Source organism: Paenibacillus sp. BAC0078 (assembly GCF_054483875.1).
Window position 1 is genome coordinate 633,561 of sequence record NZ_JBTLRW010000001.1, and the last position, 57,671, is coordinate 691,231.

The following is a 57,671-nucleotide window of genomic DNA, read 5'->3' on the forward strand; positions in this document are numbered from 1 at the left end:
CACCATTCTAAGCATGGATGAAATTATTAACGCCATCTGCCTGCATATGGCTGAGCGCAAGGCGGTTCGTGTCGAAGAGGTTCAGGTAGAGCTTAGCTGGGAGGAAGACACCGGATATACTGCGGAGGTGTGGGTTCAAGGCCGCAGCCAGTACCTGGTAGAGTCCAATATGATCGAGGCCATCCTCCGCTATATGCTCAGCGAATACGGTATCCGGGCTTACCGGGAGGACGTAAGGCTGGAGCTGGATGAAGAGATCACAGCGGTAGTGAATGTGTAACGCATACGGCATCGCAATCCTCACAAAGAGGCGGTAAAAAAAGGGGTGGCCATTAACTTTGGCTGCCCCTTTTTATTATGTCTGCTACTCGTAGAAATATTGTGTTACGGTCCCTGCTCCATCAGCTACCGTAACCTCAGCGTATGCCCCGTTGATCAGCGTCATTTGCGGTGGAACATGACCGAAATCCAGATCATACACAATAGGCAACCCCAGCTCTTCAGACAGCTCTTGGTATACATCTTCAATCATATAGTTCTCCATAGTAACGTTGGTGCCGCTTCTGCCGAACATGATGCCGGAGCAATTCTCGAACCAGCCGGCCAGCTTCATTTGCACCAAAGACCGGCGCAAATCAGCCGTATCCAGGTTGCAATTTTCCAAATACCATAAGACCGGCTCATTATGAATCTGCTTTTCCCGGAAATGCCGCACATCACCGAATGGTGTGCCTATGATATGTCGTATAATCTCTACACAGCCCCCCAGCAGACGGCCTTTCAGGGTCACATCACCACCGGATACTGTCTTCCAGACAGTCGGAGTATGTAAATGAAACAGTGACGGCGAAGGCTCAGCGCCCTCCACTTCTTTATGATAGTTCTTTGAGGAATGCTGGACGACTGATCCTCCCGCCTCTGTGGACATCACCGTCTGCCACATTGCCGTCGTGTCATCTGTAACTTTTCCCCGCAAATCTCCTAAGCTTGGTCCATGCGCTGTCGCGATCCCCGATCTCAATGTGATTACAAGCAGCAGCAGGCTGATATCCGAAAAGCCCAAAATCCATTTGTCCCTCACCTGCTCAAAATCAATAAATTCCAGCATCTCGATCAGCAGCTCTCCGCCCCAGGGCGGGATGATGAGGTCGATGGCATCGTCACTCATCATCCGGTTAAATTCCAAACCGCGCTCTTGCCCGGAAGATGATTTGGCCTTGTCATGCTTGAACACTGTATCTCCGCAGACTACCTGATATCCTCTCTCCTTCATACGGCTGCAGGCCTCATCGAACCCCTTCAAGGATTGCGGACTTACGCCCGACGAGGAAGCAGTCACACCTATTGTTGCCCCGTTTTTAAGATTTGGGTATGTAATCATCTTGTACCTCCTGAACTTCTGTTAGCGTTATTTGATTATTGTATCACGCTTTCGAATCTTTGGTACCCGTTTGTACAGGATAGCTGTGCATTCATCATTCTTTCAGGAAGAGCTGGTATATTCTCTCAGAGCCTTTGCTCTGCATAATGCGGTGAATGACCACAAAACACGTTAGGAGGTTTAGGGAAAATGTTCAAAGCAAGAAAACGCCTCTTCACAGGCCTGCTTCTGGCCGGGCTGCTGCTGACCTCATGCGGTTCAAAAGCGGACGAAACAACCGTTCCGGTTGCCAGTCCAGATGATGCCGACACCCATTTGTCAGCCCAGAGCTTCACCGGTAAAATCAGCAGCATCAGCGGAAATGAGATCACGCTCTATAAGGCAGGCAGCGGAGTTCAGGAATCCGCAGTTGCCGTGCCGGAGACAAGTGCTGGAAACAATTCGGCTGAAGCGGCTGGATCAGAGGCTGGACAAGATTCTGGAAGTGATACCACCGGAGAACAGAAGCCGGTTGCCAAAGAACCTGGGGGCACGGCGGGGAGTGCACCGGATTCCGCTCTTCAGTTTACCGATGAGACGGTAACGATCACAGTTGATGACAACACGGATTTTGTCCAGTTGGCGGGTGCAAGCAAATCTGCGGACGAAGAAAGTGCAGACGGCATGTATACGCTCGCCGATCTGAAAGCAGGCGATGTGATCAAGGTTACGCTGAAGCCGGATTCACTGACGGCGGCCATTATTGAAGTGCAAGCCGCGTTAGTAACAGGCGGCGGCAATATGGCGGCGGAACCAAGCCCCGGCGCCAGCCCTTCGCCGCAGCCGAGTGCGAGCCCTGGCGGCAAGCCATTGCCGAGCGCAGGCGCGGACAGCCAGCCGCTGCAGAGTGCCGGAGCCGCGCCAAGCGGCAAGGATGGACAAGCGCCGGCAGGCGGCAAGGGCGGCGGCAAAGGCGGAACGCCGCCAAGCGGCGCGCCGGGCGGCAGACCCGGCGCGGGCGGAGCGCCGGGCGGCAGACCCGGCGCGGGCGGAGCGCCGGGCGGCAGACCCGGCGCGGGCGGAGCGCCGGACCCGGCTGGCGCAGCGGCGCGGCCAAGCGGCAGCGCTAGGCCGGCAGCGTCGGCAGGCGACAGCGCCAAGCCAGCCGCTTCGGCGGGCAACAGCGCCAAGCCAGCCGCTTCGGCAGGCGACAGCGCTAAGCCAGCCGCTTCGGCAGGCGACAGCGCTAAGCCAGCCGCTTCGGCAGGCGACAGCGCTAAGCCAGCCGCTTCGGCAGGCGACAGCGCTAAGCCAGCCGCTTCGGCAGGCGACAGTGCTAAGCCAGCCGCTTCGGCAGGCGACAGTGCTAAGCCAGCCGCTTCGGCAGGCGACAGTGCTAAGCCGGCCGCTTCGGCAGGCGACAGCGCTAAGCCAGCCGCTTCGGCAGGCGACAGCGCTAAGCCGGCAGGCGGCAATCCGACGGCTGCGCTGAGCTTCGGCAAAATCAAGAGCATCAGCGGCAGCGCGATTACGATCTATACCGCCGATGCTCCTTCCGCTCCTCCGCAGAACGGAGCGGGACCTGCCGGGGCAGCCGAAGATGCTGCTCCGCCCAGCAAACCTATCGCCTCACCGGGATCTGTCGGCGGAGAGCTGCCGGGGAATATGCCGCAGGGCGGCGGGCAGATGAGCTTCTCGGAGACTACGAAGGTGATCACCGTAACTTCCAGCACGAAGCTGCTGAGCGTCACTTTTGACAATGGTGCACGCAGTGAAGCCCCCCTTGCCCTGTCTGCACTAAAAGCCGGTGACATTATTCAGTACACGCTTAAAGCGGGAACAACCCAGGCGGAGAGTATCACGCTCAGCAGCGGCGGCCCCGGCGGTGGACAATAATACAGGCGGTCTATTGAACAGACACACCTGAATGAACGGCAGGATGCCAACACCAAAAAGACATGACCCGTGGATCGGCAGAGCTGCCGCGAATACGGTTCATGTCTTTTTTTGAAATGAATAATAGTTACGGAAGAGCCAGCTTCTCCACCCGGATGTTTATAACGGTCAATGACAAGCCCAGCATATTCTCAACAGCGCTGCGCACATTGTGCTGCAGGCTGCTGCAGACCTCATGAATCCGGCACCCGTAATTGACAATGATCTGCAGATTAATGGCAACATCAGCCTCCGTAACTTCCACGGACAAGCCTTTTGTGCCGATTTTTGCTCCTAGCCATTTGGCCAGATTCCCGGTAACAGAGCTTCCCGACATCCCGGCGATCCCCGGAGTTTCCCGCACGACATATCCAATGATGGCCGACACCACATGATCTGAAATATGAATAAGCCCTTTTGCCAAATTTGGTTCCATTCTTATTCCTCCTCAACTTTTGGTAAGTCCCGCCAAGTTCATTCAGCATCCGCAGCCAGTTGCGGCTCGTCTTTGTTATGCTGTTGAATAAATAGCTGATGCAGCTTCACAACAATGATCTTAAGAATCATGTAGACCGGAATAATCAGCAGGATGCCAATAATTCCGCCAAAATCACCACCGGCCAGCACCAGAATAATCGTCGTCAGGGGATGGATATCAAGGCTTTTGCCAAAAATGTAGGGTGCCACCAGGTTGTCCTGAATCTGCTGCGCAACAAGAACAACGACAATCGACCAGATCGCCGTCGAAGGCGACTCAATCAGCCCGATAATGAATATAGGTATGGTGGACACGATTGCTCCGATAAAGGGAATGAAGTTCAGCACCACAGCCATCAGTGTCAGCAGAAGCGCATAAGGCAAACCAATCAGCAGAAACCCAATAAACATTAACACGCCCAGCGCCAAATTCACCAGTACTCTGCCAACAATAAAACCGCTTAGCGCACCGTCGATATCATTCATGACCGCCGTGCCTTCCTGGTGATACCGCCTCGGAAAAAAGCTCACAATCCTCGCTCCGAACTTCCCGCCTTCTTTAAGCATGTAGAACAGCAGAATTGGAAAGGTGAACAGCACAACGGCGAAATTGGATACAAAGGAGAACAGCTCTGACACATAATTTGACATCAGCGAGAAGCCTTTGTTCAAATATCCCATCAATTGGCTGGCAGGATTCATATCGGCCGGAATCAGGGAGGACAGCAGCTCGCTGTTCTCCAGCTTGGTTAGCTGTTCACCCACCGCGTTGAACAGATTTGGCATATTGTTGATCAAATTCACCAGTTGACTCTGCAGCGAAGGCCATACGCCAATGCTGAACGCCAGCAGCAGAATCGCAATTGCCAAATACACAAGCAGAATGGCTGCCGTACGGTTCAGCTTGCGTTTTTCCAGAAGGTCAATCAGCGGACGCAGCAGGTAATAGAAGAACACAGCCAGCATTAACGGCACAATCACCACGCTGAACAAGGATAGAATGGGCCTAAAAATAAAATCCACTCGCGAGCCAACATAGACAATCGCCAGCACTAGCAGCACAGCGATACAAATACGGATAAACACATTTAACTTAGCCATAGCTCTCCCCCCCCCGTTTCTGACTTCATCCGCAGCTCCCTTTCTATTTCGGAACCCGGATCGTGAACACCGTCGGCTCATTATCTCTGCTCTCAAGCACCAGGGAGCCGCCCATTTTTTCGGCGTTTTTCCTCGCAATGGATAAACCAAGACCCGTGCCGCCGCTTGCTGTCCGGGCTTCATCACCGCGTACAAAAGGATCAAATATCGTGGACCAGAGTTCTTTGGGAATCCCCACCCCATTGTCAGCAATCTCTACCGCAACCTCAGTGTCCTCGGGAATCACCTGTACCCTTAAGACTGTACCAGGCGGATTATAGGCAAGGGCGTTTGCGATCAGATTATTGACCACGCTGGCGAACAATTCCGGGTCAAATCTGGCGTACACCTCCTGTTCGGGAACCTGGAGCTGCAGCAGGAACGCTTTTTGCTCAATCTCCCCATAAGTATCGGCAATAATCTCCCGGAGGCAATCCCCCAGCTCCAGCCGCTGCTCATGAAGAATAAAATCCGGTGAATCCAGCTTCAGCAGCTCAAGCATATTCTGGATCAGCTTCGTGACCTGCACCGATTTGTTATAGATATAATTCAAGTACTTCGTCTGCCGTTCAGCATCTGTCCCCCGGCCTTCCACAAGTGCCTGCGCATAACCCTGAATACTCGTAATCGGCGTCTTCAAATCATGGGACAGATCAACCATCAGGCGCTGCTTGCTTTTCTCGGCCCGGCGCTTCTCTTCTGTAGTTCTCTCGATCACATCCGCCATAAAATTGAAGGTCTCGCCGATTCGCATAAATTCCTTTTCCGCATACAGCTCAATCCGCGTGCTATAATTCCCGCCAATCATCTGCTTCAGACCAAGGTTCAGAATGCGCAGCGGCTTCTTGATCCGTCTGGTGACCCAAGAGCTGTATACAAAGATCAAGATGAGGATTAACCCGCTGAACACAATGACATAGAAAAACACCGAATGGTTCAAATAGGAAACAAGCACTCCGTTATTAATGGAGACTTTAACCACATCACGGGGGACTTTGAGCAGCAGCCAGCCGCTCTGACTGTCCTCATTCAATCGGGTAAGCGAGTAGTAATACGGCTGATCCGCACGGTTCTCCAGTCCCAGATACAGACTCTCTTCATCGTACGAATTGGCCTTATCCAGCTTGTTTCCAACGACTTGGACGACATTCTTGTCGTTATCCAGGATCTCCAGCCAACCCCCGCTCTTCAGCAGCCGGCGGCTCTCCTGCCCCTTCCCCAGTTCTTCACGGTAATCTCCGGCTTCCACCGACAGATCCGGATCGGCAACCTGTTTGTTAAGAATCATATGGGTTACATCCATGCGGATGAACAGGTACACCCCTAGCACCAGCAGGAGCAGCATGCAGTTAAACAACAGAAAATCCATTGTGAGCGACGTCTGCAGCGGCCGGTTGTCTCTATTCTCCCACGGGTGCTTCAATTTTGTACCCCAATCCCCTGATTGTTTTCAGGTATTCCGGTTTCTTCGAATCACGTTCGATCTTGTCGCGGATATTGCTGATATGCACCATAATGCTGTTGTCCTCGTAGACGTAAAAATCCTCCCAGACCGCTTCATAGATCTTTTTGCGGGTAAACACCCGTCCCGGCTGCTCCATGAGCAGCTCCAGAATTTTATATTCGGTTGAGGTCAGCGCGACAGGCTGCCCGGACAAATAGACCAGACAACCGCTGCGGTCCAGGGTTAAGCGCCCGAGGACGATCTGATCCGCTTTCTTCTCTGGTACGACCTGAGCGTCAAAATGATGTACCCTCCGCAGCATCGCTCCGACACGGGCGACAATCTCCAGCGGATTGAACGGCTTGGAAATATAATCGTCCGCTCCAAGCTCAAGTCCCAGGATTTTATCGTGATATTGGCTTTTGGCTGACAGGAACAGCACGGGAAAATGCTGGGTTTCGCGAATTTTTTTCAAAAGCTGCAGTCCATCCATCCCCGGCATCATAATATCGAGAATAGCCAGGTCAACTTCATGGCTCTGCATCAGCTTCAAGGCTTCGGTCCCGTTGTGCGCCTGCAGAATGTTGTATTCCTTCTCCAGATAGAGCTGCAGCAGCTCAACGATTTCCGATTCATCATCGGCGATCAGAATAGTGTACATCGTGAATCCCCCTCTAGTTCACTTCCGCAAGGAGCGTTAATTCTAACTATAGCCTGCCATTCTTAATCCAGTCTAAACCAAATCTTAAGAAAAGCTAAATTTCATCTCACCGCCAGGCTAAGTTACAGCTCCTTGATCGAAAAAAGCCGCACTGTGGGCAACTCCCCATGCACGGCTTGGCTATCCATTATTGTAGCTCCAGCTCAAAAAGCCACGCCGATTCCGCCTTCACCGGCATAAGTGCCCATCACAGGGCCCATGCTGGAGAACAGCACCTCCTTGAAGGGATGCTTCTGCAGAATACGCTCCTTGATTTCCAGCGCCAGCTTCTCACAATTGCTGTGCACAATGGCAATCACGGCCTTCTCGTAATCATGCTGCTTGGCATCGAGCTTTGCCAGCAGATGGGTGAGGGCCTTAGGCAGACCCCGTGTCTTCTCTACCACCTCAACAATGCCTTCGTCGCTGATCTTAAGCAGCAGCTTGATGTTAAGCACGGACGCCACAGCCCCCGACAACCGGCTTAGCCGTCCGCCCTTAATCACATTCTCCAGTGTATCGAGCGTAAAGTATGCGTTCACATCTTGAATTTTATCCAGGACCATTTGTTTGAGTTCACTCAGGCTTGAACAGGTAAGCGACCACTTCGCCGTCAAGGCGACAATGAGGGACAGCCCGCCGGAGAAGTTTTTGGAATCTATAATTTCAATCGCATTCGGATGGCCTTCTTCTTCATACATTTCCTTAGCGATCATCGCCGTCTGATAAGTGCTGCTGATATTGGAGGACATGCAGACAACCATAATATCTGTACCTGCTTCCACTTCCCTGAACTTATCCAGAAACACCTGCGGACTGGGACTTGCTGTCGTTGGCAGCTCCTTGGATTCGCGCATTCTGGCATAAAAAGCCTTCGTCTCCGTATCCTCCGGCATCAGTTCATGCTGGAAATGAACAGGCAAATGAACGATAGTAACGTTATACTTCTCAATGTACTCAAGGGGTAAATCGGAACCGCTATCCGTAATAATCTTGATGGGCATAGGGTGCTCTCCTTTCAATTCTATCTCATTATAGCCACCCTGATAGGCTATCAATAGTATATTTTATAACTTGTCAAAAGGAGTGTTTTATGCTACAGGTTCTTTCTTAACCTTGTATGATGTGATATGGTTGAGGCATTAGCCTACAGAAATGAAGTGTAAAGATGAGCAAGAACACCGTGTGGAACAGAGGCAAGCATAATGGGCGCGGACTTACGAAGAAACCGGCGGCAGAGGAACTTCCCAATCCCCGGATTGATACGGTCAAGCCCATGAACCGCAGTAATTGGGTAACGCGTCCGGCGCGGGTAAAGCCTGAGAATAAATAACCAGTCACAGTTAAAAGGGATGTCCTGTTGTTACCAGGCACATCCCTTTTAACTGTGTGTAATTCAATTGCTTATCACCCTACAGCTCAAGCGACTCCCCGTAGGCAAGCAGTGTTCCAGCAATTCCGGCCTCGCCAAGAGCCTGAACAAAGGCTCCAGCATCCTGCTGAATCGGCGGGAAAGTGTTGTAATGGATGGGGAGCACCTGCTTAGCGCCCAGCCATTTGGCAGCGATTAGCGCATGCTCCGGCCCCATCGTGTAGTGCCCGCCTATCGGCAGAATTGCCAGATCAATGTCATACAGCTCGCCGAACATTTTCATATCCCCGAACAGTCCGGTATCTCCTGCATGCAGAATCGTGCGTCCCTCCGCCTGAATGATGAAGCCCGCAGGCATACCACCATAGACCACTTTACCATCTTCCAATGTAATGCCCGAACTGTGAAAAGCATGAATCATCGTTGCTTTGGCAAACCCAAAATCAACCGTTCCCCCAATGTTCATCCCGATGGTCTGGACGCCTTTCCCTTCCATATAAGTTGCCAACTCCACATTTGACACAACCGGCACGTTATTCTGCAGGGCTATCGGTGCGGCATCGAGAATATGGTCCATGTGGGCATGAGTCAGCAGCACCATATCCGTCTGAATATCCTCAGGTTTGGTGACCGCAGCGGGATTGCCTCTAAGAAACGGATCAATAATCAGCGACTTGCCGTTCGTCTCCATCTGTATGCAGGAATGGCCGTGATAAATGATTTTCAAGCTTGATCTCTCCTCTTCTTCTATTGGACTTGGGCCGTGCAAAAACATAAAGTTTACGTTACAATGACACCAAAGTGACAAAAGGTCCGGTTCGGTACCGGAAATCAAATATACCTAAATAAATAACGTTCGTGTATATTTATAATATATTCTACCTTCATCATCTGTCAAGAGAGGCGTGAGACGAGTTGCTGTCCGTTGAAAAAACAATGCTATTCCTGTTATCCAGAGTCGATCAGATGGGCGCCCAGCAGTTTGTTGAAATCTACGAGCTGAGGGGCTATACCTCCACCTATATCCGCAATGCCTTATCCCGTCTGAAAAAGGAAGGCTATATCTCATCTCCATCCCGTTCGCAGTATCAGATTACAGCAGCCGGACGTTCATACATTCATTCCATTAACAGCAAGCCGGCCCGCTCTCTCGAGCCATGGGACCAGTCCTGGGACGTAGTCATGCTTGAGGTTCCTGAACAGGAACGCAAGAAACGCGATCAGTTTCGCACCGCAATTTTGCAGCTTGGCTTCGGGCTTCTGTATAACAGTGTATACATCTCGCCCTGGAATTATCGGAAGGAAGTAGCTGAACAGATTCAGCAGCTCCAGCTTGAGGGCAAAGTCTCGGTTCTGCACGGGCAATTTGAGACAGGCTCTATCACCCCCGACAAAGCCTATGCTATTTGGCAGCTCGACAAGATTGAGGCCATGTACCGGGAAAAACAAAGCTGGCTCCAGCAGGAGTTCACTCCATTAATGAACGAGGCGCTCCGGGAAGGACAAGCGCTGCACCTATTCTTGCGCTATTTGCAGATTGGAGAAGTGTTCAGCGGCCTGCTTATGGCAGATCCTTCACTGCCGGATGAGCTGCTCCCCGCCAACTGGCCGGGCAAACGTGTAATCGCAGAGCTTACCGGGCACTGGCAGCTACTAGCTGCGGCCATCCCCCGTGATTCGTTTTATGCGAAATTTAGTTAGTTTGTAGAAGTGAAAGAGCAGCCTTTCTCTCAGGCTGCTCTTGGATTACTGGTTTATAACGAATACGCCAACTTGCTCTCCAAACTGTCCAATCCACAGCTCTCCGTTTCCAATCATAACACCTTTCGAATTGACAAATACTTTATCGACTTTTTGCGCTAATAAAGCCTTCTTAATTTTAGCAGTCATGATTTTGTCGTATTTTGCAATAAAATCCTTCTTGGTTTTGATTTCTATGGTTTTTCCCTTATTATTCACTTTCAATGGGTACACCATCAAATTGGCCACTTCGGATTTTTTTCCTTCTTTGACGACTTTCTGGAGCAAACTGAAGTTATGCTCAAATACGATTGGATTTTTGATGCCTGCGACTTCATATGGATTGTTAATAACATTAACCGTAATAACTCCAAGTTTATTGTTTCGTTCACCTATCCACAAATCTCCATCTCCAACCATAATGCCTTGATAGTTCACAAACAGCTTATCGACTTTTTGAGCTAGTAGTTTTTCACGTACAAGATTAGTGAAGATGCGATCGTATTTCTTAATAAATTCATCCTTGTTATAAATAACATACTTTTTGTTGTCTTTGATCAAATTCATTGGATACGCGATCAGATCCGCCACTTCTGCGGGTTTGTTATCCTTAACAGCTTTCTGTAACTTGGCAAAATAAACCGTAAATTCTGCTGGATCGTTTATGCCAGCAACCTCATAAGGATTTTTGCTATCTGAACTCGTTACGGAAGCAGGTGTTGAAGTATTGGTACCTTGCTCAGCCCAAGCCTGACCGGAAAATGCAGTTATAACAATTGAGAAACTCAAAATAATTGCGGCTTTTTTCATGCTAGTGTTCGTCATCATTGCTTCCTCCAAATTAAATTTATACTTCGAGTATATAACTAAGATGTGTACAACAAGTTACACCGCTTTTAATTATTTATTCGTGGACTTTTCGGAACCTGCTTCGTTCGACACCTACTTCATTCGAATATCCCGAAAAACTATAGGCGTATCATACTATGAAATGGGATAATATGATAATTACTAATCCTATACTTTCAATCAAAAAAACTCCCGCTAATTCCAACAGCAGGAGCTTCAAATAAATTGATTTACACGAACATCCCATCAATAATAGGTACGCGTGGGTCCAACAATTCTTGGCTATACCCAAATTTATAGTGAACTAACTTATGTAGATTTACAAATAGCCACGAAAGCTTTTTTTATTTTTGACCATGCGCCCCCCCCCCCCACCAATAGCAACAGATTGACATACGAATACGCCCCTCGCTTACCCATATTGATGAAGGATGGATCATTTCTATTCGGTTTGCAGGTTTGCAGCATTCATTCCAAATGGCTCGGCTTCGGCAGACACAGGCGGAACACGCTTCCCTGTTCTGGTACAGAGGTTACCGAAAGGCTGCCTTCGTGGTCTTCTACTATTTTTTTACTGATATATAAGCCCAATCCTCTGCCTTGAATTTGCCCGGCTTGCTCCACCCTGTAATATTTAGTAAACAACCGCTCATGCAATTCTTCGGGTATTCCCATGCCATAATCCTTTACCTCCGCGAAAAAAAATGGCCCGTCTTCTCCTATGTGGATATCTACACGGTTGTGTCCGGGAGAGTATTTCTTAGCATTGCTGAACAGATTGTACAGTACCTGGATTAATCTGCTCTGATCGGCGTAGACAAAAGCGTCTTCAATCTCGGAATGCACATAAACATAATGGGAGGATTTCAAATTCCACTGTTCGGCCATCTTATGGACCAGTTCAACCAGCGATACATATGTTTTGTGATAGGTAAGCTGGAAGGACTCCATCTGCTCAATGTCCAGCAAATCGTCAAGCAGATTAGACAGCCGGTTGCCTTCGGCACTAATAATCTCCAAAAAGCGCATTCTATTCTTTTCAGAGAGATCGTGTTCCATCAGCATTTCCACATATCCCATCATCGTCATCAGAGGAGCCCTTATTTCGTGGGTGACAATACCCAGCCGTTCAATCCTCATTCTGTTCACCTGTTCCTCAGCACTGCAAGCCCTAAATTCCAGTAATATGCCATGATTCTTCATCTTGCGGGAATCCATTACCGGATTGAGATACAGCGAGAACAGCCGCTCCTCTTTGCGGGCATACACAAACTCAATCCGCTTAAAGGACATTTCCCCTCTTAAAAAATCTTGTATACTCTCCGTTAGCGTATAAGCCGCCGGTTGAATATATCGTTCCAGCGCTTGGGTTACATCCGTAAGATTTCTCCCCGTCATCTCCCCCAGAGCGAACCATTCCTCCGCCTTGTTGCCTATGTAAACAATTTTTCCCCCGAGGTCGCATAGAATGATGCCTACCTCCGAGGACTCCATATCCCGCGCGTTGCTCCGCTCTCTCTCCAGCACAATTTTCACCATCACAACTCCCTGTTTCACTATATCTTCTCATCGCATATATTCTTTGGTTTCCATGTCCTCTCGTCCCCAAGGATTGTCATAATGGACAATGTCATGGTCTGAAATTTCCTTGCCGATTCGGGACTCGATCATTTCCAGTTCACTGTAGGCCAGAATGGAGTGCTTCATGCCCAACTCTACAATAATGACAGAGCCCGCTTCAACCGAGAACTTAACACCATTTAGGCATGCCTCGCCCGCACCGTCAATAACGGTCCACACCTCTTTGCGCAGGGTATGCTCATGATAGCTGAGAAAACAGCCCGCAGAAATAACAATCCGGTTTGTGACCGCGCCGCCTGCATTGGCTTGCTTGCGTGACAGCACCGTTTCCCTTCCCCACCATCTTTCTTCAAACCGGGAGGCGATTTCGACTTTCGCGACCATCTCTTTAATGTCCGTTGACGCTTCCCGGTCCGTAACCAGAATGCCGCCAGGACCGGCTGCCACGACAATGTCAGGCACATTCCATATGCTTACAGGGATATCCAGCTCATTGATGATGTGAGAATCGACGGACAACGGACTCACATATCCGTTCCCGCTCACCTGGTTCTCCATCACTTCCGAGAGCGAGTTCCAAGTCCCTATATCCTTCCATTCCCCCTGAAAAGGAACCGCTACGATCTGCTCTGCCCGCTCCACGATCTCTATATCGAAGCTGATGCGCGGGAGCCGGCTGTACATGGCCCGCAGCTGTTCATAGTTCACAGGCAGCTTCCGCCTCCGCAGCTCAGAGAGTATATATTTCAGCCGGAACACGAAAACCCCGCAATTCCATAGAGCACCCTCATCAATCAGCTTCTGTGCCTTAGCCGCCGCAGGCTTCTCCACAAAGGAATGAACAAAGTAGGCGCCGGTTCTTTCGTAGGCTTGCTGCAGAACGATGTAACCAAACTTGGAGGAAGGTGTACCGGGAGCGACTCCCATCAGCACCATATCCGCGCTCAAGCTCTCCAGTACACCGGGGAGTTCACTTAAGGTCTGAAAAAAAGAATCGTCGGTATAACCATCCACCGGCATAACCCCGACAATCTCCTCCGGATCACAGCCAGCCTCGCTGTATAAATACGCCGCCGCCAAAGCAATTGCCGGAAAGGTATCTCTGCGCTCCGGTTCCTCTACAATCGGAGCGTCCTTGCCAATCTGTCCATGAATTAGCTCACGCTGCCCGCTGCTGGCCGAGAACAGCGACACCTCTGCCAGCCCCGCGTCTGAAATTTGCCGCCATACCCGCTGCAGCATACTCTCCTGCCTTCCCTCATGCTGCAAAACCGGTAAAAACTGCTTCGGACGATGGGTACTCGATAAAGGCCATAAGCGTTTGCCCGCTCCGCCTGACAATAATATTAGCCGCATACTCCCACTCCTTAATGACAATGACAAATTATTTTATATAATTAACTATAGGTAATATTTTCAATCTATTTCTGCAAGGAGGATTCATGATGAACAACAAAGTACTTCTTATTGATGATGAGAAAAACCTAGCCGACATGATCGCTATTTTCCTTGAAGAGGAAGGATACCAGGTTACAAGCTTCCACCATGCCAAGGAAGCGCTGCAGTCACTCAGCACATTTGAGCCTGATGTTATTATCATTGATCTCATGCTGCCCGAAATGGACGGCAACGCGCTGGTCAGGGCGTTCCAGACGCGTTCCTCCACACCTATCCTGATGATTTCAGCCAATACCCAATTGTCGGAGCGAATTCGCGCGCTCAACAACGGAGCCGACGATTTTCTATGCAAGCCCTTCAGCCTGAAAGAGCTGAATGCCAGAATCAAAGCGCTACTGCGCAGGTCCTCTGCTGCTGCACAGCTCCCATCAGCTCCGTCCGATCCCCCACAGCAGGACGAGATCGCCGTGAATGAGTATAGACACAGTCTTTTTGTCAGCGGCAAAGAGATCGAGGTAACCAACATTGAATTTGAGATTATGAAGCTGCTGCACAGCTATCCCGGCAAAGTGTTCACGCGCAATGAACTGCTGGACAGGATCAGGGGAAATAATCGCGCTTACTTAGACCGCACCATCGACGTACATATTGCCAGCCTGCGTAAAAAAATTGAAGCCGACCCTAAAAATCCGCGTTTCATAAGAACGGTCTGGGGTGCCGGATATAAGTACGTTTTATGAAGACCGCTTAAATTATAAAGACTGCTCCAACTTCCGGTTTTTGCGCAAAGATCTGCTTAGAGGAAGCATGTACATCCCCCCGGCCAGTACACCCACAACCAGCAGCCCAATGCCAAGCCAATAGTGGCGGCGAAGAATGATGACGACCTTCCCGCTTCCGCTCTCACTGGTGATAAAACCCGTTGTCACCCCGTTGACGGCGATGCGGGCCCGCTGCTTGTCCCCGTTCAGTTCAAACTCCCACAACGGATTCGGCGATTCGATTTCATTGATCAGCAGCCGCTCATGCTCCGGGTTATTCAACGTAAATCTGCGGCTCATCGCATTTTGCCGTTTGAAGTTAATTTTCTCCTCTTGCGGCGGGGTGATGAAGAATGAGGCGGCATTGTTGCCTTCAGCAAACAAAAATTGATCGAGCATAATCATGTCCTTATACGGGATGACCGAATAGTTTTTCATCCGGAAGCTGCCATCCGCCTGGGCATCCCCCCGTGCCAGAACCTGAAGCTGCAAAAATGCAGTTCCTTCCGGCGCTTTGAGGATCTGCTCATAATGGTTCCATTTATTTTTGTAGCTTTCCTCGATTTCGTCAATAAAGGCCGTTGCAAGGATTTCCGAGTTCTTGTTGAGGAACACAGCCTTGAGGTGCCGGTCCGGCGCGTTCTCCGAAATCGCATCGAACCTTACCAGATACTCCTCGTTCGGCGCCGCCGGTATTTTGGCAGAAGCATATGTATACCAGTTGGTAGAAAAGGTTGACGAGTACCGAAGCTCAAGCTGGCCCTCCGACTGCAGCATCTCCGATTTGCCCAGGCTGACCTTGGGATTTCCCTCAGAGGAGGGCTGTTCGGAATCCTCCGTTGTGGCGGCAAGCTTCACCTCCTTCGAATCCAGAAGGTGAAAATCCTTAACCGAGCTTAGCGATGGGACAGCGCTTTTGAACGTGATCGACAGGGTATAGCTGCCTTTGGTCAAATACATGCCTCCGATTTCCTTACGGGTGTAGTCCGACAACACCGTAGGAAGCGAAATGAGCTTTTTGGTAAAACCCTCCTGCAGATTGTCGGTTTCAATGACCTTGTCTGTGTCTGAATGTCCACTTTGGCTTGGCCCGCTCCGAATGGTTCTCGTCACAACAGCCCCTGTCGCCTTATTAGTAAAGGTTACCGTCAGCATACCGGGATAAGCGGCCGGTATATTGGCAAGCAGCGCTGCTGAATAATCTCCAGTTTTCAAAATTTCCACTGTCCTGCGCAGTTCACCGTCCTGGTAGCTGATTCCGCGTCCCATACTCAGCTCCGGGTAAGCCCGCTCGCTCTGCACATTCCCCGAACCGATAAAGTCGTTCTCGGCTTCCAGAAGCATGAAGAGCTTTCCCCGGTCAACCGCCTGCCTGACAGGAAGAGCCAGTTCCTCCCGTTCTTCCTCAGGAACGGTTGCCAGTACGTTAACCGCATTGAAGCCTTTCAAGTTTGTTACGGAGATGTCCACCTCCCCTTTCGGCAGCAAATGCTGTCCCAGATCCACCCATTGAAACTGATTGACACTGGCATCTTGCGTGGGAACATCCACTGTTCCATCAGGAAATGCTACACGGAGGGTTCCTCCCGACCGATTGACGAACACCCGCGCATACACCTGCGTCAACTGCTGCTTGGCTACGGTCTTATGCATAACGAAGGTATTGGGCTTCTTGTATGCCCCAAGATCATCCAGCTTCATGTCGTGGATCCACCAGTAGCTTTTCTGCTCCGGCCGCTGCTCGGTCAGCAAATCAATCCGCATCCACTTCGTCTCTGGCGGCGTTACAAATTCCCCATAGAAGCGGGCCCCGTCAAAATTGTTTTCTGTCGTCGGAGCCACCACATAGCTGATGTCCAGCTCGTCCATGCTTGCGTTGTAAAAGCGGACCTTGAAATGCAGCTTATTGGTTCCGCGGCCTGAGGCCGTAATCGAAAATTGATAGGGGTTGTTCTCCTTCGCCTCCATCAAACCCGATTTAGCGACCTGCCAAATGTTGTTCGGCTTCCCCTCCACAATTTCCCCGTGCAACACCGGCAGGGTATTGTCCGGCCCGCGGGGAGCAGCCTGCACACTGAACAGCTCCGGGTTGTCTGGAGTAAAAAATTTATCCGTCTGCAGCACTTTATTGAAATCGAGGACGGTATTTCCTTTGATCCGATCCAACAAATAGGCGGGAACATCCAGCTTGCTCGTTGCGAAGGTAACAGCCGTACCGGCATTCATATCCATATCAAACGCATAGTTATGAATATTGCGGGAGGCCAGATACCACAGCCAGTCATTGTTGGACAGCAACGTCTTGGACCATTTCAAAAAAGGATTACCGTCCTCAATGGCGTCGAACGGATACAGGTAATGATCTGCCGGAAGCTGCGACAGCAGCAGATCATTAAAGGACGCCGCCTCTACATAATCGCCTTCGTTGACGGACTGCAGGAGAGGCAGCGCAGGATTCAGCCCCGGAAACAGCACACCGTACTTGGAAAATTCAAAGCCGGGCTGGTGGCTGTAGCCTTCCATGCGGCTGAAGCCATATGGAGTAACCACCTTATGCGGGATAACAGACATGTAGGGCAGCTTGTCCGCCAGCTGGTACAGGGTGAAATACGGGTTGCTATAGGTATTCTCAAGTCCCTGCTGGGCATCCAGCAATTGTACATTGAATGCCTGCCGCTTCTCCTGTCCGGTATATTCATGATGGTAGGCAAGCTGATTGATTCCGAACGGAACAAACAGCTTCCCCAATTTGGAGCTGAACCCGTTATCCAGCAAATATTGGAGAAAGTTTATGTAGTAGGTGATGCTCGGCTCATTGCCTTCATGATGGAACAGCGTATTTGCCGGCGAGGAGTACACCTGAAAATCTCCGGTCGCTTTTTCCATCCAGGTATCTCCCTTGTTCCACGCCGGTGTGGCTACGCCATTGCTGCTTTGGATCATATTGTCAGCGACCGGGAAATAGAGCACCTTGTCGTCCGATTGCGTGGAGTCCGGCAGTTTCCCGGCTAATTGGCTGTATTCCTCCGGCACCTTGACCGGTTTATAGTAACCCTTGATGAATGTGTCCCGCAGCGGCTGGGCATATACCCACAGGCAGCTGACCACTGCCAGCACTGCTGCCGTTTTGAACACACGCCCGAAGAAAGGGCGCTTGAGCCAATCCAGCGCCTGAATCAAGCCGAAGGACAGCAGCACGCTGAAGTTGACAGCGATGAGGCCGACGATTTTGTTCGGATCACGGAAGATGGAGCCGATTACCGGCGTCTTGGTCACGAGCTGCACGAACATGCCCGCAAATAAGGGAATGTTTACCCCCGTCGCTATAACGGTGAACAATACCGTCAGCAGCGTAAACATCAGAATCAGGGAATACCGGAGCGAACAAGTCAGCATGGCCCAGCCAATCAGAGCCAGCAGCACACCGCCGCAGATGTAAAAGGACAGCGGCAAGGAGGACAACGGGAACATCGGCCACCAATAGCTGATCAAATACAGGACATTGACGGGACTGCTGTTTCTGCTGAACAGCGTCAGCGTGTCCACCACATTGATGTTGTGCTGGGACACCTGCGCACCCATCAAGATGCTGCCAAAGTACAGAGACAGCCAGTAAAAGCTGAGCAGTCCGAAAAACAGGCCAAATATGGCGCCTTTGAGCAAAAAATTCCAGTACAGCGCGCCAAGAACAGCCCGGCCACTTTTCCTGTGAACCCAGCTCAGTTTGATCAGCAGCAAAATTGTGAGCATGGCCAGATAGATGAGACCATAAAAAAAGTAATGAATGGCGGCCGCACTGACGGTAAATACGGCGGCCAGCATAAACAGATCAATCACGTTGCGGCGGTACAATTGGTGGAAATTGTAGTTCGGGATCCGCTGTATTTGAAACTTCGGGTCGAAGGCGTTCAGGAAAAACATCAGCACAAGCGGGAACAAGCTGTACCCGCACAGCAAATATACATGTTGAATACGGAAGATCACCCAAGGGTTCAGGGCATAGAACAACGCGCCCGGGAGCAAGGAGATAATGCGGACAAACGTAAAATGTCTGGAATAATATACACTGACCAGCCGTTTGGTGAAAAGATACATCGAAAGTGCCGAAACGAGCAGCACGCAGGTGATGAACGACTTAAGCAGAACCGGGCCACTGTCCCCGCTGGCAAGCGACAGCAAGTAAAAGGGAAGAATATAGAGCAGCCGGGGCGCGTTGAGCAAGGTTGAGGTCGACCATCGTTCGTTCCAGACACCGACAATTTCCTCCATATATCGCTGTGATGTACCGCCAAAGTCCAAATCGCTGAACACAATCTGTCCCTTTCCGTAAAGAGGAAGAATATATAACAGCACAAGCACAATGATCGCACCAATGGCAGAAAGATCGTAACGGTATATCCAAATCCTTTGTTTCAAGACGAACGCATCCTTATCTGTTGTTATTCCACATCCGGCCTCCCGTTTCTCTTCCGCTGGTAGCCCTCCCGGCCAATGTATGAGCGCAGCAGGGCTGCGGCCCCGACAAAGCTCAGGCAGCCGTACATGAAGAACATCCCTGCCGCCAGCAGCGGATGCCGGACATACCGCTTCATGTTAGCCCGCGTATACAGTACAGGGCGGAAGAAATACCAGCGCTCCAGCGCTTTGCGGAAGCCCCCGCGCTCCGAACTCAGCGTTCGGTCCATCACTGAAAAGTAATAGGCTTTTTTGCGCAGCAGCTCCCGCAGCAGCACTTTTTTCTCATCATGATACACACGTGCAAATGTTGCGCGGCGGATAATCCCTCCTCGCTCAACATAACGCAGCGTGGGCTGAATTTCCTCAAACGAGATTTGTTGCGCTTTGAAGCCGCCGGTGGAGCGATAGGCCTCCATCCGCCAGAACCGCGCGGCCTCGATTGAGCGTTTCCCAAGGATTTCCCCACCGTTGTTAATGACATTCCGTTCAAATACCTTGACTCTGGATATAAAATTGTCCGCATCGGTGTATGCTTCTTCGGGAATGACAAGCGCTCCCACTTCCGGATGAGCCTCGAAATAATCAATGACTCTCTGCACCAGATGATCGTCCATAATCATATCGGAATCAATCACAAGGATATATTCGCTGCCCGCCTGCTCCGCGGCCTCCACCGATTTCACCCGCGCAATGCCGCGTTCCCCGTGAGGCAGCTCCAGCAGCGAAACCGGGTACGGACAAGATGAGAGCTTGCCCTTAAGCCTGGCAACTGTATCATCAGTGGAACCGTCGTCTCCAATCACAATGTGCAGGCCGGCGTAATTTTGCCGCATACAGCTCTCCAGACACGCTTCCGCAGATGAAGCATTATTGTACGTGGTGAATATAACTGCTGCTTTCTTCATGCTGCTGCCTCCTCCCGTTCCCCCGGCTCAACTGGTCTATCCATGTACTGAACGCAGCTCCGGTATTGTTGAAATGATAGTTCAGAGAAAACTGGTGCGCCCGCCGGCGTATAGCCGCATACTCGGCGGTGTTTCCCACCGCCCGCTGCATTTGCGCAGCCAGCCCAAGCACGTCTCCATGAACCGCCAAGTAACCGCATTGGCCGAAATCGGTGGCATCCATCAATCCCGCCGTGTTGCTCACGATGCTCGGTGTGCCTACCGCCGCCGCCTCCGTAACGGTCAGCCCCCAGCCCTCGCGCTGCGAAGGAAAGATCAGCGCATGGGCACGGCTCATCAGCTCCAGCTTCATGTCCTGCGTCACAAAACCGTAGAAGAGAACGTCCGCAGACTGCGGACCTTCCCGCGCCCCTTCGGCAGTCCCGTCCCATTCCGCGCTCCGCAGACCATACTGCTGCATAACGGGCAGTAATTCCTTATGTACATACGCTTTGTCAGTCTTCCCGGCAATCCACAATACGGCATCAGGATGGTTTCGTTTAAATTCTCCGAAAGCACGGATTGCCAAAGCTATGCCCTTGTATTTGACAAACCGCCCGACATACAGAAACGTCGGCCGCGGCTCTTTGGCGGGGAAACGGTCCTCAGGCCAGTGCTCAAACTCGATTCCTTCCGGTATAACCTGTACCCGGTCCGGATGGAAGCCCAGGCGCAGCAGATCGTTACGGGTGGATGCAGATACCGTGATCGTCCAGTCCCTTCTTGCCATACGGAGCAGCAACGGCTCCAGCACAAACCCAAGCACCCCAAACGGCAGGCGCATATTGTGAAACCAGATCTCCCGGGTCAACTGATGGATAAAGAAGATCCGCTTGGACTCCGGTACCCATAACCGGGTAAAAAACTGATGGGTATTGCACTGATTGACGACAAAATCAATGTGCTTACGGTTCCGCCAGTAATAGCGCATCGCATGAAGAATCACGCTGAGCCTGTTACCTGCCCGCAAGTAAGTGACCCCATCTGCTTCCTCCTGCAATTTGGACCCGGCAAAGCGCGGAGAGAAATGAATAAAGCGGAACCGGCCCTTGGCTGAGCGTTTCAGCATTTCATGCGTAAACACTTCTGCCCCGCCGCCATTCGGGGAGAACACGTCCCTCCAGGATAGCAGCAGAATGACGGTTTCACCAGAATTAGCGCGCAATGTTCTCATATAATGCTTTCTCCTTTATTCGTCTGAATCCAACAATAGCATCAGTAATAAAACCGGCCGCAAGCAGCCCGTATATGACAACCTGCGCCAGCAGCAACTCATCCGGCGTGTGGTGCCAGACGCCAAACGACAACACCAGCACCGCCGCACCTGCCGCCATCCACAGCATAAAGCGCCTGCGCCCCGTCAGCACATGCAGGTGCACAAAGAACAGGACTACCGAAAATAACCAATATACCACGCCGCCGAGGGGAAGATAACGCGCCGCCTCCACATAGGAGGGACCGAACAGCAGCGGAAGGGAGAGCGGGAACAGCCAGGCGGCCCCGGCATAGACCATACCCGCGCAGACGGCCATATAACCTCCAAACCAGAGCAGAATTTTCCGCAAGGCCGGCAAATTCCCGGCCTGAGCGCCAATTTTGGGGATAAATACGGCGATGACGCTAAAGGATACGAAATAGACGAGCTGGCTGTACTTTAATGCAATCGCATAAATACCAGCGTCCTCTGCCGCATAATGCTGCACAGCCAGCATATCAATCGAAGTGAAGAAAAGAACGAACACATTCATAAGAAGTGTATTTCCCCACTCCCGGCCCAGAGGCCTCCACGGACGGTCATGCTTCAGAGCAGCTTGGCCCTGTCCGCCCCTCAGGCTTCCCCCCTCCATTAGCAAGCCATGGGCAAGGGAGAGCAGCATACCAGCGCCAAGTGCAAGCATCAGCTGCCACAGTTGCAGCCCATGCGGGACAAAGCTGAAGAAGACAGCCAGCTTGCCCGCCACCTCAAGGTAAAAATTGATGTTAAGCGCCTGCAGCCGCTCCTTCCCCTGCATGATCCCCCGGAACAGGCTGACTATAATGTGCAGCGATACGACAGCATACAGGAGGAACAATGGCCCGCCACCCACTGCAAGCGCATTGCCGAGCAGCGGATGTAAGACGGCCAGCGCTACAAATGCACCAGCCGCAAGCAGCGCCGTCAGAGACGGAAGAAAGGCTCCCCCCGGTAAGCTGGCCCCCGGTTTATTTTGTGAAAAGAGCTTGGCAGCCATCAGCTGTACGGACAAGCCGAGCACAGACAGCAGCGCGAACAAAGCCAGCAGTGCGTTGGCCTGCCCGTATTGTAGTTCCGGCAAATACCAGCTTGCACTAATATGAAAGAAGAAATTGAACCCGTTCAGCAGCACATTAAAGAACGGAAAGACGAGCACCCGCCATTGTCGCAGCATCCCTGACATTCCCGGCCTACCTGATTCGCCGGTCAAGCCGCCAAATGTTCACAAGAGAGCGCACAAAGCCGAACGAGTCTCTCCAGACATCAATATGCGAACCGTCGCGGTCAATGCAGGCAACAGGCAGCTGGAACACGCGGAGCTTGAGCTTTTTGGCGATAAACATCATTTCCAGATCGACAGCAAGTCCGAGTTTTTCTTTTAAATGGGGAAACATCTGCCTCACAGCCACTGCACTGATCACCTTCAGCCCGGTCTGCGAGTCAATGACCCCTTCCGGCAAAAAGGGCTTGGACACAAGCCGCTTGCCCAGGCTCATCCAAAACCGCAAAAGTGGACGGTTTTGAGCCGAGCTGTCTTTGGTGCCGATAATGATGTCATAATAGCCCAGCTTGACAATATTGATCATCCGGGCAATATCCTCGATAAAAAAAGAATCGTCTGCGTCCACAAACACGTAATAATCCGCTTCAATCGCGCGCATGCCTTCAAGATATGTACCGGCTTTATGGGTGTTCCTCCCCAATTTCCGGGTGTTCATCAGCGGAATGACATTTCCGTTAATCCGGTTGTCGGCCAGACTTGTCTGCTGCTCCATCCCCTCCAGCAGATCTGCAGTCCCGTCCTCGCTGCCGTCGTCGATTAAATAAATAGACCCTTCAACCAAATGCAGCCGGATATACGTTTGCAGACGTTCACAAAAACGGCGTACATGCTTAAAGCGCTGTTCCTCGTTATATACGGACAGAATAAAAGCGATATGCGGAGTTTCTAAAGGATACTCCGGGTAAAGGAGCCTTTTGATTTCCGCCAGCAGCCTGTCCCTGGAATTCTCCTTCCAATGCAGCAGACTGGTCCTCCCCACTCCCCGGATGCGGATGAGGTGGCTGTCATTCATGACAGCCCGCATATCGGTAATGACGAGCAGGGGAAGCTGCGGCAGCGTAACACGGATGCAATTGGAGGCCGCAATGGCCTGTTCGGGCTGAGCATAATCGACAATACCGCAAAGCACAGAAGAAAAAGACTCTGACGCGTAAGGCTCCTCCATAAAAACTATGGATTGGAATTGAAATATTTCTGCAAAATCAATGTTCCTTGACCTGTCCGTAAAAATAACAATATCTCCCACAATAGTTTCCTCCATATTTTTCTACCTTCATTATGCAAATCAAGCCTTAAAAATGTTTGCGCGAAAGTATAAAAGAGTTATGAAGATTTTTTGTGCTTTTTTAACAATTTGCGTGCTTTTTGTGTTTTTTCACGTTGTGTCCAGAATGAGCAAGGGCAATAACTTATACAAAAAGAGTCCAAAATTTTTCATTCACCATATATTTACATATTTTGATACATGTGCTATGTTAACTATGAAAGCGCCATCATGATTCGGTAGATTGATAACTTATTCATCAAATTTCATATCGAAAGGAAGATGAAAATGAAAAGTTTGCTTAAAAAGGCAAGCGCAATGTTGCTGGCATTTTCTCTGCTGCTTGGATTATTGATGACAGCGCCCGCTCATGCAGACACCGCGCTTTTCACCATTGAGAGCGAAAACGCTCAGCTCACCTCAGATCTTCAAGTGGCGACTCAAATTTACGGACAACCTAAGCCCGGATATTCCGGGAGCGGATTTGTCTGGATGCAAAATTCCGGCACAATAACCTTCACAGTGACTGTCCCGAAAACCGGCATGTATAAGATCTCCACCCAGTATATGCAGGAGCTCAGTCCTGACGGCAGGCTTCAATATTTAGCAGTGAACGGCGTTACCAAGGGTTCGTATATGCTGCCCTACACGACCACGTGGTCGAATTTCGATTTTGGCTTTCATAAGCTGAACCAAGGAAGCAACACCATCGAGCTGAAGGCCGGTTGGGGGTTCGCTTATTTTGACACCTTCACTGTGGATTATGCCGCTCTTGATCCCTTGATTGTCCAGCCTGTCCTCACGGATTCTCAAGCCACACCGGAAACTCAGCTGTTGATGAATTATTTAACGGAGGTGTACGGCAAGCATATCATCTCCGGCCAGCAGGAAATTTACGGGGGCGGAAATGATGGTAATTCTGAACTAGAGTTTGATTGGATTCATAATTTAACGGGAAAATATCCGGCAATCCGCGGCTTCGACCTTATGAACTATAATCCGCTCTACGGCTGGGAGGACGGTACAACCAACCGGATGATCGACTGGGTGAATAACCGGGGCGGGATTGCGACAACTTCCTGGCATATCACCGTGCCCCGGAATTTCACCGCGTATCAGCTCGGGCAGCCTGTGGATTGGAAGGAGGCCACCTACAAGCCAACGGAAACCAATTTTAATACAGCGAATGCGGTGGTTCCCGGTACAAAAGAATATCAATACGTGAAGTCGGCCATTAAGGATTTGGCGAAACAACTGCAGATTCTGCAAAATAACAACGTGCCGGTAATTTTCCGTCCCTATCATGAGGCGGAGGGCAACGGCGGGTTGAAGGGGGAAGGCGCGTGGTTCTGGTGGGCTTCGGCAGGCGCGGATGTGTACAAGAAGCTATGGGATCAGCTCTATACCGAACTTACGACAACGTACGGCTTGCATAACTTGATCTGGACCTATAACAGCTACGTGTATAGCACTTCTCCTGCATGGTATCCCGGCGACTCTCAGGTGGATATTGTCGGCTATGATAAATACAATACGATTTACAACCGCTATGACGGTTTGTCCGGCGTACCCAATGAGGATGCCATTACCTCGATTTTCTATAAGCTTGTTGATTTAACCGGCGGCAAGAAAATGGTGGCCATGACGGAGAACGACACCGTTCCAAGCGTACAGAATCTGACAGAGGAAAAATCGGGCTGGCTCTATTTTCTGCCCTGGTATGGCGAGCATCTCATGAGCACCGCCTTTAATTATCCGGCCACCCTGAAAACGATTTATCAGAGTAATTATGTAATCACGCTGGATGAGCTGCCCGATTTAACAGTTACAAATCCAAACCCAAGCGCGTCCATCACACCTGTAAGCGTCGAATTTGACAAATATGCACCTAATCAAAGCGACAAGACCGTAACCGTGAATGCTAACGGCAATACGTTAACCGCTCTCCAGGAAGGCGCAAATGCATTAACAGTAAATCAGGATTATACCCTAAGCGGAAATACACTGCTGCTGAAAAAAGAATTCCTGGCCGGGCTGCCGGTTGGCGAGCATTCAATCGTCTTTGATTTTAATCAAGGACAAGATCCCGTATTAAAAGTCAAAATTGTCGATTCAACTCCGAGCGCAACGATTTCGCCTGTGAATGCGACATTTGATAAAGCGGCGAATCTGCAGCAGGATATTTCCGTATCCCTTGCCTTAAACGGACACCAGCTTGCAAGCATAACGAACGGAAATTATACTCTTGTATCGGGCCAGGATTATACGGCATCAGGCACATCTGTCGTTCTGAAGAAATCCTATCTTTCGACTCTGCCGCTGGGCCAGAACACAATAACCTTTCATTTCAGCGCAGGAAATAATGCTGATCTTGCAGTAAATGTGGCGGACAGCAGTGTTCCTGTACCTGCAGGGAACTTGACGATCCAAGCCTTTAACGGCAACACGAGTGCCTCCACCAACGGAATTTCACCCAAATTCAAAGTCCTCAACACCGGAAATTCGGCGATTCAGCTAAGCGATGTCAAGCTCCGGTATTACTATACGATTGACGGGGACAATGCACAGAGCTTCTGGTCCGACTGGGCCAGTATCGGGGGGGCGAATGTAACCAGCACATTCGTTAAACTGGCGGCTCCGGTTGCCGGGGCCGATTATTATCTGGAAGTTGGCTTTACGAGCTCGGCTGGAACGCTTAATCCCGGCCAGAGCGCAGAAATTCAAGCACGTTTCTCCAAAAACAACTGGTCCAATTACAATCAGGCTGACGATTACTCGTTCAAGGCATCCGGCAGTCAGTTCGCAAACAATGAACAGGTTACCGGGTATATGAACGGTCAGCTTGTATGGGGGATTGAGCCGTAAGGAGGTAAAAATAAAGGGTTGGATCGGGGGTTCTCCCCTGCTCCAACCCTTTTGATTCAATGCCTCCACTCTTCTTACCTTTACTTAGTGCTAGTGTCCACTCCAGGTTCAGGCTCCAGCCGCATGAGCAGCGTCGCAATCAGAGCGATCAGGAAGCCAGCTCCGCAAGCGATCAGAAAGCCGCCGAACCCGTCCCCCAGGTAAGCAGGCAAAGTCGCCAGTCCCGGAAAAGCGAAAGAGATCGCGGACGAGCCGAACATCCCGACCATTCCGCCGCCGATGCCTCCGGCGAAGCAGACGGCAATCATCGGCTTGCGCAAGGGCAGGTTCACACCGAACATCGCGGGCTCGGTGACTCCGAAGAGGGCCGAAATGGAGGCGGACAAGCTCAAGGTTTTGAACTTCTTGTCTTTAGCTTTGATGAAGACCGCCAGCGCTGCCCCCGCCTGCGCGAAAGCGGCCGGTCCCATTAGTGCCAAGAGGGTATCCGAACCGTTCAGGGTGATATTGTTGATCGCCAGCGGCACCAGACTCCAGTGCAGACCGAAGATGACCATCGGCTGGATGATAGCGCCCAGAACCACTCCCGCGCCTACCGGACTAAGCGTATACACCAAGCGGTAACCCCGAGCGAGCGCATCCCCGGCAAGTGTACCTAGCGGACCGAATACCAGCAGCGTCACAGATGATACGACGACAATTGAGATCAACGGGGTAAAGAACTCACGAATGATTTCGGGCAACACTTTTATGCAGATTCGTTCGACATAGACTAGCAAACCTACTGCAAGAATGATGGGAATCGCACTCGCCGGATAGTTGACGGAAGTAATGCCCATACCGAGAAACCGGATGCTCTCTGGGCCTGCAAATATCGTGGTCAGACTTGGGTATAGCAACACCCCGGCGATCACGACGGCAGTAAATGGATTAGCTTTAAATTTACGGGCTGCTGTATAAGCCAGAAGAATAGGAAGATAGTAGAACAGACTGTCCGCCATCGCGTTCAGTACAGTATACGTATCTTCCGTTTTGCTGATCATCTCCAGTGCCACCGCACCAGCCAATAACCCTTTCATGATGCCCGCCGCACTAAGAATATTGACAATCGGAAGAAAAATTCCGGAGATGCCGTCAATAATGATATTGACGACGCTCCTCTTGGACTGCTTCACAGATGTTACCTGATTATGTACCTCCATATGCTCCCCCTGCATGCTTCACTTTATAGCCGGTACTTGATTTCGGCCTATCTATCGACGTCTACTATAGCATAGCAGCCAGCGCGTGGGGACCCCAACAATTAGTGCATTTCATGCGGAGCAGCAAGAAAAATGACCCGTAAGCGGGGCACTTTTTTCAAAGCATCCAGCTTACGGGTCACCGTTCAGACCAGCATTATTGCAGGCCGATTAAAACACTTTTGTCGTCCACGATTCGCAGTTCCACGTTTCTGTCACGATATCGCGGTAAAATTCAGGCTCATGGGAAATCAGCAAAATGCTGCCCTTATACGCTTTGAGCGCGCGCTGCAGTTCGTCCTTTGCATCCACATCAAGATGGTTCGTCGGTTCGTCCAGTACAAGCAAATTCGTCTCGCGGTTGATCAGCTTGCACAAACGGACCTTGGCTTTCTCGCCGCCGCTTAAGACTGCGACCTTGCTCTCGATATGCTGTGTTGTCAGACCGCACTTGGCCAACGCTGCCCGGATTTCAAACTGGGTAAAGGACGGGAACTCGGTCCAGATCTCTTCAATACACGTATTGTAGTTCGTTCCCTTGATTTCCTGCTCGAAATAACCGATTTCCAGCAGATCGCCAAGTCTGGCCGACCCGGAAATTGCCGGGATTTGGCCGAGAATGCTGCGTAGTAGCGTTGTTTTCCCGATTCCGTTCGCGCCGACGAGCGCGATTTTTTGCCCACGCTCCATTTGCAGGTTCAGAGGTCTCGACAACGGTGAATCGTAGCCGATCACGAGGTCCTTGGTTTCGAAAATCAGCTTGCCGGACGTGCGCGCGTCCTTGAAGTTGAACTGCGGCTTCGGTTTTTCCCTCGCGAGTTCGATAACCTCCATCTTATCCAGCTTCTTCTGCCGGGACATCGCCATATTGCGCGTAGCCACGCTGGCCTTGTTCCGGGCAACGAAGTCCTTGAGATCTGCAATTTCCTGCTGCTGGCGTTTAAAGGCGGATTCAAGCTGCAGCTTTTTCGCCTCGTACACCTGCTGGAAATAGTCATAATCCCCCACATAACGCGTCAGCGACTGATTTTCCATATGGTAGATCAGGTTGATGACGCTGTTCAGGAACGGAATGTCATGCGAGATCAGAATGAAGGCATTTTCGTATTCCTGCAAATACCGCTTCAGCCATACGATGTGTTGCTCGTCGAGATAGTTCGTAGGCTCGTCAAGCAGCAGAATGTCCGGCTTCTCCAGCAGCAGTTTCGCCAGCAGCACCTTGGTCCGCTGTCCGCCGCTGAGATCATGCACGTCCTTATCCAGACCGATGTCCGTCAGTCCCAGCCCGCGGGCGGTTTCGTCGATTTTGGCGTCGATCATATAAAAATCCTGGCTCGTCAGTGTGTCCTGAATCGTTCCGACATCCTCAAGCAGCTGTTCCAGTTCCTCAGGGGACACGTCGCCCATTTTGCCGTACATGTCGTTCATCTCTTGTTCCATATCGAACAGATATTGAAAGGCCCCGCGCAGAACATCGCGAATCGATTGCCCCTTCGTCAGCACCGCGTGCTGGTCCAGATAGCCGGCCCGCATGCGTTTCGCCCATTCGACTTTACCTTCGTCCGGCTGGAGCTTGCCTGTGATGATGTTCATGAAGGTAGACTTACCTTCACCGTTGGCGCCGATCAGACCAATATGCTCGCCCTTCAAAAGACGGAAGGATACATCGCTGAAAATCGCACGGTCTCCAAACCCGTGACTCAGCCGTTCTACATTTAATATGCTCATGAATTTAACACCTTTTCCTTTATACAGTATACTCGTCATATTATAAAGGCTAACGCGCCACAACTCCAGACAGGTTTTAAAAAAATGAGGAGGTTATTCATTTAGCAGCATGTATTGGCAGATATTGTTCGGGCAGGAAGACTATAAAATTGACTGAATGTGCTTCGCTTGAAGCAATAAGATGAACAAGTACAAGTCCCCCAGTATAGCTCATAGTGACGCTGCCCGTAAGGTATACCAACCAGGGCTGTTGCTGTGGGCTTCTTTGTCTTGCCGATAGTCTTCAGAATTTCTTTAGAAATACCCCCACTAATTCCTCAGATTTTTTCGTTACGATTAGACAATCATACGAAGTCAATCAGTATGGTTATCTCATCATTTATCCCAACAATAATGGAGGAATATCAGTTGAGTATAAATAAAAATCTTTTATTTTTGCGAAGTTTTATTCACAATCCGAAACGAGTAGGCAGTGTTACACCCAGCTCCCGGTTCCTGGCAAATAACATGGTTAATCAAGCGCCATGGCATGAGGTTAAGGCAATTGCTGAGCTTGGATCGGGTACAGGGGCGATCACCCGTGCAATCAGTACTAAGGTGAACAAAACAACGGATGTACTATTATTTGAAATGGATGAGACCATGAGGAATAATCTGAAGACAGAATACCCGGACTTCTCCTGCCATCCCAATGCTGCACACTTAGTAGAAACAATGAAAGCTCTGCACATTGCTCAGTTGGACTGTATTTTTAGCGGACTGCCTTTTTTTAATTTTGAACGTGAACTCAGAGATACCTTGGTCGAACAGATCTATCAATCGCTCAAACCTGAAGGATTGTTTATCGCATTTCAATATTCACTTCAAATGAAGAAACAGCTCTCTGAATATTTTATTATTGATAAAATAGATTTCGTGCCCTTTAATATCCCTCCTGCTTTCGTTTACGTTTGCCGTAAAAAAGGATGAAACAATATGGTTTAACCTGATCTGCTATAGTGTTCGCTTTACTGGATCGGGTTATTTTTTTGTTTTTCTGAGTATTTCAACTATTGAATCAATAACAACCTGCGGGTTCTCGATGTGTATGTACTGTATCCTTCCTGAACAGTTTGCTGTGAAAATGGTCTAATGGTTTTTTTGAAACCAGGAAATATTTTTAGAATTGACATTATCTTTAGTATGCCAATTTTAGATAGCACATTTAAAAACCAAAAGTACTTAACCGCAACTAGTTGTCCTTTAATATGTTCTTCCGGGAAGCGCGTAGTCATTTCATCTTCATGCATTGAATCAACAAGGATTATTCCTCATATAACTCTGATATACACCGCTCATTGGTCCGTGGAAACGGTCCCAATTCACTCCATCCATAACCCGCACGGTCATACACGATTACTTTCATTTTCCCCTTCGATTATGCAAAATAACTTATGATCTCCGACATTTATGAATTTTCCATTATCAATTTGCACTTTCTCATCCTTTCCAATTTAGTGATGCCATTAAGCATTCATTCTCTAATTTTACCATAAAAAAGAAACTACTACTCTTTCGCGTTCTCCCCCTTCCAATCTTAAGATTTCCGTTAGAATTCCTTAAGTAATTAGTTAAATCGCAGCGGATATTTTCGCCTACACTTATGGAGTCGTGTCCAGTTTTATTACAAAGGGGAGCTTTAGATGGAAAAGTTAAAAACTTATGCTTTTGGTCGGCCTGTAATGTTTTCTATTATTTTGATTGTTGTGTCAGTTGCCTTTACGTTCATACCTTTAGATCCTTTGTTGGTGTCTTTGTTAGGCCAGCAATCTAGTGAATATGCAACAGGTATAATTGAGCAGGTACTAGTTAGTTTTGCTTTGATATGGGTTCTGAAGCGGTGGGGGTTATTGAAAAGCGCAGGATTTACCCGTCCGAACTGGAAGGGATTGTGGATTTACTGGCCTATAGTCATGTACACGCTACTTAATGGGGCAGATTTTATATTTGGCAATATTGTTATAAATACCTCAAGACCAGTCATAATTGTATTGTTCATCTTAACTTATCTGTCTACGGGATTATTTGAAGAGGTACTATGCCGCGGTGCTGTATTGTCTGTAATGCTGCGTAAATGGGGGGCAACCCGAAGAGGATGTTATGCTGCGGTGATAATATCCAGTGTATTGTTTGGTTCCGCGCATATCATCCATTATTTTCTTCATCATTCTTCATTACTTGCTACCCTTACACAAATGACTTATGGAATATTTATCGGTGTGTTTTTTGCGGCCTGTATGATCAGGAACAAGAGCATATTTCCAGCAATGCTTGCTCATGGTGTATTTGATATCTTTGGTAGTCTTCAAGAGCACAAAACTTATCTTACTATGACCGTCAGTAACTCCGTAATCTCAATTCTAATATTTCTGCCCTTATTTATTTATGGACTTGTTATCCTCCGCAAAGCAACACCTTCTGCAGATCACGGATCTAATGGATAGAGTTAATTTATACCTGCCGCTATAATAGTCATATTACAGAGTGTTAGTTGTGAGGGATCTACTATGGAGCAATATAGTATTCTAATTATTGATGATGAACAGGAAATTGTTGAGTTAATTGAGATTTATCTTGTCAATGAAGGGTATCGGGTATTTACAGCATTTAATGGAACTGAGGGTTTGGACATTCTGAACCATCAGAAGATAGATCTGGTTGTGCTCGATATTATGATGCCGGGAATAGATGGAATGGAGACCTGCAGAAGGATAAGGCAGACCATGAACCTGCCCATTATTATGCTAAGCGCCAAGTCGCAGGATATGGACAAGATTCTCGGGCTTGGGCTTGGTGCGGATGATTATTTATCCAAACCTTTTAATCCAATGGAGCTTATTGCACGGATCAAATCACAGTTAAGACGTTATATCATTTTAAATGTACCCAATCAACAAAAGAATGAGGATAACGTCATTCATATCAAGGGTCTAGTGATCAATAAAAATAATCATTCCGTCTCCACTGACCACGGTGAGATCAATTTAACTCCAACCGAATATGAAATACTGTTATTGCTCGCTAGTAGTCCCGGCACTGTTTTTAGTGCAGAACAAATTTTTGAAGCGGTGTGGAAAGAAAAATATTTTGAATCTAACAATACAATCATGGTTCATATTTGGAGATTACGAGAAAAGGTAGAGAAGCTACCAAAAAAACCTGAGATCATCGAAACCGTGTGGGGAGTTGGCTACAAAATTGAAAAATAAACTGGGCACCATACGCTACAAGTTGATCCTGATCTTTTTTACCAGCGCGGCTTTGACCGGTTTATGTATGTTTTTAATATTCACTGCCTTAATCAAGGCGTCCGAAAACCACCCCTTCGCGGTATTTTTCATGCAAAATTATATTGTATTTTCCCTGATACTGTTCGTCATTCTTGTCTTGCTGATGATTGGATTTCTTCTGCTGATGACCAGAAAAAGCATCGTATATCTCGAAGATATAACGAAAACACTGGAAACCATCTCGAAAGGCGATTTGGAAGTCAACATTCCGGTAAAAAGCTCCGACGAGCTCGGAAAATTGGCCACCACCGTCAATAGCATGGTTTATAAATTAAAAATTTTGATGGAGGAAGAAAAAAGCTGGGAAAAAACCAAAAACGATTTGATTACAAATTTATCGCATGACCTAAGAACACCCTTGACCTCTATCCTTGGGTATATGGAATTGATTGCGAACCTAAAATACACGGATGAAGAAAACTTGAAGCACTATGCCGGTATAACCTTCCAAAAGTGCAATGAACTCAAAGTTCTAATTGACAATCTTTTTGAATATTCAAAGCTGACGAATTCGGAATTAACCATCAATAAGCACATGCTGAATCTGGGAGAACTTGTGGAGCAAGTAATCCTTGGATTCATCCCTGCATTAAGTGAGGCAGAAATGGAGTACAGACTATTTTTCAGCAATGAAAAAATTATGATGAACGCAGACCCGCTGCTATTGGTCCGGGTATTTGACAACCTGATTAGCAACGCCATCAAGTATGGCAGTGAAGGGAAATACCTTGATATAGAGCTAAGTAAAGCCAACAATGAAGCGCTCATACGAATTATTAACTATGGGGAGCCGATACCAGATGGGGATTTGCCCTTTGTATTTGAACGATTCTATAAAGCCGATAAATCCCGCCTTGAACAGACCAATGGATCAGGACTAGGGCTTGCTATTGTAAAGAGCATTATTGAGATGCATGGCGGTACGGTTACGGTGAGTAATTGGGATGGTAGGACTGCTTTTGAGGTTAGGTTTGGGGTATGAGTGTGCTGCAATAGAGAGAGGGATTTCTAAGGTTGACCAAACTAGACATCCCCCATTACCTAATCATAGCTGTACTTGTATTGGCTTAGAATTTCGGACAATGTTTCTATATCAGCCTTTAATGAATCTATTATGCAATCTAATTCATAGTGTAATTTAACATGTTGCTTCCAAAAGTCCTCCTCAATTCTAACAATTGTATATAGTAGGTCACCTACAAATAATTCCCCTGAATTAAATGGATTATTGGCAAGTCTATAAAGTGCGATTGGCACTAAATATTCTAGTGAAATTTGCTGGAGGATCATGAGTCTGAAATCTTCATTAGTCCAATATTGTAAGGGTAGCTTTCTTAATTCATGAGCCTTAATTATTAGACCTGTTGAATGAGCTGGGGCCTCCCCCCAATCTATTTGCTCAAGTTCATCCAGACACTTGTTGAAATCAATATCCTTTAAATTCATATAGAACCTCCCTTCCGCACAATAGAATCCATATTTTAGTTATATGAGGTTAACGTGCATTTATTGTTCTTATATAAAAGCCAAATCGTGACTTTGTCGTTAGACTTAATCGGTGCAGGGTTGTAAAAGTCTTACATAGAAATGCCTCCAATGGACCGAGAGCGCAATGCTCAAAGTGTAAATACTGAGTTAGGTGAAGTACTAATGTACGTTACAAATCATTTTTAAAGAACTCCATTAGGCTTACTTCTTCTTCCCAATAGCTCTCTTCAATATGAAAATGTAATTCTGAACCTAAAAATCTAAAATGAGAAGGGGTTACAAATCCAAACAGTTCAGCCCTTAATAATAATCTTTACTTTCTAGGGGGGTAACTGCAATATTAACTGTTCTATCTTATGCTAAAGATAATGGTAGTGTATTCTTAGGCCTATCTATATTTTCAAAAAAAAATATTGTTAACTCTTCTCAATTTTTCTTATGACATTAACTCTAGTGCTGCACATGCTTTATAAAGCACCTTCCAGTAACTTCCACCTCCTTGAGCATAGTTAAAGAATAATAATGAGGAAATTTATAAAATCATTAGCATTCTCTAATAAATTCATTTTCAATCTCATATTAACTCCTAAAATAATAGTTATTTCTGCTCATACGGTTCGACGAATCTGATCATTTTCCATTTTTATGGCATATAATTCCAATTTCTTCTCAATCTTTTTTTCATCTTCAGCAGAAAGAGTATTTCTGTAATCTCTTAAGCTTATAACCATACCTCTAAATATTAAATCAATGAAATATCCAGAATATACTTTTTCATCATTTATACTCACTATAAGATTATTAATTGCTTTTATTAAATCAGCTGTAGTTTCTATATTTCTAACTCCAAGTTTATCGCATATATCTCTCACCCCATTATGATCTAGAGTGGTTTTTTGTATTATTAAAATCAAACAACTGTATAAGTTTTCTAATTCGTTCCTTTGATAAACGTCGTCTTTATAAGTGGAGTAGAATAATTGTAGAACAGTAATTTTATCCAATAAAGCATCATTGCTTATAAAAGGTAATTCAAATGCATAGTTGCTAATTTGAAAGTTATATCTAAATTCATCATAAGTGATTTTTTTTCTAAATAAGCGGTTTTTATTTTCAGAATAAAAATAGATAACGTATGGTATCAATTCATTGATTAACCAACGATATGCTTTTTCAGGTGACCAAAAATGATTTTGCTCAAAATCCGATATTTGTTTATTCCAGAAAAATTCATCTGTCCAAACTAACCAAACTTGCTCCTGATGAGAAATAACAAAGTCATTTCGTTCGACTTCCGCATGAACAAACAAGCGAAATTCTCCCTTTGACTTATCATAGATTTTAATCATGGAGCCTCTACCATCAAAAATATGCCACTCAGTATTTCCTCGATCATAATCAAACTCTCTACAAAATTTCAACAATAAAAACCAAAGTTGTTTATTAACTTTAAAAAGTTTTAGTCTATTTTTATAATTAGATTTATTGAAAAGATCCATTCTAAAAAATTCATATAACTTTCTGGCTTCTTCCATATACAAATTATAGTAATCATCGATAATTTCGATCAGTTGTTCAACTTCCTTCCTTTCCAAAGGAATTCTTACATTAGCTAGATCTACATAATAAATATCCGGGTTTAGTACATCTGAGTGTATAATGTAACTTCTTATTGTGTGCTCTATTTTTGTTTTAGCTCCTTCAAATAGTATACTCATTATTTGAGAGTGGTTGAGCGTAACCATGCAATCTCTCAAACGGAGATTACTAAACGTGATCAGGCAACTTCCTTTCATATCTGGATATTGTGGGAGAAAGCCCATTAAATGAACATTTGAAAGACTTCTTTTAAATATATATTGATGAGATGTTTGTTGAACTTCCCTTACAACTTCGAATGGTTTTTCATTTGCTAGTTGATTATAAAGTTCTTCGAGCTTTTCTTTAGTATCATATTCTCTCAAACGTGCAGATAATTTTATAAATTGCCTATCATCTTTATATTCACTTGCTAATTGTTCAATTTTATTTTTTATTTCTTGCACCTTATTTATACTCTTGTCTAGAATACGCTTTTCTAAATAAGTCAGGGGATATACATTTTTATTTTTGGATAAATTAGCATTAGGCGAACAAGGTACTAAGTTATATAAAGAGTTAACATTAAAATTTTCAGTAAATTCGAAATCCTTCGTTATTTTTTCTAGATCCTTATCATTAATAAACTCTGGAATAATATGATCAATATGCATATCCTTAAATCTAATAGGTAGCCCATCGTAATAACACCTACCTTCATATACTATAAATAGTGCTGCACGAACTAGAAATTTATTTTTATCGAAAGATTCATGCATTTTTGTTAATCCTTTCTTAACTATTAATATTTTATATTGTTTTAGCTGCTTCATTCTAATAAAAGCCGCATCGTATTAGCAAAGAATTCCAAACATATGGAAGAACTTTTGTACATCTATGATTTTCTTAATAACTCAACCATATTTAACTCTGACTCCTCCTAGATTCACTTAATAAAACACCAATTCACCTTATACTAAGTAATAGCATGTACACTAATCGCTTTTCGCGGACCCAGGAGCTGCTAGGCTCCGATGCGTGAATATTTTGTTATCAGAAATTCAGTTCATCATTGAACTACTTTAACTTTAAACTTTGTGACTTCATTGTTAATTAGAGCAAATACTTCAATACAATCATTCAATAAATTAGTGATTGTAGCGCCGATATCAATATCCGATTGCCCATAAAAACCTCTATGTACTACTTTATTTCTTAATGAAGCAATTATTTCCCATTCACTTAGAAATCTATTGAATCCAGCAGGCTCAAGTATTTCTTTTACTTTCACGCCACTTAATTTATAAAATAAAGAAATTCTCTTTTGTCTACCTTGAAACGAATCCATTAGTACTTCAGCTGCTTGACTTGATTTTACATGTTGATTAACTAATTTATTCAAGGTTTCTTCTAATAGCATCTCAAGTAATGTACTTACGAAAACTATTGCAACCTTTCTTTGTAATCATCTAATGTCTGCTTCTTAACTATGTCGATTAGAATTAAAACATCAATAGCTGGCCAGTACTCTCTAGACTCATTAATAGCTCCACAGCATGGAGCTGGATTACTAAGATTTGTTGTAAAATGCTTTTTTTCTTTGAATATCAATTCACATGTAGGACATCTCTTGTATCCTGTCAATTCCAAATTCTCATCCCCTAAGGTTTAATTGACTTTCTGATACGCTCTTGTATTCACGACGCCTCATCGACTTAAGTACCAACAGAGTGGCTGCGATGCGGTTAGTCGGTGCAGATGTGTCCGCCCGGATCACCTGACCTGAAGCGTGAATACTATGTTATAGGATGTCAGCGCCTTCCTGAATAGCTCTAGCATCTTCAATAAAACTAAATCTCTTGAAGAGTTTATAAGTAATTTCATAGTCTTCGATATCTTTTGCCACGAACTTATTTGACACAACTAGTACAAGCATTTCAAGACAGGAAAACAAGCGATAAAAGTTAATTGGGATATAATAGTCTTTATTAACACCATGTAAAATACTGTGTCTATTTAAAGAATAGTTTGTACTGGATTTATATAAATAATCAACTCCATATCGTTCAAACGAAACGAACATATCCATAGCCTCATCAATTTTTATTAAAACTTCGTCATTATAGTAATCGCTAGGCAAAATAATCTGTTTATTTCCCTTCTTAAATAATACATTTTCTTTCCATTGTTCTTTCCGATACTTTATTGCTCCACAAAATGCACTTGATGAACCCTGCTTATTGTAAGACACTTGAACACTATCACAGAACTCGCGTGAAATTCCTTCAACAACTGTTAGTAGCAACGTGATTGCTCCAGCATACTTTTTGAATAAAAAGCATTCAATTGATTCCTCAATCAATGACATATAACCTTTTATTAAATCCGCATCCCTATACGTGCTTGTTAACTGAGATGCAAAATAATCAGTATTGTAAGTACTGTTATATAAAATTTCTAAGTCATCTAGTTCTTTTTTTTTAATCATTTCATAAATGATTCTCATTTGAATATAAGGCGGTAAAACCCATTGATAATCTTCTCGCAATTTTTGTCCAAGTGTTGCTTTTTGAGAGATTATTTCGCTAGGAGTGAGCATTGGAATAACATAGTCAAATTTCTCGTTTTTTTTGATTTCCAATGACTTATACGTACTTGTCCTTCCCCAACTGGAAATCTTTATATCCAATTCATCGTTAAATCTTGATTGCATTTTTTGAACCATTTGTTCGTCAGTGAAAGATTCTCGTTTAAGAACATTATTGAAATACTGATAATAACTATTTAATAATTTGTCTGACATATTATCCACCAATCATATGAGTATTTGCACTGATTTCCTATAATGTCTCAGTATTCACGAACCAGAGAACCTTAAGGAGAACTGTCGGCCGCGACTACGGTTAGGTTTGCAGGGTGTCCGCCTAAAGCAAGCTTGCTTTTGACTTACTATTCATTAATGAATAAGTTACATACCAAATCTCAGGACTAAAAATATTTATTTTATCCCACTTATCAAAATTGCTGACTGGTAAATTAAGAATTCCATCTTCAGTCTGTAAAGCAAAGTATCCAATGATATCCGTCTTTAAAAAGTTGATACTTATTCGATATTCACTTAAACGGGAAGTCCCCACTTTTTTGTTCTATCCAATTATAACCAGTGATTGCTTTCAACAATTAATCCTTTGGACATTCAACAGCAAGATCCCAGTCATTTACTGAGTTAATTTAATTTAAGTAGTATAACAATCCACTGCCGCCAAGAGAATGTGATATATTTATTATTGTCTTCTAATCGATTTATTATTGGTAATATCTCTTGATAATTCTTAGGGGTTCTCCTTTAAAGTACTTGCCTCAATTGCATATAACGTTCTTGTATTCACGACGTCCGGTAGCTCCCGCTTCCCCAAGATCCCTCTGCCGGACTGATGGGCATATGCCCGATGCGTGAATTACTGTTAGACGGAGTTATCTTTATCGTTGAATATTATTTAATTCAAGAAATTCTTTGAGATTTTCAGGAAAGATCAAATCTCCGAAATCAGATGTTTCTTTAATTATTCTCCAAATCCTTGCGCTATTTTTATCATTTGAGTCATAACCTATAACAGACTCTAGTTTCGGAACGTTAAAATGTATCTTGTCAAAAGATGCTTCTTTAATCAATCTCCAATTTGTAGTTATCATCGCTCTTTTAGTTTTTTCACTTAACGGTTCACCTTTTAAATTAAAAGCTCTAATATTTGCCAACTCAGCATTATAGATATCGCTTTCTTTAAGTTCTTCAATTGATTCAAAAGAGAGTTTTGTCGAAAAATCATCTTCAAAGTCAAAATCATTGATAGCAAAATAATCTATTCCGAAGTGCTTGCATAGCCTAATTAAAATTGAAGCGGTTATTTTCCCATGATGAGGCACTATAGCAATGTTATTAAAATTCAAATAAGTTTCTGAGTACTTATTATCATTGGTAAGTTCAAATACTTTTCTTCTGATAATTTCTTTGTAAGTCATCAAATCATTTGGACCTTCTACAAGTAAAACCTTTTTGCTGAATATTATTTTGTTAAGATTTGGTTCGATTAGTTTGATGTAATTATTGTAATCATCAATTTCAGAAAGCAAATCATTAAAAACTTCATCGTTTTCTTCGCTCTTGAGAAACTCATTATTATGTTTATTATATTTAAGTACTGTTTGTTTAGTGTCTTCATCAAATTCAAAACGAATTAACCCTCTAGTATCAAAGACATCCAACATTTTGTCAGAATGTGTAGTATAGATTACTTGGTGTTCTTTTTCCGCTAGCCCACAAAGAACAGTCTTATAGAAATATTCTTGATGGTTTTCATGTAAAAAGCTTTCAGGCTCTTCAAATAAAAAAAGACACTTATCAGTCTCATTGCTCTCTGCAATCGCTTGAATAACTGCCATGACAAACATAGAAATGTAGCCATCTCCAAAATGGTTGATCGGTACAAGGTTCTCCATATCACCATTAAGACCAATTTTGAACATCATTTCTAAAAATATGTCCTCGTATTCAGGCAACCCAAATTCAATATGACACTGGTTTTGTCTTAAGTTAGTCGAATAATTGGTTTGGATTCTAGTTAAAAATTCATTTAAGCTGGAGTCAGCCATTACTCTATCAGTAGAGCATTTTACCTCCTCTTTGAATATATCTTTTCTTCCTGCCATTACGTCATCTCTATCAACTATACTTTTGATATGTTTCGCCAGAAATGAAGATAGGTTTCCCCAACTTGTTTTCTTTGTTGATATTTCTTTTTTAATTTCGTGAAAGTTTATGTAGAATATTTTAAAATATTTAGCTGCACCAAATGAGCTATATATTTGTCTTGTTCTCTTCCCATCCTCGTAAGAGTTAATTCTAGCGCTTTCTATTTCATTGCCATCGAGTTCGATATCCAAAAAATGATATCCAGTAAGATTTGCTATCTTTCCATCCACTTTATATTCGCTACTACTGCTCATTTTTGTTGCTATTAGAGGTATATTATCATAGCTACGATTATGAAAATCATTAATTGTAAAGCTATCTTTAGTGACATACCTTTCTGTTATTCCATATAAAATTGAATTCAAAAAATTTGTCTTTCCTGCGTTGTTGTATCCCACAATAGCTACTGGTTTTTTATAATCTTCTTTAGGAAAATGAACTACAACTTTGTTTCCAAAAGATCTATAATTTTTAATTATTATGTCTTCTATACGGATATAGCTCATATAGTTCTACTCCTTTATTATTGATAATTTCGTCAAACGTAATATTCACGAAGTTCGCCAATCTACAAAATACAATTAAATAAACGAACAAACCGATAATCTAATTGTACCTATAGACTATTCTCTTATTATACTATGAAATGGAAAAATATAACGAATGGTATTCTTTCACCTCCAAACAAAAAGCCTCCGCCAATTCCAATGGCGAAAGCATCTTAATATTGATTAACGCAAACATCCCATCAATCACAGGTGGAATAGCCCGAAACACATACTATTGTTTTGTTCTACGAATAACTTTTATCCGGAACCTTCCGCTTTAAACTTAATTACACTCTGGCACCATTATAGCTGAACTGTATTTATGTATAACACAATGATTGTTTTTACGAAGCAGTCAGGCGCATAGTTAAGTGTTCACATGCTTTTTCATATAGAGTAACTTCTGTTTTCCCTCTCAAACCTCAAACTTTTCTCCGAACCCATCTACTCATTACCTGACCTTTTAACTCTTTTCCCCTGAAACCCCGACAGCCTTCTCCCCCCCCCCCAACACCACAATCATCATCAAAGCCCCCATCCGAAACCCTTCCGTATACGCCGCCGCAGAATACATGGATGTCGTTTGCCCTAGCAAATCCATTAACTTCTCCAACTCATCGTACTCTTCTGGTGAGAGCTTTTTGTGATAGGCATCCATTAGCGAAGAAATCCTGCGGTTAAGGTTGTGATATTCGGAATTTGTAGGGTGTATGCTTTCGTCAGGTCTGATGTTTCCATAGAATAAGTTTTCCAAAATATTGCCCATGATTCTCCTCCTATGTATTGCAGATGTATGCTCCCGGGTACAGTGCCCTGTGTGTATCATACCTCATCTAATTGCTGCACATTGTATTTTAGCGATATAATCGCTAACATCCTTCATGCACCCTAAAGCAACATTATCCAAGAAACCTTCGATTGTTCATATTATAATAACCATACATTACTGAAAAAGAAGGTGCAGGCGGTGGCTCGTGAAGTTCGGACGGTCGTTTTTGATGCGGACTTGAGGCTTGAGGCGTATCAGTTTGAAGGGATTATGCAGAAGTTCCCGAACCATTTTCATGACTATTACGTCATTGGTTTTATTGAACGAGGCAAGAGAAGTCTCGTATGTAATCATAAGGAATACAGCCTGAGCAGCGGAGATGTGGTCATCTTTAATCCGCAGGACCCACACGCTTGTGAAGCGGTAGACGGGAGAGCCCTTGACTATCGGTGCATCAATATTCAGCCTGAGGTTATGCGGGAGTATGTGCAGGAAATTACGGGAAGCAACGTTTTGCCGCGATTTACACAGCCCGTTCTCTACCAGAGTGAGCTGGCGTTGTCCTTGCATGAGCTGCACCTTATGATTTTGGAGAGTCAGTCCGATTTTCAAAAAGAAGAATTGTTCATGTTCCTCCTGGAGCAGCTTCTGAGAGATTATACAGACACTGAACCTCCTTGCCCTACACGGGAGCTTACTGCTGAAATTAAAATCATCTGTGAATATATAGAGTCCCATTATGCGCACAGCATTACCCTGAATCAGTTAAGCGAGCTGGCAGGCATCAGCAAATATCACTTGCTGCGTTTATTTACCAAGCAAAAAGGAATATCGCCGTATTGTTACCTGGAAACCGTTCGAATTAACCATGCCAAAAAGCTTTTAGAACAAGGAGCGCTTCCTATCGAAGTGGCCTCTCAGACCGGGTTCAGTGACCAGAGCCATTTTACTAATTTCTTCAAAAAACTGATCGGCTTAACCCCTAAGCAATATATGCGCATATTTGTTCAGTCACCAGAGGCCACATCATGATGGATCAGCGTAAGGCCACCACTGGACACCTGCTCGCATTCATTACGATTGTGATCTGGGGAACTACCTTCATCTCCACCAAAATACTGTTAACGGACTTTTCCCCCGTTGAAATTCTGCTGTTCCGCTTTCTCATAGGGTACGTTGTGCTGTCTCTTATCTATCCGCGTCCAATAAGGACTGCAACGTTTAAAGAGGAACTGCTGTTTATTGCGGCTGGGCTGTGCGGGGTGACTTTATATTTTCTAATCGAGAATATAGCCCTTGTCTATACGCTGGCTTCCAACGTAGGAGTGATTGTATCCATTGCTCCATTTCTCACGGCGGTGTTGGCTCATTTCTTTTTAGAGGAAGAGAAATTGAATGTTCAATTTGTTACCGGATTTGTGATTGCGCTGGCAGGAATTATATTCATCGGGCTAAACGGTAGTTTTGTTTTACAACTGAATCCTGTCGGAGACCTGTTAGCCATGCTCGCCCCTGCTGTCTGGGCAATTTATTCTGTGTTGATGCGAAAAGTAAGCGGGCTGAAGGTTCACCCCATTGGGGCTACGCGCAGAGTGTTCTTTTATGGACTGGCGGGTATGTTGCCTGCAGTATTTCTGTCGGAATTCCAGCTTGGCCTGGACAGATTCAGTAAAATCTCAAATGTAACGAACCTTTTATACTTAGGGCTGGGAGCATCGGCCTTATGTTTTGTGACCTGGAACCGGGTGGTAGGTATCTTGGGAGCGGTAAAAACAAGCGTGCACATCTACATTGTGCCAGTAGTAACAGTCGCGGCCTCTGCCCTTATTTTGCATGAAAAGATCACTTGGGCAACCATAGTGGGAGCCTTCCTGACTCTGACCGGTTCCTATATTTCCGAACGCAAAATCAAAACGACCCCCAAGGAGAGGATCGCTGTGAGGAGTATGGAATGATCACTGCTTGCAAATATTACATTTCCTTTGCATTTAACATTACATTAATACTATGCAGTTCAATCCTGTCATTCTCTGCCCGGTTGTCTGAATACTCATGTTCCTTGTCAATAATGATCTCATTTCTGTTTAAGAACCCAAGCAACCTAACGGCTTCCTTTCTTATACTATCCATGTAAGTATCAAACTCGATAGGATCTCTCTTTAGAATCTCCTTGTACTCGTCGGATGTCATAATGAAGGTTAATGCAATATATCTTAGAAAATTGTAACTATCACAGTACTCGTCATACAGCATTGCCAACGTTTCCAACGTCTCAGCTTCATCTTCATTAGTTAAGAGATCATTTAGAGCCAGCTCTAGTCGCTCTTGTTCAAATTGGCCAAAATTGATCAGTCTTCTGATTTGTTTTTCCGTTTCGTGATATGCAAATTTGTCTTTATAGTCTCTGGAGATGAGTTCGTAGTATTCATTTTTACCAAAAATCTCTTCCAATTCAACATTCTCATACACCCATTGCTCGAAGTTCAAAATTGACTGCTCATTCTTCTTATTACTAATGAAATAATACAAATAACGTTCCGCCGAGATTTTATCCATTAATTTCTTGAGGCAACGAAAATGTTCCATCCAGGTTAGGCTCGAACGCAACAGTCTTCAATACGGCATCCAGATTGAGCTCTCCGTATATATGCGGATATTCGCTTCCTTCGTTGTATAGGTCTTCCCATTTGACTTCAGACTTTACTTTTGACTCCTCAATGCAGAGTAGAATCAACCCTTTTACACCTTTAAAATTGTAATCTGCGACGGCTACCATTTTTGCAACCGGTGAACAATGAATGAAGCCTTCGGTCTCTAGGGTGTTTCCTTTATAGACTCCGTTCACAACCGCTGCTTCCCATTCGGTTCTCAATACAGCATGTAAGAATATCATCATGAAACCCCTCCTATTAAATATTGGTATATGTACCAGTTTAGTAAACAAGCTCTAAAAGATCAAAAAGTATCTTGGGACCCTTCTAGTATATCTCGCATACTCATCACCAAACATAGAATACAAATGCTTTTCCTCTTGCAATATTAATAAGTGAAAGGCAAGCAGATTCATGACCAATACAATCAAGGTAAAGAGGTTGGCATAGGTAACGAATAGACCCACAAACATCAAGTTAAAGCCTACAAAAGCAGGATTTCTGCTGAATCTATAGATACCGTCCGTTACAAGCGATGTTCTTGTGGTTTTATCTATCCCTACTCTCCAGGAGCTTTTCATATAAACTATTGCTGCAATAAATATTCCTACTCCTACAGCTGTTATCATTATGCCGATATATGTTGTGTAGATATTACCAAACATGAACCCGATAACAGAGGATATTTGCTCATGAAATATGATCTCAGCAGCCCAAGCCAGCAGCCACAATGCACTTGATACTTTAACCAACAATTCTGCACTATAAATTGAAAAATCTTTATTTCTTTTCGCTAATACATTAGCATGAATTTTCTCTCTTTGCTTCAACAATACCAGTTTGATTATGTATGCTGCCCCAAAAGCAACTAGCAAGACCAAAGAAATAATATCTGTTATCTGCATATTTATTCCTCCTATAAAATGAACATCTGAACAATCATTCATATATATTATAATACATTATGTATTAACAAAAAAACAAACTATTTATTCGATGAGGATGAAGCACGTGAAAATTCTTATTTATGGCACGGGTGCAATTGGACGGATCTCTATCTTTAGCAAAAAACCGGAGCAGCGTCAGCAGCGCCCCCCGCTATTATCAGAGCGCTGCTGTGCGGTGAAAATAAAGTATTGTTCCCCATTAGTTCAAAGAACTTAATTTTTCCTTCTAACTCATCCATGCGCTACTGACATTCAGTTGTCAGTAGTGTTTTTGTATAATCTAGGTATTAGAAAGCCAAAGATGATATTACAACTTTGCTTAAAGAGATTACTGAGGAGAACTTACTATGGAAACTAATAATAATCCATTTATTTTTGAAACACCCCTCATTGAAGGTGTAATTTGCAGACGACGAAATCGATTCATTATGGAAGTTGAGGTTGACGGAGTAATTATTGATTGCCATTGTCCCACTACAGGTCGTATTGGTGATATCGTTTTTCGTGACGTCCCATGCTTGCTTTCAAAAAGCAATAATTTATCAAGAAAGACCCTTTATACAGTGGAGGCAATTTCAGTTGATTTACCATCCAGTGTAAATAAATCATGGATAGGAATCAATCAGAATGCAGCAAATAGATATGTGGAACATTTTATAAAAAGCGGCCAGCTTTCTAGTATGGTGATTAATGGTGAAGCAATAAAAAGAGAACAAAAAGTAGGCAACTCCAAACTTGATTTTCTTGTAGGTAATACTTACATTGAGGTCAAAACACCCCTTACGCGATTGCAGGTCGAGGTTAAGGAACATATCGAAACTAAGGAAGGAAGCAGCTTCACCTCATTTGAACGATTCATAAAGCACATTGGAGAATTGGCCCATAGTTTGAATGAAAATGACAAAGCAATCCTGTTAGTATGTTTCATCTATGATAGTTCTAAATATATTGGCTCATCGGGTGGGAAATATAGCAGCTATATCCGGAATTCTGTGCAATCATCAATAAACCAAGGGGTTGAGGTGTGGCAGGTTAACTTTAAAATAACCCCTACAGAAGTAAATCTCATACGTTATTTTGAAACAACGAAAGATATTATAAATGGTTGAATTCTAAGCAAGGGAGTGCAGCTTTAATTGAATAAAACAGAGCGTCTTTTAGCGATTGTGGTGGAATTACAGCGAAGCAAATTGCTGACAGCTGATGAATTAGCAGAGGTCTTAGGGGTCAGTGTAAGAACGATCTATCGAGATATGCAGGCTTTGAGTGAAGCAGGTGTTCCCATAATTGGTGAGACAGGATTAGGTTATTCTTTAATGGAAGGCTATTTTCTTCCACCAATTAGTTTTACTGTAGAAGAGGCAGTATCACTTCTTCTTGGCGCTGAATTCATAGAAAAACGTTTTGATCCTGCTTTTCGCAATAGTGCTCGCTCTTCCCGCAGAAAAATAGAAGCAATTCTTTCAGGTCCCATCCGTGAGGAGACAAACCGAATACAAGGGAGCATCCGTCTGCTCCAAAAAGATGAAATGGTCATGATGACGCGGGAGAAAGTAAACTTGGGAATCATTCGTGAAGCCATGCTGGAGGGAAAAAAACTTCGTTTCACCTATCACAAGCGGGTTGCTGAAGCTGATGGGAACAGGGTAACTGTGCGAACTGTATCGCCATTCGGATTGGCGCATGATGAGCAGAATGGCTGGCTGTTACTTGCTTCCTGTGACCTGCGGGAGGATATTCGCCATTTTCGAGTCTCCCGAATCAGTGACCCTACCTTGACAGATGAAACGTTTCAGCCTCCCGATAACTTCAACCTTCAATCCTATCGACCGAAGGATACCCGTAGCATACGGGTCTGCGCACTTTTCAATCCAGAAATCACCGATAAAGTTGAAGAAGCCAACAACTATTATATGGAGACTGCCGAATCTAAAGAGGACGGTTACCATGTCACTTTTCGTGTCCGCGAGCCGGAAGAATTGCTGAGTTGGATTCTTGGATGGGGGGCAGATGTGGTAGTCACTGAACCTGAATCCTTCAAAAACCGGGTAAGAGAAGAAATCGAGAAAATGAAAGAACGCTACTGACATACTGTTGGCAATAGGGGTCTTGTATAATCAAGATATACAAAATGAAAGCGAGGTTATTTACATGACTTTATAATGAAACGAATGGTTATACGAATAACATAAACAACCCCACATACAAAGGAGGACATTACATTATGTCAGCAATTGGACCCGACTTCATTTCACTTCAAGTGAGCAATCTTGAAGGCTCTGCAGAATTCTATCAAAACTATCTCGGACTGGTCCGTTCACAGGCGGGACCACCTCATGCTGTGGTCTTTGAAACAAAGCCTATTGCATTTGCTCTTCGTGACCTAATGCCAGGAACAGAACTCGGTTCAGGTACTCAGCCTGGACTTGGTGTCGCTCTGTGGCTTCATGCCCCTGATACGCAAGAAATCCACGACAAGCTTGTTGCAGCAGGTGTAAAGATTACATCTGCACCAATAGATGGACCATTCGGGCGAACCTTTACCTTTGCCGACCCAGACGGTTACCTAGTTACCCTTCACAGTAAAGCCTAATACGCAAATGTGTGATAACTTCCTCTGTCGCAGGGAGCCAAGTGATTATTACAGCATTAAGACCGTGTTCCTAAAAGTGATATGCTCCCCATACGGTAGACAGGTGAAATAATAAACCCTGTTACTGTGAGGGGAGTTTTTTCATGTCGACGAATTGTCAAGCTAAGTGCAACACTTCTTCCTGAAACGATTCAGTTCTCACATCCCTGTTTTGGAGTTATCCTTAGTTAGAGTCTCGCAAACGTGATGTAATCAACTTGGACAGGCTCTGCCGATTCGATCCGAAGTGCCCGGTTGATCTGTCCCCGGTGATATTGCCCATGTAAGAGGACCTGCGACAGGATGTCCCGGACGGACGTTCGGAACGGAAGTCCGCTCTGGTTCGCATAGTCGATCATCTCGTCCAAATCGGATTCCTCGAGCCCTTCGATATAGACGCGATATTGCTCGGCGTTTTCTTCGAACATCGTCCGGATCGCCGTCAGGTCTTCCGCTTCCTCCCACAACGAATATTGCGCGCTGCCCCTGCCCTGCAATCGGGACAGCCAGACTCGTTCCGCGACCGCGACATGCCGAACCAGCTTCAGAAGGTCCTTGTTCTTCGTCTCACTCTCCTCAAGCGCGTCCAAGATGCGTCCGTCCGCCCAGTACAGGTGGTCCATCATGCACTTGATCGTCTTCATTTCGGTTTCCCCCTCTTCGTCTCGTCTAATAGTTTATTTTCTTTTAACAGCCGCAATCCGCTGCTGTATGTGCGGGAACAGCCCAAAGGCATTTTCGTAAAATACCTTCTCGTGATGCTGCTCAGGGATGAGCCGGCGGACGAATTCCGCGTACAGGTCAATTGGCGCAAGCGGCCAATCGGTGCCGAACAGCATTTTCTCGTAATGATCGGAGTACACCAGCGCCCGGCGAAAATGATCCATGAACAAGGGTTCGTTCATGAACCGTTCGAAATGGGGCCGATCGCCGACGACAAGGCCGGACAAATCGGCATAAACGTTCGGATTCTTGGCGACTACTTCAGCAGCATCCATCACCCAGGGATCGCCCAGATGGCAGATCATAAAGTTCACGCCGCGCTGCTGATAGGCTAATTCATCCACGGTAAGGGGATGCGAATATTTGAGCAAGCCATTCATTGAATACGTATCGCCGGTATGAATGACCACGGGCATGCCATATTTGGCTGCCAGCTCATAGACCGGTGTATAGATTTTGTCATAGACGTAATGATGATAGTACCCGGCATACAGCTTGATTCCCGCTACCTCAGGAGCTTGCAGCCGCGCTTCGATCCGGTCCAATTCCTCTTGGGCATGGTCCCCTGTGAGCCTGTTCGGATTGATGCCAACGCATTCCATTAAGAACAGCGGAACGCTGTCTTCCAAATCAAGACCCATCGGATTGGGAGAAGTCGAGTCGGGGAAGGCCCCCTTCGTCTGCTCCGTGACCCCCATACCAATGCCGAGGATGACGTTGTTCTTGTCAAACTCCGCCTTAAGGCCAGCGGCCGTATAATCGACTTTGGACAGCTCCACCGCTGTCTGATGAAAGCTGTTGATGTCCGACAAATGGATGTGAATGTCAATGATCGGCATTTGAGGTCTCCTTATCGTCAGTTGGACTGGCAAAGGTCAGCTTCATAAGGCCGCGTACATCCTCTTGATTCAGAGCGGTCTCCCCCAAGATCAGGAAAGTCGGCTGCGCCCAAGCGGTTTCTCCATTCAGAAGTGTAAAATCGTGATTCACACTATGAACGAATGCCTTATTGTTCACATACATTAAATCCTTCTGATTGGGGGAACTCTTAACAATATGCAGCATATCTTTACGTGAAGCCGCGCCAATGCGCATGATCGCTTTGAAATCAAATTGAGCGTCCGTCTTCCCAAGAAGGAACTTGCCCTCCTCGGGGAACTCCATCCATCCTTCAGAAAAGGCAGACGAAGGCTTGAAGTAGCTATCCCCCGCAAGCGAATACCTCGGGAGAACCATTCCACTTCTGTTGGTCACCGAATGCAGCACACAGAGCACAGGGACGCCGGGCAGCATAAGGTAATGCTGGTTGATCGTGATCCCGCGGTTTGCTTCCTGCTTCTCGATAGAAGTAGTTAATCGCAGTCCCTTCCAGACGTTGCCGAGATCATCAATCTGCTTCACCCATGCCGCGGTTCTCGGCTCCTCCTGCTGGCTGAATCCGCCCATGCCGGAAATCTCCACGCCCAGTCCACCGTGCCAAGGATTCCACCAGGAAAGCGGGACCGCTTCCGGATAGGAGCTATTCAGCCATTCTTCACCTTGGTACTTCAGGGAATGCACAACGCTGCCGAATCCAGGGGCAGCTGCTATCGAGAGCACTCCGTTGTTCACCGTGTAAATGGAACCTGCGGGACCTTCTTCCAGCTCACATACAACGGTTGCATCCGTCTGAGAGAACCAGAGACCGGACCGCTCCTGAACACGATCTTCCCCGAGGTAGACGACCCGGACCTTCCGGCCCGATTCGCTGCTTCCCGGCGATTCTGTATCCTCAAGAGATAACTCAAAGCTTGCGGAGCGCAAATCCTGCTCTCTTTGCAGCTCCATGGCCGCCGCTCTCCGCTCCGTTCCGCCATCGATTTGTACATACAGTTCGAGGCTCCCTGCAAGCGGAGTCATCTTTCGTTCGATTAGTTCTGCCTTTAGCGCTCCCGCCGCAAACGGATTCCCGCCGCCAAGCGTTAATTCAAGGTGGCCGCTCAGCACCGGCACAACCGAATCCCGCTGCTTCCGGGCGAAGGAGCGGAATTCACTCCACTCGGTGAAGGTGTTAAGGGCAAAGACAGTCGCCTTTGTCCGCACGACATCTCCGGCAGAAATCCGGCCAAGATTATGCTCCAGCCCAAACGGGTATTCCGGGCGGAGCAGCTTCAGTGAAGGGTCCCAGCAAATGCCGTATGTGCTGTTCTTGTCCTGGGAGAACAGCCAGTTCTCTGTGATCTGAGCACTGTCCCAATAATCCGGGTGACTGGAGTAAACATCGCCCATGTCCACATATTGGCCCTGGTATGGCAGGATGAGCCGTTTGCCAAAGAAGCCGAAATTCGTCAGCACGTATACGTTCTCATCCAGCGCTGTGCTGCTGGTATTGCGGATTTCATGATGAAACTCAGCAATTCCGTTCGGGAGCAGCTTGGCTACCGCTTTTATCTCTAGGCCCAGGAATTCTTCCGACTCATAGAGGGCTTCGAGAACCTGGCTCTCCCCTATCGAATAAATCTTCACTTCTTTGGCCTGCTTCTTGGAAAACTCCTCGGCGAACGGCTTGCCCAGCTTCGGATAGGTCCACCAGAAGTTGTGGCTGGAGCCGGGGCATTCAATCCACATCCCATTGCCGCTCTTGCTCATATGTAGGGAGAATGCACCGTTCACGGCAACCCACTGATCATCATCCTGCCCCCCAAAGCGGCCATGCGCGCCCTTCATTAGGACGGAAAGCTTGCTTGTGAAGGAAACCGCCTGCTTTCCAGCCGGAACAGCCGTCACCTGAACATCTTGTGAGTAGAGCCCGTAAGATTGCAGGGTGAAGGGTACCGGGACAGAGGATTTGCTTTTGGCCGGAACCGTGAAGCGTACCGTACGATCGCCCCATTTCAGGAATTCATCCTCCGGCAGTTCAAAAGCGAACTCCGCTTCCGAGGCAAAATTATTCTCCACGTTCAGGTACAGCTCAGCCGGAAGGCTCGGATACAGCGCCTTGGATGGCAACGCTATCTTCATCTTGGCCGGAAATTTCGGAGCGACGCCAATGCGGAACTCAGCCCGCTTGCCGCCGATGATCCACTTGCTCATAACAACCGGATGGGTCTTCTTATCATTCTGCTCTTCCCGGACAGGATCAAGCTCGAAATCCCCCTCCACGATGACTGTCTCTCCCGGAGCAAGCGTTCGCGCAGCAGATAAGGCAAACCGGATGTTCTTGTCATTCTGTCCCTTGATCTCAATCGCCAGCCCGGACGCAGAGCGATTCTTGATATGATAGCGGATCTTGTAGGCGGAGCCGAATACGAGATCGTGGTCTTCTATCTCAGTAGAGATTTCATAGTCGGGTGTGTCAAGGGCGGTCAGCCCTCTACCGGTCTTCTCGAATTCCGCCCGCAAGATGAGTTCTCCCTTTTGCCAAGTGTAATCAAAGTAATCAAAGCCACGTTCCCGGCGGCCATCCGGCTCAATAGGGAGTTCGCGGGTGCTGTCTGCATACCAATCCAGCTCCTCGAAATAGGGAGAAAGCGCTTCCGTCTGCAAAACGGTTGGAATGAAGTTCATCAGATGGACGGAATCCTCATTTTTTTCCCAGAAGAACCCGCATTTCTTATACATTGGCACAGCCTTGGTGTTGCCTGCCCAGGTAAACAGATCAAGGCGCGGCCAGCCGGCTTCGACGGTTAGGCGGACAGCGTTCAAAATCAGATTGCGGCCTACCTTGCAGCCGTGATAATCAGGGCGCACATTCAATAGCGGTACGTACAAAGCCCCTTCGTCTTGCCGGTAGTGGGCAAAGCTGCAGAAGCCGACCACCTCCTTGCCATCGACGGCGAGGAACACATGAAGATTGGACGACACCTCCATCTCCCGGCGCACACTGTCCTCTGTTCTCTGATTGGTGCCCCCGCCCCAGCTCTCGCTGCTGCGGTTCCACATCTCAGCAACCGCTCCAGCGTAGGAAGGATCGTATTCGATAATGCGGATTTGCTCCGCAGTCGTATTTACTGTCATGAACTCATCTCCTTTTTTACAAATATGAATCCTGGTTGATTATCGACTGCCCTATGTCATGCAAATGCTGTAATTGCTTTTCATTTAATGTATCTTTATCAGAGAATTGCATGTGGTAGACATAGGAATATAAATGCCTGTAGTTGATAAAATAATCGACTTGTGTCCATATCTCTTTCACCGGGTTATTAACTAAATAACCGTCCATGAATGCATTGAAGAATTGTTAATTGTGATGATGGAGATCACCATGAATGATTCTGTAATTAGCCGGGGATTTCTGCATATTCCTAAGTTCACTATTATATTGCGCCCATTTCTCGCTAATCCTCGAATCCAAACGGTCTGTGTTCATTGTATATATTTTTTGTTCCGTCCAATCAGGGAACTCACGGCTTCCTGTAAAAGATTGCGTTAGAGCATGCATACTCGCCATTCCCATTCCCCAACGGGCAAATAGCTTGCTGTTCCACACTTGTTCGTCATTGATATCAACATGCTTCCCTGCCGCTTTCTTATAGGCCACACAAAAATAATCTCCAGCTAACCGGTTAATTTATGAATCGTTGTTATTTAGCTTGATAGGGACCACAGTATTTACGTTATTATTATGCAGGTGTTCAACCCATTCAATTTCTGATAACACCTGTCGTTCATCATTCAATGCTTGATTAAAAATTTTTACGACTAAGGGCTCTTCAGTGGAGATTTCATACACATTTTGATAGTACCCGCCAATTAAGTGAACCTGCGAAGCCTGGCAACCCAGTAATTCAATCATTTGACGTATTACAGATTTTTCTACCATCATTCAGCCCCTTTCCTTCATAGTCATATCATACTATCAATTGGAAGAATATTCATCAATGCCAAAAACAACTATAACCATTCAGTATCTATCTGGTGTGCCAATCCAATGTTATATTTGGGTTGCAAATTTCGGTAACATCGTGAGGAGAAGATAGCTATGGATGAAAGTATGAAGAACAAATTGCTTGAAAAAAATGAACAACTCATAAGCATGGTCACCAAGCGCGCCAAACGTGATTTTCCGGAAGATATCGCCATTATCGGGCTCTCGGGTTCGTTCTCAACGGGGGATTTCCATGAAAAGAGTGACCTTGATCTGATTATTATCAATAATACAGACAGAGGTTGGGAGATATCGTCCTGCTTTATCTTGGGTGATGTTGGATATGATATTTACTGTACTCCCTGGGATACCCGCATAGAGGCGCAAGCGAATCTTGAGAGCCCAATGGTATCCTGTCTTACCAATATGAAGGTGCTCTACTGCGCCAAACCTGAGTATTTGGATAGATTGAAAGCTTATCAGAACAAGGCACTCGATGAACTCGCAAAACCAATTGGTGCAGCGTCTCTTGCAAGGGCACAGAAGTATATTAATAGTGCAAAGCAGTACTATTCCGAAGCTTTGTTGTCAGATGAAATTGGGGCTGTAAGAAATGCATCAGGCTGGCTGGCTATTGAAATTATGAATGCGATAAACTGCCTGAATAATACATGCTTTCAGCATGGTATTAAGAGATATCTCGATGAGCTGCGCCCATTGAAGTATTTACCAGGGAACTTTGAGAAGTCATATATGGACATCATAGATGCCAAATCGGTTGCGGAAATCAGAAATGCGGCTTTCATTTTATTGAAGGATACTACCGGGCTATATGACAAAATGAATGCCGAACTGATCGAACATCCGGTTCCAACCTATGATAACCTTAAAGGTACGTATGAAGAACTGTGGTGCAATCTGAGAAACAAGGTAATTAACAGCACACAAGCAAAGGATAAGTCATATGCTTTTCTTACCGCTATAAGCGCTCAAGATTATCTGGATGAGATGACAGCAGGCAGAGGAACAAGAAAATTCGATGTCATGAAATATTTCGCCTCTGACGCTCTGGATACATTTAGAGAAAGCTTTATGCAGATTATGGATGATTACCTTGATGAATATACGAAGGTTGGCAGAGAGGTTGTCCGCTACGATTCTTTTGAAGAATTATACAAAGCCTATATGGGCAGCGTATGATGGAAAAAATAAACCCATGTCACGATGACATGGGTTTATTGAACGGATAATCCACAACAATGACACTTTCGATCAAGCTGCCTACGTGCTGCATAAATTGCTGATGCAGCGGATGATGGAAATAGTTCTGGCTCGCCTGTTTGTCTTCGAAGGTAATCCGAATTCCAACGGTATATCCATTTCTATTCTCGACTTCTTCCGTAACATTGATGCCTGCGCTTAACTCAATAATACCGGGAATAGAAGCTTTGAAGGATTTTACGGTCTGGATGACTTCATTCTGTTGTTCCTCCGTGCTGCTGCTGTTAAATTTAAAAAGAACGATATGCTCGTACATGATGAATCCTCCATTCGATTATTTACTACAGTCTTTGTCCTCATTGATTCTAATCATGGGATGACATAAGCTATTGTATACAGAACTCCACTCGTCAGGAAGAGATTTGGTTATCCTGGGATTGCCAGTCCCACTCTCCCTATGAATTTCATTTGAAAGGGAAGAACAATATGTCTACACCCCAATTGGATCGATATCAGGAACTGGCCCGATTCTTGCGGATTCGAAGGGAAAGGATTCGTCCCGAGCAGGTCGGATTGCCTTATAGCGGACGCAGACGCACTCCCGGGCTTCGCCGCGGAGAAGTTGCTATGCTCGCAGAGGTAGGGTTGGATTGGTACACCTATTTGGAGCAGGGATGACACATTAATGTATCTCCTGAAGTACTCGAACGCTTGTCCAATGTGTTCATGCTGGATGCCGCCGAACGCAAGCATCTATTTTCCCTGGCCCGCAAAGTGCTGCCCTTGGAGCAATCCCAGGAACCTTCCATCATCAGTCCGTCGCTGCAAGGTTTCCTGGATAGTCTCGGCACTTCTCCTGCCAGCATCATGGATACCCGAATGAATATCATCGCATGGAATTCTGCGTACTGCGCCATAAACGGCGACTTATCCGCCATGACCGAACGCGAGCGGAATTTCGTGTGGATGACCTTTACCTCTCCACGGTTCCGATATCTCAAAGGAGATCAATGGGAGCTTCACGCCCGCCGTATCGCCGCTCAATTTCATGCTGGTTACGCCCGCTATGCAGATGATCCCTGGTGGTCAGGGCAGTTCGAAGCCTTATCCAAGGTCAGCCCCGAGTTTCGTGAATTCTGGGAAACCCACGATGTAAGGGAAGCCATCGACAGCCATAAAGCGTTGCACTGCCCGAACTTAGGGTTGCTGAATTTCGACCTGGTCTCCTTTCAATCCTTGGAGAATCCAAACCTGACCATATCCATTCACGTTCCGCATCCAGATGGCACCAGCGCAAAAATGGAGCAGCTCATGCTGTCGCCTCCTTTTATTTAATAAAAATTTTCATCAGCTTATTGTAAAGAGGATTAATAATATAGCATACAACAAAGATAATAAGGCTGCGCTAAATATATGCATATTGCTGATCAGGAGAGTTCCATGCTGCCTTTGGAGCATATTGCTGTATGTTTAAAATCGTAGTTAAGGCCAGCCGGGCGGAGTCTCTGTGCATGAATTCCCCTGCCCTTTCTTTCATCTCGCTCAAAATCCTCCGGTTATCCATAAGCCGCTGCAACTGCTGCTGCAGCTCGCTGACTCCGCATTCCCATGCTGCTCCGGCACTGACCAAATAATCGGCGTTATCCCGTTCTTGTCCAAGCCGGGCCTCAAAAAGAAGCATGGGCAACCGGCTTGCCAGCGCTTCAGAGGTGGTAAGTCCTCCCGGCTTAGTCATTAATACATCCGCCAGCGCCATCCACTCATGAATGCCCTCTACATATCCTTTTAGCAGCACATTGGGTCTGCCTTCCAATTCCTTTTGCAGATTTTCCTTTAATTTTCTATTTCGCCCGCAGATCATTACGAACTGAACATTGGACGGAAGGCTCCCCGAGTTGATTTGGTCGATAAAATCCTTGTCAATCATTCCTTCTCCTCCACCCATGACGAGTACAATAAAAGCTGCCTGACTCATGCCATGTTTGGCCCGCAGCTCCCTTTTGTCCAAGGTCTGGCTATAGGAAGGACGCACCGGAATACCTGTCACGGCAATTCTCGACTTGGGAACACCCCTACGCTGCAAAGCCAAACGCACCTGGTCGGACCCCACCAAATAAAGATCCATATGTGGATGAATCCAGTAGCTGTGATCGGTGTGATCGGTAATAACCGTGACTGCCGGCAGATCAATCAGACCTCTCCCCTTCAGCAGGGATATTGCCGCGGCTGCTGGAGGAAAAGTGCAGACCACTACTGTAGGCTTGGATTCCTGCAGCAATGTGATCATTCGCTGAATGCTGAACAAACGGAGTTGTTTTAATAATTGGGAGATGGAGTTGTCTACACGGGTCTTTTGAAACATATATCCGTAGAACGAAGGAAAATGCTTCACCCATTGCAAAAAGCAGTATCGCTCAAAGGTATGCAGGCGGGGATGCACCCAGGCCATTAAGTCGATTACCTCCACGGTAACTCCCGGTCTATACAGAGCGGATGCCTCCACAATTGCTTTCGCTGCCTGCATATGTCCATCGCCCAAAGTACCGGACAGAATCAATATCTTTTCTCTACCCCTTAATTTCATACCCATGTGTCTCACCTTCCCTTAGAACAGCTATTGTCTTCAGCGATT

At 46.1% G+C, this 57,671-nt stretch carries 51 protein-coding genes (1 of these 51 only partly in view); 18 read left to right on the forward strand and 33 right to left on the reverse strand.

The features are described 5' to 3' along the window. Nucleotides 1-280, forward strand: the 3' portion of a protein-coding gene (locus ACX1DY_RS02915; protein WP_458962673.1) for a YxcD family protein. The gene continues 23 nt to the left of window position 1, outside the view; 280 of the gene's 303 nt are visible here — the last part of the coding sequence; its start codon lies off the left edge, out of view; the stop codon is at nucleotides 278-280. 84 nt (nucleotides 281-364) lie between these two features. Here ACX1DY_RS02915 and ACX1DY_RS02920 read toward each other — a convergent pair whose 3' ends face one another. After that, complete coding sequence (locus ACX1DY_RS02920) at nucleotides 365-1,381, reverse strand: S66 family peptidase (protein ID WP_458962674.1); 1,017 nt, start codon at nucleotides 1,379-1,381, stop codon at nucleotides 365-367. 189 nt (nucleotides 1,382-1,570) lie between these two features. Between ACX1DY_RS02920 and ACX1DY_RS02925 the strand changes: the two genes are divergently transcribed. Further along, entirely contained in the window at nucleotides 1,571-3,256 is a 1,686-nt protein-coding gene (locus ACX1DY_RS02925) for a hypothetical protein (RefSeq protein ID WP_458962675.1), read from the forward strand. Between the two features lie 127 nt (nucleotides 3,257-3,383). Here ACX1DY_RS02925 and ACX1DY_RS02930 read toward each other — a convergent pair whose 3' ends face one another. From ACX1DY_RS02930 to ACX1DY_RS02950, 5 genes are all read right to left on the reverse strand, one after another. Then, on the reverse strand, nucleotides 3,384-3,731 hold the full coding sequence (locus ACX1DY_RS02930) for an Asp23/Gls24 family envelope stress response protein (RefSeq protein ID WP_458962676.1): 348 nt from the start codon (nucleotides 3,729-3,731) through the stop codon (nucleotides 3,384-3,386). A 38-nt stretch (nucleotides 3,732-3,769) separates the two neighbouring features. After that, nucleotides 3,770-4,873, reverse strand: coding sequence for an AI-2E family transporter (locus ACX1DY_RS02935; RefSeq protein WP_458962677.1), 1,104 nt, complete (start codon nucleotides 4,871-4,873; stop codon nucleotides 3,770-3,772). A gap of 43 nt (nucleotides 4,874-4,916) precedes the next feature. Then, nucleotides 4,917-6,335: a sensor histidine kinase gene (locus ACX1DY_RS02940; RefSeq protein WP_458962678.1), complete on the reverse strand. Its 1,419-nt coding sequence runs from the start codon at nucleotides 6,333-6,335 to the stop codon at nucleotides 4,917-4,919. Further along, the gene (locus ACX1DY_RS02945) at nucleotides 6,313-7,017 is read right to left on the reverse strand and encodes a response regulator transcription factor (protein ID WP_458962679.1); all 705 of its coding nucleotides are present in this window, start codon (nucleotides 7,015-7,017) and stop codon (nucleotides 6,313-6,315) included. The genes ACX1DY_RS02940 and ACX1DY_RS02945 overlap by 23 nt, the downstream gene beginning before the upstream one ends. Nucleotides 7,018-7,220: 203 nt before the next feature. After that, on the reverse strand, nucleotides 7,221-8,060 hold the full coding sequence (locus tag ACX1DY_RS02950; protein WP_458962680.1) for a DegV family protein: 840 nt from the start codon (nucleotides 8,058-8,060) through the stop codon (nucleotides 7,221-7,223). A 164-nt stretch (nucleotides 8,061-8,224) separates the two neighbouring features. Here ACX1DY_RS02950 and ACX1DY_RS02955 point away from each other — a divergent pair, with 164 nt between their 5' ends. Further along, a complete protein-coding gene (locus ACX1DY_RS02955; RefSeq protein WP_458962681.1) occupies nucleotides 8,225-8,389 on the forward strand; it encodes a hypothetical protein in 165 nt (54 codons plus the stop codon). Between the two features lie 79 nt (nucleotides 8,390-8,468). Here ACX1DY_RS02955 and ACX1DY_RS02960 read toward each other — a convergent pair whose 3' ends face one another. Then, on the reverse strand, nucleotides 8,469-9,155 hold the full coding sequence (locus ACX1DY_RS02960) for a metal-dependent hydrolase (protein WP_458962682.1): 687 nt from the start codon (nucleotides 9,153-9,155) through the stop codon (nucleotides 8,469-8,471). A 188-nt stretch (nucleotides 9,156-9,343) separates the two neighbouring features. On the opposite strand from ACX1DY_RS02960, the gene ACX1DY_RS02965 reads away from it, so the two are divergent. Further along, entirely contained in the window at nucleotides 9,344-10,129 is a 786-nt protein-coding gene (locus ACX1DY_RS02965; protein WP_458962683.1) for a PaaX family transcriptional regulator C-terminal domain-containing protein, read from the forward strand. Between the two features lie 45 nt (nucleotides 10,130-10,174). On the opposite strand, the gene ACX1DY_RS02970 is transcribed toward ACX1DY_RS02965, so the two are convergent. The 3 genes from ACX1DY_RS02970 to ACX1DY_RS02980 all read right to left on the reverse strand — a co-directional run bounded on the left by ACX1DY_RS02970 (nucleotide 10,175) and on the right by ACX1DY_RS02980 (nucleotide 13,954). After that, on the reverse strand, nucleotides 10,175-10,996 hold the full coding sequence (locus tag ACX1DY_RS02970) for a hypothetical protein (protein WP_458962684.1): 822 nt from the start codon (nucleotides 10,994-10,996) through the stop codon (nucleotides 10,175-10,177). A gap of 489 nt (nucleotides 10,997-11,485) precedes the next feature. Further along, nucleotides 11,486-12,574, reverse strand: coding sequence for a PAS domain-containing sensor histidine kinase (locus ACX1DY_RS02975; protein ID WP_458962685.1), 1,089 nt, complete (start codon nucleotides 12,572-12,574; stop codon nucleotides 11,486-11,488). Between the two features lie 9 nt (nucleotides 12,575-12,583). Next, nucleotides 12,584-13,954 (reverse strand): sugar phosphate nucleotidyltransferase, encoded by a 1,371-nt coding sequence (locus ACX1DY_RS02980; RefSeq protein ID WP_458962686.1) that lies wholly within the window; start codon nucleotides 13,952-13,954, stop codon nucleotides 12,584-12,586. An 89-nt stretch (nucleotides 13,955-14,043) separates the two neighbouring features. Between ACX1DY_RS02980 and ACX1DY_RS02985 the strand changes: the two genes are divergently transcribed. Beyond that, a complete protein-coding gene (locus tag ACX1DY_RS02985; protein WP_458962687.1) occupies nucleotides 14,044-14,736 on the forward strand; it encodes a response regulator transcription factor in 693 nt (230 codons plus the stop codon). A gap of 12 nt (nucleotides 14,737-14,748) precedes the next feature. On the opposite strand, the gene ACX1DY_RS02990 is transcribed toward ACX1DY_RS02985, so the two are convergent. Genes ACX1DY_RS02990 through ACX1DY_RS03010 form a run of 5 tightly spaced genes read right to left on the reverse strand, consistent with a single transcriptional unit; the run spans nucleotide 14,749 to nucleotide 23,702 of the window. Continuing rightward, nucleotides 14,749-19,173 carry a hypothetical protein gene (locus ACX1DY_RS02990; RefSeq protein ID WP_458962688.1) on the reverse strand — a complete coding sequence of 1,475 codons (4,425 nt, stop codon included), beginning with the start codon at nucleotides 19,171-19,173 and terminating at the stop codon, nucleotides 14,749-14,751. Between the two features lie 23 nt (nucleotides 19,174-19,196). After that, on the reverse strand, nucleotides 19,197-20,120 hold the full coding sequence (locus ACX1DY_RS02995; RefSeq protein ID WP_458962689.1) for a glycosyltransferase family 2 protein: 924 nt from the start codon (nucleotides 20,118-20,120) through the stop codon (nucleotides 19,197-19,199). Further along, the gene (locus ACX1DY_RS03000) at nucleotides 20,083-21,333 is read right to left on the reverse strand and encodes a glycosyltransferase family 4 protein (RefSeq protein WP_458962690.1); all 1,251 of its coding nucleotides are present in this window, start codon (nucleotides 21,331-21,333) and stop codon (nucleotides 20,083-20,085) included. Before ACX1DY_RS03000 ends, ACX1DY_RS02995 begins: the two co-directional genes overlap by 38 nt. Continuing rightward, nucleotides 21,314-22,567 (reverse strand): lipopolysaccharide biosynthesis protein, encoded by a 1,254-nt coding sequence (locus ACX1DY_RS03005; RefSeq protein ID WP_458962691.1) that lies wholly within the window; start codon nucleotides 22,565-22,567, stop codon nucleotides 21,314-21,316. The genes ACX1DY_RS03000 and ACX1DY_RS03005 overlap by 20 nt, the downstream gene beginning before the upstream one ends. Before the next feature lie 16 nt (nucleotides 22,568-22,583). Next, the gene (locus ACX1DY_RS03010; RefSeq protein WP_458962692.1) at nucleotides 22,584-23,702 is read right to left on the reverse strand and encodes a glycosyltransferase family 2 protein; all 1,119 of its coding nucleotides are present in this window, start codon (nucleotides 23,700-23,702) and stop codon (nucleotides 22,584-22,586) included. A gap of 306 nt (nucleotides 23,703-24,008) precedes the next feature. Here ACX1DY_RS03010 and ACX1DY_RS03015 point away from each other — a divergent pair, with 306 nt between their 5' ends. After that, nucleotides 24,009-26,585 (forward strand): glycosyl hydrolase, encoded by a 2,577-nt coding sequence (locus ACX1DY_RS03015; protein WP_458962693.1) that lies wholly within the window; start codon nucleotides 24,009-24,011, stop codon nucleotides 26,583-26,585. Between the two features lie 80 nt (nucleotides 26,586-26,665). On the opposite strand, the gene ACX1DY_RS03020 is transcribed toward ACX1DY_RS03015, so the two are convergent. Together ACX1DY_RS03020 and ACX1DY_RS03025 are read right to left on the reverse strand one after the other, a co-directional pair. Further along, nucleotides 26,666-27,787, reverse strand: coding sequence for a PTS transporter subunit EIIC (locus ACX1DY_RS03020; RefSeq protein ID WP_458962694.1), 1,122 nt, complete (start codon nucleotides 27,785-27,787; stop codon nucleotides 26,666-26,668). 210 nt (nucleotides 27,788-27,997) lie between these two features. Continuing rightward, nucleotides 27,998-29,554: an ABC-F family ATP-binding cassette domain-containing protein gene (locus tag ACX1DY_RS03025; RefSeq protein WP_458962695.1), complete on the reverse strand. Its 1,557-nt coding sequence runs from the start codon at nucleotides 29,552-29,554 to the stop codon at nucleotides 27,998-28,000. Nucleotides 29,555-29,962: 408 nt separating this feature from the next. On the opposite strand from ACX1DY_RS03025, the gene ACX1DY_RS03030 reads away from it, so the two are divergent. The 4 genes from ACX1DY_RS03030 (at nucleotide 29,963) to ACX1DY_RS03045 (ending at nucleotide 33,865) form a co-directional block, all read left to right on the forward strand. Continuing rightward, nucleotides 29,963-30,523: a class I SAM-dependent methyltransferase gene (locus tag ACX1DY_RS03030; protein ID WP_458962696.1), complete on the forward strand. Its 561-nt coding sequence runs from the start codon at nucleotides 29,963-29,965 to the stop codon at nucleotides 30,521-30,523. A 713-nt stretch (nucleotides 30,524-31,236) separates the two neighbouring features. Next, a complete protein-coding gene (locus ACX1DY_RS03035) occupies nucleotides 31,237-32,037 on the forward strand; it encodes a CPBP family intramembrane glutamic endopeptidase (protein ID WP_458962697.1) in 801 nt (266 codons plus the stop codon). A 63-nt stretch (nucleotides 32,038-32,100) separates the two neighbouring features. Beyond that, nucleotides 32,101-32,802: a response regulator gene (locus ACX1DY_RS03040; protein ID WP_458962698.1), complete on the forward strand. Its 702-nt coding sequence runs from the start codon at nucleotides 32,101-32,103 to the stop codon at nucleotides 32,800-32,802. After that, nucleotides 32,792-33,865 (forward strand): sensor histidine kinase, encoded by a 1,074-nt coding sequence (locus ACX1DY_RS03045; protein ID WP_458962699.1) that lies wholly within the window; start codon nucleotides 32,792-32,794, stop codon nucleotides 33,863-33,865. Before ACX1DY_RS03040 ends, ACX1DY_RS03045 begins: the two co-directional genes overlap by 11 nt. Before the next feature lie 59 nt (nucleotides 33,866-33,924). Here ACX1DY_RS03045 and ACX1DY_RS03050 read toward each other — a convergent pair whose 3' ends face one another. The 6 genes from ACX1DY_RS03050 to ACX1DY_RS03075 form a co-directional block, all read right to left on the reverse strand. Then, nucleotides 33,925-34,329 (reverse strand): contact-dependent growth inhibition system immunity protein, encoded by a 405-nt coding sequence (locus ACX1DY_RS03050; RefSeq protein WP_458962700.1) that lies wholly within the window; start codon nucleotides 34,327-34,329, stop codon nucleotides 33,925-33,927. 650 nt (nucleotides 34,330-34,979) lie between these two features. Next, nucleotides 34,980-36,782, reverse strand: a complete 1,803-nt coding sequence (locus ACX1DY_RS03055) for an HNH endonuclease (protein ID WP_458962701.1) — start codon at nucleotides 36,780-36,782, stop codon at nucleotides 34,980-34,982. 236 nt (nucleotides 36,783-37,018) lie between these two features. After that, nucleotides 37,019-37,351, reverse strand: coding sequence for a hypothetical protein (locus ACX1DY_RS03060; RefSeq protein ID WP_458962702.1), 333 nt, complete (start codon nucleotides 37,349-37,351; stop codon nucleotides 37,019-37,021). Between the two features lie 399 nt (nucleotides 37,352-37,750). Next, entirely contained in the window at nucleotides 37,751-38,752 is a 1,002-nt protein-coding gene (locus tag ACX1DY_RS03065) for a hypothetical protein (RefSeq protein ID WP_458962703.1), read from the reverse strand. Between the two features lie 677 nt (nucleotides 38,753-39,429). Continuing rightward, nucleotides 39,430-41,205 (reverse strand): ATP-dependent nuclease, encoded by a 1,776-nt coding sequence (locus ACX1DY_RS03070; protein ID WP_458962704.1) that lies wholly within the window; start codon nucleotides 41,203-41,205, stop codon nucleotides 39,430-39,432. A gap of 505 nt (nucleotides 41,206-41,710) precedes the next feature. Further along, nucleotides 41,711-42,013: a DUF6809 family protein gene (locus tag ACX1DY_RS03075; RefSeq protein WP_458962705.1), complete on the reverse strand. Its 303-nt coding sequence runs from the start codon at nucleotides 42,011-42,013 to the stop codon at nucleotides 41,711-41,713. Nucleotides 42,014-42,214: 201 nt separating this feature from the next. Here ACX1DY_RS03075 and ACX1DY_RS03080 point away from each other — a divergent pair, with 201 nt between their 5' ends. Both ACX1DY_RS03080 and ACX1DY_RS03085 read left to right on the forward strand, forming a co-directional pair. After that, entirely contained in the window at nucleotides 42,215-43,048 is an 834-nt protein-coding gene (locus tag ACX1DY_RS03080) for an AraC family ligand binding domain-containing protein (protein ID WP_458962706.1), read from the forward strand. Then, nucleotides 43,048-43,971, forward strand: a complete 924-nt coding sequence (locus ACX1DY_RS03085) for a DMT family transporter (RefSeq protein ID WP_458962828.1) — start codon at nucleotides 43,048-43,050, stop codon at nucleotides 43,969-43,971. The genes ACX1DY_RS03080 and ACX1DY_RS03085 overlap by 1 nt, the downstream gene beginning before the upstream one ends. 16 nt (nucleotides 43,972-43,987) lie before the next feature. Here the strand turns inward: ACX1DY_RS03085 and ACX1DY_RS03090 are convergent, their stop codons facing one another. From ACX1DY_RS03090 to ACX1DY_RS03100, 3 genes are all read right to left on the reverse strand, one after another. Continuing rightward, a complete protein-coding gene (locus ACX1DY_RS03090) occupies nucleotides 43,988-44,503 on the reverse strand; it encodes a hypothetical protein (RefSeq protein ID WP_458962707.1) in 516 nt (171 codons plus the stop codon). A 61-nt stretch (nucleotides 44,504-44,564) separates the two neighbouring features. Further along, complete coding sequence (locus ACX1DY_RS03095; RefSeq protein WP_458962708.1) at nucleotides 44,565-44,912, reverse strand: DUF952 domain-containing protein; 348 nt, start codon at nucleotides 44,910-44,912, stop codon at nucleotides 44,565-44,567. 51 nt (nucleotides 44,913-44,963) lie between these two features. Beyond that, nucleotides 44,964-45,572 (reverse strand): methyltransferase family protein, encoded by a 609-nt coding sequence (locus tag ACX1DY_RS03100; RefSeq protein ID WP_458962709.1) that lies wholly within the window; start codon nucleotides 45,570-45,572, stop codon nucleotides 44,964-44,966. Between the two features lie 389 nt (nucleotides 45,573-45,961). Between ACX1DY_RS03100 and ACX1DY_RS03105 the strand changes: the two genes are divergently transcribed. The 3 genes from ACX1DY_RS03105 to ACX1DY_RS03115 all read left to right on the forward strand — a co-directional run bounded on the left by ACX1DY_RS03105 (nucleotide 45,962) and on the right by ACX1DY_RS03115 (nucleotide 48,207). Then, nucleotides 45,962-46,723, forward strand: coding sequence for a DNA/RNA nuclease SfsA (locus ACX1DY_RS03105; protein ID WP_458962710.1), 762 nt, complete (start codon nucleotides 45,962-45,964; stop codon nucleotides 46,721-46,723). A gap of 27 nt (nucleotides 46,724-46,750) precedes the next feature. Beyond that, complete coding sequence (locus ACX1DY_RS03110) at nucleotides 46,751-47,701, forward strand: helix-turn-helix transcriptional regulator (protein ID WP_458962711.1); 951 nt, start codon at nucleotides 46,751-46,753, stop codon at nucleotides 47,699-47,701. A 137-nt stretch (nucleotides 47,702-47,838) separates the two neighbouring features. Beyond that, nucleotides 47,839-48,207 carry a VOC family protein gene (locus ACX1DY_RS03115; protein WP_458962712.1) on the forward strand — a complete coding sequence of 123 codons (369 nt, stop codon included), beginning with the start codon at nucleotides 47,839-47,841 and terminating at the stop codon, nucleotides 48,205-48,207. 227 nt (nucleotides 48,208-48,434) lie between these two features. On the opposite strand, the gene ACX1DY_RS03120 is transcribed toward ACX1DY_RS03115, so the two are convergent. The 5 genes from ACX1DY_RS03120 to ACX1DY_RS03140 form a co-directional block, all read right to left on the reverse strand. Beyond that, entirely contained in the window at nucleotides 48,435-48,890 is a 456-nt protein-coding gene (locus ACX1DY_RS03120) for a DinB family protein (RefSeq protein ID WP_458962713.1), read from the reverse strand. A gap of 33 nt (nucleotides 48,891-48,923) precedes the next feature. Next, nucleotides 48,924-49,808 (reverse strand): amidohydrolase family protein, encoded by an 885-nt coding sequence (locus tag ACX1DY_RS03125; protein WP_458962714.1) that lies wholly within the window; start codon nucleotides 49,806-49,808, stop codon nucleotides 48,924-48,926. Further along, nucleotides 49,795-52,965: a GNAT family N-acetyltransferase gene (locus ACX1DY_RS03130; protein WP_458962715.1), complete on the reverse strand. Its 3,171-nt coding sequence runs from the start codon at nucleotides 52,963-52,965 to the stop codon at nucleotides 49,795-49,797. The genes ACX1DY_RS03125 and ACX1DY_RS03130 overlap by 14 nt, the downstream gene beginning before the upstream one ends. Nucleotides 52,966-53,191: 226 nt before the next feature. Beyond that, entirely contained in the window at nucleotides 53,192-53,491 is a 300-nt protein-coding gene (locus ACX1DY_RS03135; RefSeq protein WP_458962716.1) for a hypothetical protein, read from the reverse strand. A 30-nt stretch (nucleotides 53,492-53,521) separates the two neighbouring features. Further along, complete coding sequence (locus tag ACX1DY_RS03140) at nucleotides 53,522-53,776, reverse strand: hypothetical protein (RefSeq protein ID WP_458962717.1); 255 nt, start codon at nucleotides 53,774-53,776, stop codon at nucleotides 53,522-53,524. Nucleotides 53,777-53,932: 156 nt separating this feature from the next. On the opposite strand from ACX1DY_RS03140, the gene ACX1DY_RS03145 reads away from it, so the two are divergent. Further along, entirely contained in the window at nucleotides 53,933-55,018 is a 1,086-nt protein-coding gene (locus tag ACX1DY_RS03145) for a nucleotidyltransferase domain-containing protein (RefSeq protein WP_458962718.1), read from the forward strand. A gap of 19 nt (nucleotides 55,019-55,037) precedes the next feature. On the opposite strand, the gene ACX1DY_RS03150 is transcribed toward ACX1DY_RS03145, so the two are convergent. Further along, nucleotides 55,038-55,355: a Dabb family protein gene (locus ACX1DY_RS03150; RefSeq protein ID WP_458962719.1), complete on the reverse strand. Its 318-nt coding sequence runs from the start codon at nucleotides 55,353-55,355 to the stop codon at nucleotides 55,038-55,040. 170 nt (nucleotides 55,356-55,525) lie between these two features. On the opposite strand from ACX1DY_RS03150, the gene ACX1DY_RS03155 reads away from it, so the two are divergent. Both ACX1DY_RS03155 and ACX1DY_RS03160 read left to right on the forward strand, forming a co-directional pair. Further along, entirely contained in the window at nucleotides 55,526-55,717 is a 192-nt protein-coding gene (locus ACX1DY_RS03155) for a hypothetical protein (protein ID WP_458962720.1), read from the forward strand. A gap of 42 nt (nucleotides 55,718-55,759) precedes the next feature. Continuing rightward, nucleotides 55,760-56,374 carry an MmyB family transcriptional regulator gene (locus tag ACX1DY_RS03160; protein ID WP_458962829.1) on the forward strand — a complete coding sequence of 205 codons (615 nt, stop codon included), beginning with the start codon at nucleotides 55,760-55,762 and terminating at the stop codon, nucleotides 56,372-56,374. 70 nt (nucleotides 56,375-56,444) lie between these two features. Here ACX1DY_RS03160 and ACX1DY_RS03165 read toward each other — a convergent pair whose 3' ends face one another. After that, entirely contained in the window at nucleotides 56,445-57,623 is a 1,179-nt protein-coding gene (locus ACX1DY_RS03165; protein ID WP_458962721.1) for an MGDG synthase family glycosyltransferase, read from the reverse strand. Nucleotides 57,624-57,671: the final 48 nt, after the last annotated feature.

Coding starts and splice junctions, on each gene's coding strand:
- ACX1DY_RS02920 (WP_458962674.1), bottom strand. CDS start 1,381: ATGATTACATACCCAAATCTTAAAAACGGGGCAACAATAGGTGTGACT.
- ACX1DY_RS02925 (WP_458962675.1), top strand. CDS start 1,571: ATGTTCAAAGCAAGAAAACGCCTCTTCACAGGCCTGCTTCTGGCCGGG.
- ACX1DY_RS02930 (WP_458962676.1), bottom strand. CDS start 3,731: ATGGAACCAAATTTGGCAAAAGGGCTTATTCATATTTCAGATCATGTG.
- ACX1DY_RS02935 (WP_458962677.1), bottom strand. CDS start 4,873: ATGGCTAAGTTAAATGTGTTTATCCGTATTTGTATCGCTGTGCTGCTA.
- ACX1DY_RS02945 (WP_458962679.1), bottom strand. CDS start 7,017: ATGTACACTATTCTGATCGCCGATGATGAATCGGAAATCGTTGAGCTG.
- ACX1DY_RS02950 (WP_458962680.1), bottom strand. CDS start 8,060: ATGCCCATCAAGATTATTACGGATAGCGGTTCCGATTTACCCCTTGAG.
- ACX1DY_RS02955 (WP_458962681.1), top strand. CDS start 8,225: ATGAGCAAGAACACCGTGTGGAACAGAGGCAAGCATAATGGGCGCGGA.
- ACX1DY_RS02970 (WP_458962684.1), bottom strand. CDS start 10,996: ATGATGACGAACACTAGCATGAAAAAAGCCGCAATTATTTTGAGTTTC.
- ACX1DY_RS02980 (WP_458962686.1), bottom strand. CDS start 13,954: ATGCGGCTAATATTATTGTCAGGCGGAGCGGGCAAACGCTTATGGCCT.
- ACX1DY_RS02985 (WP_458962687.1), top strand. CDS start 14,044: ATGAACAACAAAGTACTTCTTATTGATGATGAGAAAAACCTAGCCGAC.
- ACX1DY_RS02995 (WP_458962689.1), bottom strand. CDS start 20,120: ATGAAGAAAGCAGCAGTTATATTCACCACGTACAATAATGCTTCATCT.
- ACX1DY_RS03000 (WP_458962690.1), bottom strand. CDS start 21,333: ATGAGAACATTGCGCGCTAATTCTGGTGAAACCGTCATTCTGCTGCTA.
- ACX1DY_RS03005 (WP_458962691.1), bottom strand. CDS start 22,567: ATGCTGCGACAATGGCGGGTGCTCGTCTTTCCGTTCTTTAATGTGCTG.
- ACX1DY_RS03015 (WP_458962693.1), top strand. CDS start 24,009: ATGAAAAGTTTGCTTAAAAAGGCAAGCGCAATGTTGCTGGCATTTTCT.
- ACX1DY_RS03020 (WP_458962694.1), bottom strand. CDS start 27,787: ATGGAGGTACATAATCAGGTAACATCTGTGAAGCAGTCCAAGAGGAGC.
- ACX1DY_RS03025 (WP_458962695.1), bottom strand. CDS start 29,554: ATGAGCATATTAAATGTAGAACGGCTGAGTCACGGGTTTGGAGACCGT.
- ACX1DY_RS03035 (WP_458962697.1), top strand. CDS start 31,237: ATGGAAAAGTTAAAAACTTATGCTTTTGGTCGGCCTGTAATGTTTTCT.
- ACX1DY_RS03040 (WP_458962698.1), top strand. CDS start 32,101: ATGGAGCAATATAGTATTCTAATTATTGATGATGAACAGGAAATTGTT.
- ACX1DY_RS03050 (WP_458962700.1), bottom strand. CDS start 34,329: ATGAATTTAAAGGATATTGATTTCAACAAGTGTCTGGATGAACTTGAG.
- ACX1DY_RS03055 (WP_458962701.1), bottom strand. CDS start 36,782: ATGAAGCAGCTAAAACAATATAAAATATTAATAGTTAAGAAAGGATTA.
- ACX1DY_RS03065 (WP_458962703.1), bottom strand. CDS start 38,752: ATGTCAGACAAATTATTAAATAGTTATTATCAGTATTTCAATAATGTT.
- ACX1DY_RS03070 (WP_458962704.1), bottom strand. CDS start 41,205: ATGAGCTATATCCGTATAGAAGACATAATAATTAAAAATTATAGATCT.
- ACX1DY_RS03075 (WP_458962705.1), bottom strand. CDS start 42,013: ATGGGCAATATTTTGGAAAACTTATTCTATGGAAACATCAGACCTGAC.
- ACX1DY_RS03085 (WP_458962828.1), top strand. CDS start 43,048: ATGGATCAGCGTAAGGCCACCACTGGACACCTGCTCGCATTCATTACG.
- ACX1DY_RS03095 (WP_458962708.1), bottom strand. CDS start 44,912: ATGATGATATTCTTACATGCTGTATTGAGAACCGAATGGGAAGCAGCG.
- ACX1DY_RS03100 (WP_458962709.1), bottom strand. CDS start 45,572: ATGCAGATAACAGATATTATTTCTTTGGTCTTGCTAGTTGCTTTTGGG.
- ACX1DY_RS03105 (WP_458962710.1), top strand. CDS start 45,962: ATGGAAACTAATAATAATCCATTTATTTTTGAAACACCCCTCATTGAA.
- ACX1DY_RS03115 (WP_458962712.1), top strand. CDS start 47,839: ATGTCAGCAATTGGACCCGACTTCATTTCACTTCAAGTGAGCAATCTT.
- ACX1DY_RS03120 (WP_458962713.1), bottom strand. CDS start 48,890: ATGAAGACGATCAAGTGCATGATGGACCACCTGTACTGGGCGGACGGA.
- ACX1DY_RS03125 (WP_458962714.1), bottom strand. CDS start 49,808: ATGCCGATCATTGACATTCACATCCATTTGTCGGACATCAACAGCTTT.
- ACX1DY_RS03130 (WP_458962715.1), bottom strand. CDS start 52,965: ATGACAGTAAATACGACTGCGGAGCAAATCCGCATTATCGAATACGAT.
- ACX1DY_RS03140 (WP_458962717.1), bottom strand. CDS start 53,776: ATGATGGTAGAAAAATCTGTAATACGTCAAATGATTGAATTACTGGGT.
- ACX1DY_RS03145 (WP_458962718.1), top strand. CDS start 53,933: ATGGATGAAAGTATGAAGAACAAATTGCTTGAAAAAAATGAACAACTC.
- ACX1DY_RS03150 (WP_458962719.1), bottom strand. CDS start 55,355: ATGTACGAGCATATCGTTCTTTTTAAATTTAACAGCAGCAGCACGGAG.
- ACX1DY_RS03155 (WP_458962720.1), top strand. CDS start 55,526: ATGTCTACACCCCAATTGGATCGATATCAGGAACTGGCCCGATTCTTG.
- ACX1DY_RS03165 (WP_458962721.1), bottom strand. CDS start 57,623: ATGAAATTAAGGGGTAGAGAAAAGATATTGATTCTGTCCGGTACTTTG.